Source organism: Acidobacteriota bacterium (genome assembly GCA_020845575.1).
Classification (GTDB): domain Bacteria; phylum Acidobacteriota; class Vicinamibacteria; order Vicinamibacterales; family Vicinamibacteraceae; genus Luteitalea.
The window spans coordinates 1-47,324 of sequence record JADLFL010000039.1; the positions used below are offsets into that span (position 1 = coordinate 1).

Below are 47,324 nucleotides of genomic sequence, written 5' to 3' on the forward strand. Positions count from 1 at the left end.
CGCACGGGATCGCTGCGCTCGCGCGCCTTGGCGAACGTCACACGACCGCCCTTGGTCGTGAGCTCGTACGCCGGCTCGTTCGCATACCAGTACTGCCCGCCCACGCTCATCGAGACGCCTCGCCGGAAGAGCGACGGCTCCTCGATGTTGGCGCGGAAGCCACGATCGAGCGACGACCACCGGAACGTGGTCTGCGCCGTCCGCGCGCCGCCGAAGAAGTTCAGGTGTCGCAACGTGGTCGTGATGCGCGCCTTCTCCTCGCTGCCGTACCCGGGCGTGATCGACAGCCGCCGCGGCTTCGCCTGCGTCAGCACGACTTCCACCGGCACGGGTGCACCCACTGGACCGCTCGTGTCGGCGTTGACTGACACGAACTGGAAGATCTCCCGGTTGTACAGACGACGCTGCGTATCGGCCACACGACTGATGCGGAACTGCTGCCCCTCCTTCATGCCGAGCAGCGACTTCACGCGGCCGTCGCTCACGCGCTCGTTGCCGCGCACCGTGATGCGGCCGAACGTCGAGGCCGGCCCCGGCTCCGCGATGACAAACAGCGACACGTGGCCTGGTGCGGAGCTCTCGCCCTCGAGGACGTGGACGTTCGCGTACGCGTACCCGCGCTCCTGCAAGACCGCGAGCGTGGCCGTGCGCGTCGTCCGCACGTCACCCTGCACGCGGCGCCGGCCCGCGGCCAGCGTCACGCGCTGCTGCACGGCCTCCTGATCCGCCGGTGAAAGGACGTCGAACCCGTAGGTCTGGACCGAGTCGATGATGACCGGCGCGCCCTGCTCGACGTGGATTGTGATGTCCACCGCCTTCGCACGCTCGTCGCGCTCGATGTCGACCGACGTGACGCGCGCGTGCGGCCACCCGTTGTCCGAGAGGAACGCGATGATGCGGTAGAGGTCCGACTGGAGCTGACGCGCATCGAAGTAGCGATCGCGGCCGAGGAAGGGCAGCATCCCTCCGCTCTTGCGCGTGGCCAGCACGCCGGTGATTTGCGACGCGTCAAGTCCTGAGACACCGAGGATGTCGAGTTTACGCACCTCGAGCCGGCGATCGGCGGGCGTCTCGGCGACGGTCTGGGCCTGGGCGGGCGGAGTCCAGAGGGTGAAGGCGAGCCACAGGCCCAGCACACAGGTCCCCATGCGTCGTGGCGTCACTCCCTCCATCTTGCCTGCGTTTGTGGCCGGCCGACAACGTCAGCCTGGAACGAGAACGGGGCGTCCTGACGGACGCCCCGTGTCGATGCGATCGGCCGGAGCGACCCGCGCAACTACTCTGTCGGTGCCCCTTCGGGCAGGCGGCCACGGCCGCCACGGCTCGCACGGCCGCCCTTCTGGCCCGCCGCGCGCGCCTCGACCGACGTCCATTCATGCGCGGTGCCCTTCATGTGGGCCGCACGACCGCCCTTGCTCGCGATCTCGCGCTGCTTCTCCGGTGACATGGACGCGAACCCACGACGCTCCTTGCGGCGCGGCTCAATCTGCTGGGGCATGTTCATTTCGTTGCTCATGGTGTCGCCTCCCTTTCCTGCCCCCGGGTAGTTACAACAAGCGTGCCAGCACCCGCCCACATGCCAGGTCGAAATCGGGGACAAACCACGCGCTTCCGGAGCCTGCCGAGTCTGCCGATACAGCCGGCTCATCCATGTCGCGAAACCCAACAGTAATTCTTACACCGGCGTCTGCTTTTGCTCAGGTAACCCACGCGGCACCAACAACGCCGTGCCGAGCGCGACGATCGAAATCACGGCGCCAAACACGAACGCCCTGTGAAGCCCCTCGGCCAGCGCGGCGGGCGAATTCCCGCCTGACGCCGCCGACGCCGCGACGACGGCTCCCATCGCGGCCACGCCGATCGCGCCGCCGATGCTGCGTGTGAACTGACTGAGCGACGTCGCCACGCCAAGACGCTCGCGTACGACGGCGCTCTGCACCGCCAGCATCAGCGACAGCATTGTCATGCCCATGCCGATACCCATCAGTCCCAGGTAGCCCTGCATCACGAGCAGTCCGCTCGACGGCTGCAGCGCGGCCAGGCCAACGAAGCCGAGCGACACGCACACGAGTCCACCGACGATGAAGGAACGGAAGCCGACGCGCGGCAGCATCCGCCCCGTGACGATGGACATGCCGACCCAGCCAAGGAGCAGCGGCGTGAGCACGCTGCCGGCTTCGCGCGCCGACCGCCCGAGCGCCGACTGCACGTACAGCGGCACGAACGCGAGCGCGCCGAAGATGGCCAGGCCCAGCAGCGTCCCCGTACATGTCGTCGTCGCGACCATGCGATCGCCGAGCAGCGACAGCGGCAGGATCGGGTGTGCCGTACGACGTTCGAGCGCGACGAACACGATGGCGAGCACGACCGCCACCGCGTACAACGCCTTCACGACACCGGGCGACAGCGATGCGTCGGGCACGCCCGTCTGCGTGAGCGCCAGCATCAGCGCCGTCACGGTACCCATCAGCACGCCGGCCCCCACGTAGTCCACATCACCACGGCCCTGGCCGAGTTTGTCGATGAGGTACTTCCCCACCAGGATCGCGGGGATGAGACCGAACGGGAGGTTGATGAAGAAGATCAGCCGCCACGAGACGCTCTCGGTGAGGATCGCGCCGATGAGCGGACCCGCGATCGACGACACGCCCCACACGCCGGCGAAGAGCGCCTGCGCGCGCGCGCGCTCCGCGAGCGTGTACATGTCGCCGATGATCACCATGCCGATCGGCAGCAGTCCCCCTGCGCCGATGCCCTGCACCGTCCTGAACGCGATGAGTTGCGTCATCGACGTGGAGACACCGCTCAGCAGCGAGCCGAGAAGGAACAGGGCGAGCGCCACGAGGTAGGGCCGCCGCCGGCCGTGGACGTCAGCGATGCGCCCCCACACCGGCGTCGTCACGGTGGACGTCAGCATGTAGCCCGAGAACACCCAGCTGTAGTGATTGAGACCGCCGAATTGCGCCACAACGGTCGGCATCGCCGTGGCGACAATGGTCGCTTCCATCGCGGCAAGGAAGCTCCCGCCCAGGATGCCCAGTGTGACGAGGGCCCGGTGCGACGAGCGGAGACGGTCGAAGAAGGACATGGATGGCTCTGGTACGATCGTCCGCATGCGTACGGTTCACTGCGTGAAACTGGGACGGGAACTCCCGGGATTGGATGAAGCCCCGTGGCCCGGAGCACTGGGCCAGCGCATCTACGATAGCGTGTCTCAGGAAGCCTGGGACATGTGGGAAGAGCGCATGAAGATGATCCTCAACGAGTACCGGCTCATGCCCTGGCAGAAGGACGCGCAGGATCTCGTGGCCAAACACATGGAGGAGTACTTCTTCGGCGAGAGCGGCGCCCTGCCGCCCGGCTACACGCCCGCCTCGTCCTGACGCGCGACGAGGTGGCCGGCTGCGCCGATGTGGCGCGCGGCGTCACGGAGCGTCATCACGACGTCGTCGGGCCGCGCGGCTTCCGCATGCACGACGCACGTCGAACCGGCCACGCACGCATCGGTTACGCCGGGTATGGTCCCGACGGTCGCCAGCCGTGTCGGGGCCTCCGCGTCGCCAGGCATGGCGACTGTCAGCACGCCGCGTGCGACGCCCTGGTGTCCGTAGCCATCGAGCTGGCGTCCGAGCGCGTGCGCGACGAGCACGTCCTCGAGACCGCAGCGCGCACCGTCTGGAGCGACGATGGGAATCGCCCGCGCGAGTGCACCATCGCCGGCCACCGGCCAGACGTCGAGCACAACGATGTCGTCATCGTCCACGCGGCACGCGGCGTGGATGGGACCGTGATGCAGGCCGAGCGTCAACGCCGCGCGCGCGATGTGCCCCGCGACGACGTGCTGCCGTGCAGGCTTCAACGGCGCGGGCGTCACGTGGATCGCAGCGTCGACATCGGCCGTCGACGCCACCGCTGATGGGGCAGCGACGTCGAACGCTTCCAAGAGCGCGAACACGCGCAGCGCGCCCTGCTCCAGTACGCCGAGCAGTTCGAATCCACGCCCCGGCGCGATCGCCTCGACGAGGAGGATGTCGCCGACGCCCGTCGTACGGTCGCCGCTCTGCTCGCGCGCGTCCATCAACGCATCCCACGACGCGACGCGCACCGGCCGACCGACCCACGCCGCCGCCGGCGCGACACGACACGGGAACCGCACGCGCGTGAGGCGCTCGAGATCGTCGTCTCCATGCGCGCGCACGCCGACGAACCAGGGAACTGGCAGCCCTGCGGCGAGCAGCCTGCCTCGCGAGAGGAGTCGATCTGTCGCGACGCGCACACCGTCGGAGCGATGCCATGGCAACCCGCGCGCCTCCGCAACACGTGCCGCGAACACGGCTCCCTGCGCATCGGCGGCAAGCACGCCGTCGATCGGCACACCCTCCGGTAGCGCGCGACAGTCGTCCGCGTTCGTCGCCACGCGCAGATCGACTCCAGCCCGCCGCGCCGCATGCCTGAAGGCATCGACGTCGGATCCCGAACGCGCGGTACAGAGCAGCAACGTAGGCACGACACATGATGCCTGCCGTCGCGCCTTCGGCGCCACGGCTCGAGCGTCGGCAACCGGCAACCGGCAACCGCGCCGGAACCCTGGCTTCGCCTGGCCGCGTTCACACCACGACGGTAGGGCCGGCTCTCCGAGCCCGGCTACCGGTTGCCGGTTGCCGGTTGCCGGGACGATACAATTCCCCCCGTGTCTGTGGCTTCCCACACCCCTGTGCCGGCCGACGCGCCACGCGTACTCGTCACCGGCGGCGCCGGCTTCCTCGGCATCAACCTCGTTCGCTACCTGCACGCCCGCGGCTATGCGGTGACGTCGCTCGACCTCGAGCCGTTCACCTACCCCGACATGAGGCCACTCATTCGCGAGGTTCGCGGCGACATCCGCACGCGTACCGACGTCGACACGGCGCTCGAGGGCTGTCGCCACGTGGTGCACTGCGCGGCCGCCCTGCCGCTCTATTCGCCCGAAGACATTCACACGACCGACGTCGTCGGCACGCGGATCATGCTGGAGCATGCGCAGCGCCACGGCGTCGAGCGGTTCGTGCACATCTCGTCCACGGCCGTGTACGGCATCCCCGATCACCATCCGCTGCTCGAGACCGACAGGCTGCACGGCGTGGGGCCGTATGGCATCGCGAAGGTGGAGGCCGAGCAGGTGGCCGAGGAGTTCCGTGCGGCGGGAATGGTGGTGCCGGTACTCCGGCCCAAGTCGTTCATCGGCCCGGAGCGCCTCGGCGTGTTCGCGCTGCTCTACGACTGGGCGCTCGACAAGCGCAACTTCCCGATGATCGGCAACGGCCGCAACAGGTATCAGCTGCTCGACGTCGAGGATCTGTGCGAGGCGATCCTGCGCTGTCTGCAGATGCCCGTCGCGGCCGTCAACGACACGTTCAACATCGGCGCGAAGGAGTTCCTCACGATGCGCGAGGACTACCAGGTCGTGCTCGATCGCGCCGGCTTCGGCAAGCGCATCGTCGGCTTCCCCGCCGCACCCGCGATCTGGGGGCTCAGGTTCCTCGAAGCCCTCGGCGTGTCGCCGCTCTACAAGTGGGTGTACGAGACGGCATCGAAGGATTCGTTCGTCTCGATCGAAAAGGCCGAACGCCAGCTGGAACTCACGCCGCGGTTCTCCAACCGCGACGCCCTGCTGCGCAACTTCGAGTGGTACATCGCCCACCGCGACCAGTTCGCGCAAGCCTCGGGCATCTCCCACCGCGTCCCGTGGAAGCAGGGCGCGATCGGCCTGCTGAAGCGCTTCTTCTGAACCACAGGTGTAGCCGCCGGACTTTGTCCGGCGGGCGGGGACCACTGACTGCTCGGTGTGGTGTGTCCGGTGTAGGGGCCGGGCAAGCCCCGCCCGCCCTGATCCGTCTAGAACAGATACCGCACCGACACCTGCATCTGGCGTGCCGTGCCGAGGCCGACGGTGCGATTCAGCGGGCCAAGCATGTAGCCGAACGTGCCGGCCTGCGCATCGGTGAACGGCTGGCCGATCGTACCGGCCGGCAGCGTGGCAGCGGGACTCTCGTAGTTCAGCGCATTGGTCACGTTGAAGACTTCGAGCCTCACCTGCAGACCCTGGCTGCCGCTGAAGCGGACGTCCTTGCTCGTCATCAGATCGAGCTGCCAGAATCCGGGCCCACGCAGGTAGTTGCGCGGGAGATTGCCGAACGTGCCTGGCATCGGCGCAGCGAACGCGGCGGGGTTGAGCCAGCGCACGCCGTCCTTCAGATACGGATCCACGCCTGGCACCAGGTCGGGCCGCTGTGTACCACGCGTGTTGCCGCCCGGTACGTTGGTCACCGTGACGCCGTTGACCGACACCGTATCGGGCCTGTTGATGGTGACGTTGATCGGCAGGCCGCTGCGCGCGTTGACGATGCCGCCGATGCGCCAGCCGCCGGACCAGCGCCCGTCGAACGGCAGCGCGTAGACGAGTGAGCCATTGAAGGTGTGCGGGATGTCGGTCAGGTTCCTGCCGAACTCCGTGCCGTAGTCGAACGTGTTCGACGCCGTCGCGGCTTCGTTCGATCCCTGCGTCGTGCCTTCGTTGCGCGAGTACTGGTACTGCAGGCCGCCGCTCAGGCCAGACTTGAAGCGACGCGTGAGGCCGATCTGCAGCGCGTCGTAGCTCGCGCGGCCGCACCCGCTGATCGGATTGCCGTTGATGACCAGGCCGTCCACGCACCCCGACGTCTTGTAGTCGACCTGCCCCACCGACGGCACCTGCCGCTGGCGCGTCGCGATGTCGAACGTGTTGGCCACGCCGCGCAGGAACATGTCGCGGCCTTTGCTGCCTGTATAGCCGACAGTCAGGTTCACGGCGCCAGGCAATTCCTGCGACACGCTGACGCCGTATTGGATGTTGTACTCGTCAGGCCTGTGATGCGTGTACCCGCGCACGGACAGCTGGTCGCGGTAGACGGCCGGATCGACGGGATACGCGAGCCCGCCCGCCACATCGGTCGTCTGCACGCGACGACGCTCGATGAAGTTCTCGATCGGCTGGATGCGATCCTCGAACTGACCCGGGCCGTAGAACCAGCCATAGCCCGCGCGCAGGACGGTCTTGTCGGTGAGTTGATACGCCGCCGACAACCGCGGCGCGACGTTGTTGCGGTCGGCATCGTAGAAGTTGTCCGGATCCTCGCTGAACGCGTTCTCCTCGATGAAGAATGGCCGCGCCTGGCCCCTCTTCTCCTTGACCACGGAGTAGAAGTCGTAGCGGAGTCCGAGATCGAGCGTGAGGCGATTGGTGACGCGCCAGCTGTCCTGCACGAAGCCGACCAGGTAGTACTGCTGCGGCGTGAACACCGGCGAATCGAGCGAGACGGCGACCTGCGTGGGACGGTTGTCGATGAACTCGTTGATGCCGCCGTAGACGATCTCCGTGCTGCCGAGAAACCGGAACTGCGACTCGATGTTCCGGTACTCGCCACCCACCTTCAGCGTGTGCGCGCCGCGCACGAGCGTCATCGTGTCGCTGAGCGAGATCGAGCGCGGGTCGTACGCCTGTCCGTTGGTCGAGGCGTTGCTCGTGGCGCGGACGAGCAGGCCGCTGCGGGCAACACCCGTCGTTCCGCGTGCGTCGACGGACGAGGAGTTGACGGTACCCGAAAGCGACACCTGCATGGCGTCATAGCCCGCGGGACCGAACGCGACCGCGTCGTATCGCGGGCGGTTGAAGCCGACCTTCAGTTCGTTCACCACGTTCGATCCGAAGAGGGACTGGTGGCTGCCGACGACGTTCATCGGCGACTGCGTGGCGCGCACGCGGCGCGGCGTCACGGTGCGGTCCGGCGTGTCCACCTCGCCGTGGCTGTAGAGCACGCGCGCGTATGCCGACTGGTTCGGCGTGAAGCGATGGTCGACGCGAGCCGAGAACGTGTGCTCACGCTGCGTGGCTTCAGTGTCGAGCGTTGCGAGCGCCAGCAGCGGATTGGCCGTCGGTGTGGTCCCGCGCGGGAAGCCGGCGAGGAGCGGGGCCACGGCCTGCGTGCGCGCCGCGTTCTGTCCCGATCCGCTGCCGACGGGCTCGCCGGCCATGATGCGGCGGATCGCCTCGTCGCTTGGTACGGCCTCGGTGAACGACAGGCCGGTCGTCTGCCGCAGGCCTTCGTAGCTGCCGAAGAAGAACGTGCGATTGCGTGCGAGCGGCCCCCCGATGGAGCCGCCGAACTGGTTGAACTCCAGCTTCTGCTTCCTGTCGTCGTACGGGCTCGCCGAGTCGAGCGCGTCGTTGCGGAGGTAGTCGAAGATCGAGCCCGTGAAGCGGTTGCCTCCGCTCTTGCTGATCACCGTGATGTTGCCGCCGGCACCGAGCCCGCTCTCGGCGGGCGCGAGTCCGGAGTTCACGCGGAACTCGGCGATCGACTCCATCGACGTCTGCAGCCGGAACTGCGAGCCGGTGGCGTTGAGGTAGCCGGGGCTCGCGTCCCAGACGTACGTGCCGTCGACGCCGTCGTAGTTCAGGTAGTTCTGCTGGTTCGACTTGCCGTTGAAGCGCACGCTGGCCCAGCCGCCGTTGCCGTCGCTCGTGGCACCGGTGGCCAGCGTCATCAGGTTCGCGAAGTTGCGGCCGTTCACGGGCAGATGATCGACTTCATCGGGCGACACGTTCACGCCGAGCCTGGCGGACATGAGGTCGAGCGCGGCAGCGTCGGCCGTCACCGTGACCGTCTCGTCCACGCCCGCCACGGCCAGTGAGAGATCGAACGGTGTGATGTCGCCGACACCGACCGTGAGCGCGCCCCGACGCGGCGCGAAGCCGTCGATCTCGGCCACGACCTCGTACGATCCGGGTCCGAGGTTGGTCGCCGCGTAGCGCCCGTCGCCGTCGGTCACGACGGTGCGGGACGCGCCCGTCCGCGTGGCGGTGACGCTCACTGACACGCCTGGCAACGCGTCGCCATTGGCGTCGGTGACGCGGCCGACGATCCGTGATTCGGTCTGTTGCGCCGAGGCGGTGGTCGTCACAAGCACGACACATACGACCGCCAGCACGATGTTCTTGACTATTCGATACGCACTCATGTGTTGTCCCCTCGACTCCTGCGCTCGCCGGACGTTCGCCAGCACGCGCGCGCACGCGGCCCTGCCACACGCGCCACAGACAGTTGGCGCGCTGCCTGTGACAGGCATGCGACGGATGGATGTCGAGGGAGTTAATTCGACAGGGCAATGGTGCAGAGACGTCGGGCCAGACGTCCCTGCAGACGGCGCGCCCCCTCCGTCCTCGATCCCTACTTGACCCCGTGCATCAGTCGGCTCAGGACTGACGACAACAGGAAGAGGACGAGGCCGGAGATGAACAGGGCCCAGAAGCCGAAGGTGTAGCCGCTCAGGGCCGACGCGGTGGTCATGCCCGTTTCGCCGCTCACGTAGCCGGCGAAGATGCCCGACAGGTTGTTGCCGATGCCCGTCGAGAGGAACCAGCCGCCCATGCCGAAGCCGACGAGCCGCACCGGGGCGAGCTTGGTGACCATCGAGAGGCCGATCGGCGACAGGCACAGCTCACCCACCGACTGGATGACGTACACCATGAACAGCGTCCAGAACGGAATCTTGCCGGCGACGTCGACGAGCGACGACAGCGCGAACATCAGCAGCAGGAACGCCAGCCCGTTGAACAGCAGGCCGAAACTGAACTTGCGCGCGATCGACGGATTCCACGATCCGAGCCGCACCCAGATCCACGCGAGCACCGGCGCGAGCGTGATGATGGCCATCGAGTTGACGGTCTGGAACCACGCCACTGGGAACGTCCACGAGCCGAACGCCCTGTCGACGATCTTGTCGGCCAGGAACGTGAACGAACTGCCTGCCTGTTCGAAGAACATCCAGAACATCACGTTGAAGCCGAAAATCACGAGCATCGCGATCGCCTTGTCGCGCGCGACGGGACCGTTGCGCACACCCTCTGCGAGCAGCAGCACGCACAACCCGACGAACATCGCCGTGAGCACGTACTGCAGCGCCGTGGCGCCGAGCTGCGCGATCAGCACCCACGTCACGGGGATCGCCACCACGCAGCCGGCAGCGACAGCCGCCACGGTCCCCATCCCTTCGAGTCCGGGCAGTGGCGCGCCGATGCCTTCCAGTTGCCGGCGTCCGAACCAGAACCACACGAGGCTCACGAGCATGCCCACACCGGACGCGATGAAGACGTACTTGTACGCCGGCATGGCCGACGACCCGAACGCCTGCTCGGCCAGCCAACCCGTGAGCACCGGCGCGAGGAACGCACCGGCGTTGATGCCCATGTAGAAGATCGTGAAGCCCGAATCGCGCCGCTCGTCGCCCGGCGCGTACAACTTGCCAACCATCGTCGAGATGTTCGGCTTGAACAATCCGTTGCCGACGATGATGGTGGCCAGACCGAATTCGAAGATGCGCGCGTCGGGGACGGCGATCGCGAAGAGGCCGGCCGCCATGATCACCGCGCCCAGCAGGATGGATCGCTGATAGCCGAGGATCTTGTCGGCCACGTAGCCGCCGAAGATCGCCGCGGCGTACACGAGCGCGAGATACGCGCCGTACGTCCGACTGGCGGGCTCCTCTCCGCCGGCGCTGCCACCGTAGAACTGCGCCACGATGTAGAGCACCAGCGCCCAGCGGATGCCGTAGAACGCGAAGCGCTCCCAGAACTCCGTCATGAACAACATCCACAACGGCCGTGGATGCCCCATCAACTCGTCGAATGCCGGAACTGGTGTATCGGTGGTGGTCGAACGCGCGCCGCCGCTCATGCGGATCCCTCCGTTGCCGCCGGACGCCGGCGATGGCCCGCCATCCTGCGCGACATGGGCGACAGAAATAGCACAGGTCCCCACGCGCGCGCCCTAGAATGAGCGGATGTCAGTGGCCCCATCGCCTGCTCCCGACTCACAGGGCCCACTCCGCCGGGACGTCCGCCTGCTGGGCGCCATCCTCGGCCACGTCATCAGGGAGCAGGAAGGGCAAGCGCTCTTCGACGCCGAGGAACGCGTCCGCCAGACCTCCCGCGCCGGCGACACCGAAGCCGTCAAGGCGATCGTCGAGGCACTGCCTGTCGATGAACAGGGCCGCCTGGTCCGCGCGTTCTCGCTCTACTTCCAGCTCGCGAATCTAGCCGAACAGCATCATCGGATCCGGCGCCGGCGACAGTACGCCGTCGAGCGGCGCGTGGCGGCCGAATCGCTCGACGAGGCATTCCAGGAACTCGACGCGGCAGGCATCTCCGCCGGGCAGTTGCGCGACGCCGCGCGGCGCGTCTCGCTCGAGCTCGTGCTGACGGCGCATCCGACGGAAGCCACGCGCCGAACGGTGCTCACCGCGCAGCTCGAAATCAGCGAACTGCTCCACCGGCTCGACGATCCGCAGCTCTCCGAGCCCGGACGCCGCGATATCGAGGACGCGCTCGCCGAACAGATCACCACGCTCTGGCAGACAGACGAGACACGCACGAAGCGCCCGCGCGTGGTCGACGAGATCCGCCACGGCCTCTGGTTCTTCGAACAGAGCCTCTTCGACGTGGCGCCCGCGCTCGTGGGCGACTATCGCCGGCGCATCCCCGGCGCCCCGCTGCCGCTCCGGTTCGGCAGCTGGATCGGCGGCGATCAGGACGGCAACCCGAACGCCGGCCCCGCCACGCTGCGCGCGGCAGCCGACCGCGCGCGCGCGCTCGTGCTCGAGCGCTACACCGACGAGGTCCGCGATCTCGCGCGCACGATGGGCGTGTCTCGCGCGCTCGTGGACGTCAACGAGGCGCTGCTGACGTCGATCGCCGCCGACCAACAGCGGCTCGCCGGCATCGGCCTCTCCGATCTCAGCGCGTCGACCGACGATGAGCCGTATCGGCGGAAGCTGTGGCTGATGTACCAGCGGCTGCGGCAGACGGCCGACGATGCGCCCGGTGGGTACGGACACGTCCACGAGTTGGTCGCCGACCTGGAGGTGATCGACGCCTCGCTGCGCGCGCACCGCGGCGAGCGCATCGCCAACGGGCGCCTCGCCGCGCTCCGTCGTCGCGTGGAGCTGTTCGGGTTCCACGTCGCGAAGCTCGATGTGCGCGTCCACGTGCGCGATCTGGTCACGCAGGTCGAACGCGTACGCGACACCTTGCAGACGGTGGTCGAGTTGCACCGGCGGCACGGGCCAGCGGTGTGCGACACCCTGATCCTCTCGGGCACGACCGGACCAGAGCCCGTCATCGCGGCGGCGAACCTTGCGCGCGAGGCGGGACTGACGCTGTCCATCGCACCGCTCTTCGAGTCGATCGACGACCTCCAGCGCGCGGGCGCCATCGTCGAGGAACTGGCGACGTCGCCCGAGTTCGCGCCCGTGCTCGACGCGCGGCGTCGCAGGCTCGAGGTGATGGTCGGCTACTCGGACTCGGCCAAGGATGGCGGATATCTCGCCGCGCAGTGGGAGATCTATCGCGCGCAGGAAGATCTTTCGGGCGCGGCCGTGAAGCATCGCCTCGATCTCACGGTCTTCCACGGACGCGGAGGCAGCACGGGGCGCGGCGGCGGTCCGACGCACGCGGCGATTCTCGCGCAGCCAGGAGGTCACTCGCGGGGACGACTCAAGCTCACCGAACAGGGCGAGACGATCTCGTTCAAGTACGGCCTGCCGGGTCTCGCGTACCGCAACCTCGAGGCCGCGCTGTCTGCCACGCTGCTCTCCGTGTTCCCGAACGTGGTGGGATCGAGCGCGCCGGGGATCGGGCGCGAGATCATGGCGCAGGCGGCGCGAGCGTCAGAGGACGCGTTCCGTCGCTTCGTCCATCACAACCCGTCGTTCGTGCCGTTCTTCCGCGCGTTCACGCCCGTCGACGAGCTGACGTTGCTCGAGATCGGTTCACGCCCGGCGCGCCGCCCGTCGGCAGACGCCGAGTATCTGCAGTCGCTGCGCGCGATCCCGTGGGTGTTCTCGTGGACGCAGAACCGATCGCTGCTGCCGGCGTGGTTCGGATGCGGGAGCGGACTGGCACCGATCGTCGAGACCGCGAGCGGCCTGGACACGCTGCGTCGTCTCTATCGTGACTGGCCGTTCTTCAGATCGATCGTCGAGAACCTGGAGATGACGCTTGCCAAGTCGAGCCTGGAGATCGCGCGGTCGTATCTCGAACTCGTACCGGAGAGCGCGGATCCAGACGGCCACTTCGCGCAGATCGCCGACGAACACGCACGCACCACCGACGTCGTCCTCCGTGTGGTCGAAGCCGACCACCTGCTCGACAGACATCCCGTCGTGCAGCGCACGATCAGGCTGCGCAATCCGTACGTCAACCCGATCAACGCGATGCAGGTCGCCCTCCTGCGCGCCCACCGCGCCGGTGACGCCGACGCCAACCGCCCCCTCGTCCGCACGATCGCCGGGATCACGGCAGGGTTGCGGAACTCGGGCTGACGGAGATGCGGGCCGGGCGTGCCCGGCCCGTCGTGGTTCCGGGCTACGCGCCGGCTGGGGCGATCAGGCGGGCGGCGAAGTGGCCGATCTCCCTGCCGGCCGCGACGGTCCAGGCGTGGCCCCCTGCCACTTCATACGGCTCGACGGCGACGTAGCGGCCAGCCAGCATGTCGAGATCGACGCGCAACTGGGCTGCGGTGTACTGCGTGTCGTCGCGCCCGCGGCCGATGAGCACCGGCGGACACTGCGCGAACGGGCGCACGCCGAGTTCCGGCGGTACGTCGCCGCCGAAAACGGCCAATCCGTCGACGCGCCTGACGCCGAGGATCGCCGCGCGCCACGCCATCGCCACGCCCTGCGAATACCCCTGATACACCAACGCGCGCGGCTCGCCGTTCTGATGGATGGCCTCGGTCACCGCGCTCCGCACGTAACGCAGGTTGTCCTCGATCGCGTCCTCGCGATCCTGCGACGTCATCCAGCTCGAGACGACCTGCCCGCCGCGGCCGTAGAAGCGGTGCAGCCCCTGGACACAGACGATGGTCCAGTCGTCGAGTTGCGGGATGGCTTCGAGCCGCGCCATGTGCGTGTCTGCCGATTCCGCGTACCCGTGGAAGCCGACGATCATCGGTGCGTTGCGGATCGGCCCCGACTCCGGTGACTCCGGCACACGGACGAGATAGCGGCCATGAATCGGCGTGACGATTGCGTAGTCGCGAGGCGGCGTGGCCATGGTATCCCGTCGCTACAATTCAAGACGCATGCCTACCGTCATCGGGCTGATTTCGGACACGCACGGGCTGGTGCGTGCATCGGTTGCATACGCTTTCGAGGGGGTCGCGTCGATTCTGCACGCCGGCGATGTCGGCAGCCGCGACGTCCTGATCGAGCTGACGGCCATCGCACCGGTCCAGGCGGTGTACGGGAACGTGGACGACCAGCACATGCCCGGTCTCGAAGCGCACCGATGGCTGACCGTCGACGGCTGGCGCATTCACGTGAGCCACGGCCACGAGCTCGGGCAACCGACGCCCGCATCAGTGCGCCATCGCTATCCGGACGCCGACATCCTGATCTTCGGCCACACCCATCGAGCACTCGTGGAGCGCGACGCCGGCGCGCTCGTCATCAACCCCGGCGCCGCCGGCCCGAAGCGATTCGACATCGTCCCGAGCGTCGCCGTGCTGACCCTATCGCCCGGTCAGGCTGACGTGCGGTTCGTGGAGCTCACCTGAGAGGCGCCCTCACGAAGGTGAAGCCGCCGGAGCTACATCGTGACGATGCGGCAGCGCGACGTTGACTGATTCCTTATCCGAACAGCGCGGCGCTGTCGATGAACCAGGCGACGTCGGCGGGATGGCGGAGGAGCAGCGACGCGGGGGCGTCGGCGATCGGAGACGACTCGCCGAGGACGCGGCGGATGGCGGGATGCTTGTCCGCGCCAGCCACAAGCACGCACACGGTGCGCGCGGCGAGGATGGTCCGCGGCGTGAACGTGACGCGCCAGGCATGCAGGGCGGGGACAAAGACGGCCGCCGCGCACGGCGCTGATTCAACGTCCGCGTCGACGAGCAGGGGCGAGCCCGGGAAGAGCGACGCCGTGTGCGCGTCGGTGCCCATGCCGAGCAGCAGCACGTCCATCGCAGGCGCCCGCCCATCCTGTCGCGCGGCCAGCGCGCTCAGCGCCTCGGCGCAGGCACGCGCCGCGTCTGCCGGATCGCGCTCGCCTTCGATGCGATGGATCTGGGCGGCAGGCACCGGCACGGCATCGAGCAGCGTCTCGCACGCCATGTGGTAGTTGCTGTCGGCATGCTCGGGCGGCACCATACGCTCGTCGCCGAACCACACGTGCACGAACGGCCAGCCGTCGAACGGCCGCGCCGCGAGCGCGCGGTGCAGCGCGGCGGGCGTGCGCCCGCCCGACAACGCCAGGTGCGCCTCGCCACGCCACGCGATCGCACTCTCGAGGATCGCCAGCACCTCGCTCGCGGCCGCCTCCGCCACCGCGTCAGGCGTCAGCGCCAGTCGAATCACCGCCCCGCGCGCCATGTCCCGACTCTCCACCGAACGCATCTCTGCTCCGTCATTGGGCATTGGGCAGTTCACGAGCCCGTCCGCCAACTCCGGCCGTCTCTCTCCAGCAACTCGTGCGCTTCGTCAGGGCCCCACGTGCCGGCGTCGTATGCGACGGGCGGCGCCTGCCTGGTCCATGCATCGAGGATGGGCATCACCGCACGCCAGCCGACTTCCGTGCTGTCGGCGCGATGGAACAGCGTCTGATCGCCGGTGAGTGCGTCGTAGAGCAGCGTCTCGTAGCCGGTCGACGGCGTACGCGCGAACGCATCCTCGTACTTGAAGTCCAACGCCACGGTCTTGAGGTCCACGGCCTGTCCGGGCACCTTCGCGTCGACGAGCAGCGTGATGCCTTCCTCGGGCTGCACGCGAATCACGAGCACGTTGCAGTGCAGCGCCCGTACGGCCGTCTCGCGAAACATCATGAACGGCGGCTGCTTGAAGTGCACCGAGATCTCCGTCACACGGCGCGCCAGGCGCTTGCCCGTCCGCAGATAGAACGGCACGCCGGCCCAGCGCCAGTTCTCCACCTGCAGGCGCATGGCCACGAACGTCTCCGTCGTTGATGCCGGCGACACCCTGGCCTCGTCCAGATAAGCGGAGACGTCACGATCGCCCATGCGTCCGGCCGCGTACTGCGCGCGCACGACATCACGGTCGACGGTCGCCGGCGTGAGCGGCGCGATCGCCTGCAGCACTTTCAACCGCTCGTCGCGTACCGCATCGGCATCGAACGAGATCGGCGGTTCCATCGCCGTGAGCGCGAGCAGCATGAACAGGTGGTTCTGCACCATGTCGCGCAGCGCACCAGCCTCGTCGTAGTACCCGCCGCGCGATCCGATGCCGTCGGACTCGGCCACGGTGATCTGCACCTGATCGACGTAGCGGCGATTCCAGATCGGCTCGAAGATGCTGTTGGCGAACCTGAAGATCATCAGGTTCTGGACCGTCTCCTTCCCCAGGTAGTGGTCGATTCTGTAGATCTGCCGCTCGCGCATGACGGCCGAGAGCGCGCGATTGAGGGCGATGGCCGAGTCGAGATCGCGACCGAACGGCTTCTCCACGATCACGCGACGCCAGCCACCGGCAGCCTCCTCGTCGAGGAGGCCGCCCCGTCCCAACTGCGCGGCGATCGGCGCGAACAGCTGCGGTGGCGTGGCGAGATAGAAGAGCGCGTTCGGTGCGATGCCGAACGCGGCCTGCAACGCCGTCAACCGCGCGGCGATGTCGGCATACAGGCCCGGTGCGTCAATCTCGCCCACGACCACGTCGATACGCGCGCAAAGCCCCTCGCGCTCGTCATCCGAGAGCGGTCGATCGAGATGCTCGTTCGCCGCCGAGAGCATCTCGTCGGGCAACGCCGCAGCGGCGTCGGGTTGCCTGATGATGGCGATGAACGCGAAGGCCTCTGGCAGTGAACCCGACCGACGCAGGTTGACGAGCGCCGGTACGAGCTTGCGACGCGTGAGATCACCGGACGCGCCGAATCCGACAAACACCGCCCCGTCGACTTTCGCCGCTCCTGACTCTCCGGTGGCCGACTTTCCGGTGCCCGGCGCCCGGTGCCCGGTGCCCGATGGTTCTGTCTTCACAGATACGCACTCTCGACGGCACCGCGCAGCGCACGCAGTCCGGCGTCGACATCCGGTCCGAGATGGACGCGCACCGCACGGCGGCCGCGTTCCTCCAGCACGCCGAGATCGCCGCGCGCCTGCGCCGCCTTCACCACGCCGAAGGTGAACGCACGACCCGGCACCGGCAGATCGACGGCATCGTCGCACGTGATCTGGAGGAAGACACCGCTGTCGGGACCGCCCTTGTAGGCCTGTCCCGTCGAGTGCAGGAAGCGAGGCCCGAAGCCGAGGCACGTCGCCGCGCCTGACTGCGCCCTGACGATCGCGCGGATCTCCTGGAGTTCGGCGATGTGGTCGACCGTCATGTCGATGTACGCCAGCAGCGCGACGTAGTCGCCGGACTGCACGCGTCGCAGGTGCGCGGCGATCGCTTCGGCGGGCGTCGCCACGGAACCGAGCGCACGACCGTTGTCCTCGTCGGCGAAGATGGCGAGATCGGCGTCGAGGACGATCGGCGCCTCGGCCGGCAGCGTGCCCTCCTGTTCGAACGCGTCGGTGAGCGCGCGCGTCTTGATCTTGCTCGCCTCGACGTCGGGCTGATCGAACGGGTTGATGCCGAGCACCGCGCCGGCCACCGCCGTGGCGATCTCCCAGCGGAAGAACTCCTGGCCGAGGGCGTACGGATCGCGCACGTCGATGCGCACCACCGGTTGACCGGCGCGGTTCAACGCGTCGACGAACGCATCCTTGTCGGGATCCGCTTCCCCATCGAGTCGCAGATGTACGAACAGTCGATCCGCGCCGTACGACGCTGGCGCACCTTCGGGCTCGAGGTCCACCGGAATCACGGCGATGCCGTTCTTCCCTGTCGACTCGGCTACCAATTGCTCCAGCCATGCCCCGAGGGGCGCAACACCCGGCGACGCGACGATCGTGAGCTTGTCGCGACCGGCGCGCGCGGCTTCGCCGATCACCACGCCAAGCGCGACGCCGGGATTCGCCGCCGCATCGACGATATGGCAGGCGTCGGCCATCTCGGCCGCCTGATCGAGCAGTCGTGCGACGTCGATCCCCGCGAGCGCGGCGGGCACCGTGCCGAACGCAGACAGCACGGAGAAGCGTCCGCCGACCGTGGGTTCACCGAACACGATGGCGCGGAAGCCGTCGCGCTCCGCGACGCGCTGCATCTGCGATCCCGGATCGGTGATGGCCACCACGTGACGTCCGGCGTTGTCGGCGCCGACAACCTGCTTCAGTCGATCGAAGAAGTACGCGAGGAACACATTGGGTTCCAGCGTGCTGCCGGACTTGCTCGCCACGAGCACGAGCGTCGTCTTCAGGTCGACGGCCGCGTCGAAGCGTGCGACCTGCGCGGGGTCCGTCGAATCGAGCACGTGGAGACGCGGCGATCCGGGTGTCGCCGGGATGATGCGCGACACGACCTCCGGACCAAGACTCGATCCGCCCATGCCGAGCAGCAGTACGTCCGTGAATCCTTCCCGGCGGATCTCGTCGGCCAACGCGGCGCGCGCAGGCAACTCGCGACGCTGCGCGTCGATGACGTCGAGCCACCCGAGCCACTTCTCCTCGCCGCTGCTGGTCCAGAGCGACGCGTCACGAGCCCAGAGCCGGTCCACACGCCCCTCGGCAGTCCACTGCGCGAGCGTGCGAGCGATAGCCTCGGCCAGTTGGCCGGGTTGCAGCGAAAGTGGTGAGGAAGTCACGGCGACAAGTGTAGCCTGTAGCCGCAGCCATGCCTCTCGACGAGTACCGCCGCAAGCGCGACTTCACGAAGACGCCAGAGCCGAAGGGCGACACGGCCGCAAAGGCCCGGAAAGCCCCCACGCGCTTCTTCTGCGTCCAGAAGCACCTGGCCACGGCGCTGCACTACGACTTCCGCATCGAACACGACGGCGTGCTGCTGTCGTGGGCGGTCCCCAGGGGGCCGTCGCTCGCTCCCGCCACCAGGCGGCTCGCGATGCACGTCGAGGATCATCCCGTCGAGTACGGCGAGTTCGAGGGCGTCATCCCCGAGGGCTACGGCGCCGGCGTGGTGATGCTCTGGGACGTGGGCACGTGGGAGCCCGAGTCCGATGACATCGGCGCGGCGCTGCGGAAGGGCGACCTCAAGATGCGGATCAACGGCTACAAGCTGAAGGGCTCCTGGGTGCTCGTGCGCACGCGCGGCTGGGGCGGACGCGGCCGCGGCTCGTCCGGTGGTGCAGACGATGGGCGTTCCTGGCTGCTGATCAAGCACAAGGACAAGTGGTCCGGCGCGCTCGACATCACGGAGTTCGCGCCGCTCAGCGTGAAGAGCGGCGGGTCGTTTCGCGACATCCTCGCGCAGGACGCCCCTGACGTCTGGCTGAACAACCCGGGCGCGACAGGTGAAGCCTCGCTCGAAACGCTGGCAGACATCCTGAAGAAGCTCGACACGATCGAGCCCCCCGCCTGATGCGCGGCCTGTGGCGAGGCGTGGCGAGCGTCACGGTGCTCGCGGCGATGGCCTGGCTGCTGGCGCCCGCCGGCCCGCGCGACATCGCGCCGGTAGGCCGGCAACCCGTGCTCTGGCGCGGTGCGTATCACGTGCACTCGACGGTGTCTGACGGCAGCGGCACGCCAGACGACATCGCGCTGGCGGCGCGGCAGGCCGGGCTCGACTTCGTCATCCTCACCGATCACGGCGACGGCACGCGCCAGCCCGAACCGCCACGCCTCGTTCACGACGTGCTGCTCATCGACGGCGTCGAGATCAGCACGGACGATGGGCACTACGTGGCGCTCGACATGACCGCGGCGCCGTATCCGCTCGCGGGGGCCGGAGAGGCTGTCGCGGACGACGTGCGGCGACTCGGCGGCATCGGCATCCTCGCGCATCCGGACTCTCCGAATCCCGCGCTCAGGTGGCACAACCCGTTAGTTGATGCTGACGGATACGAATGGCTCAACGCCGACACGATCTGGCGCACGGCGTCGATGGCACACGTCGCCGTGCGGATGCTCACGTATCCCTTCGATCGCGCGGGGTCGTTGACAGCACTTGCCGTCGATCCGGGGACGGTGTTCGGCATGCACGACACGCCGCGGGCGCGCGTGCCGATCGCGTTGGCGGCCGTCGACGCCCATGCACGCGTCGGCTGGCGGCGCGACGAGGATCCGCGTAGCGGTGGACGGACGATCGCGAAATTCCCGTCGTACGACGCCATGTTCGGCACGGCGGGCGTGGTGGTGCCGTGGCTGGATGGCGTGCCCTCCGGAGACGCGGCGCGCGACGCGCGCGTGGTGCTCCACGCCATCCGTCATCGCCTGGCGTACTCGGCCGTGTTCAGCATGGCGCGCACGCCGTGGGTGGCGCTTGAACTGGTCGAGCCGGCCGACACCGCACTGCAGGGTTCCGACGCGCGCGGCGCGGCCACGCTCGTTGTCAGGTCCAACGCGCCTGCCGATGCGCACATCCGGGTGCGGCGCAACGGCGTCGTGATCCACGACGTGCTGCCTGCCGAATGGTCGCGCGCGCTTGCCGCCCGCGAATCGCCGGCCGTCTATCGAGCGGAGATGGTGTTGCCCGCTCGCCGTGGCTGGCCGGCGCTTCCGGTAGCGGTGAGCGCGGCGCGGGGACACAACCTTCCGCATGCGGAGGTGGTCGCCGCACCTGCGCGGCTGGTCGACGCCGGGATTCGCGCGTGGCACGTGGAGCACGACACCGCATCGGCGGCGACCGTCGAGACGACGGCCACCGGCGCACGCGCGGAGTTGCGGCTTGCCGGCGGTGCGCGCGTGAGTCAGTTCTCGGCGCTCGTCGCCGACCTCGATCCGCCGCCGGCCGGGGCAACGTCGGTGGTGCTCGAGCTGTCCACGGATGCGCCGATGCGCCTCTCGATTCAATTGCGCGAGCCCGGAACCGGCGACGGACTTCGCTGGCGGCAGTCGGCCTACCTCGATTCGACGCCGCGAACGATCGTGCTGCCGCTCGGCACGTTCATGCCCGTGCCACCAGCACGTGGCGCACTCCCGCTCTCGCGCGTGCATGCCTTGCTGCTCGTGACCGACACCGTCAACGCCCGCCCCGGCGACGCGCGTCGCCTCACCGTCCACGCCACGAAGTGGGGCCTATAGCCCGGCAACAGGCAACCGGTCAGGCGTAGCTCGCAGCAGGACCGCGCGTGTCCGTCGCACCATGGCCTTGTTGCCGGTTGCCGGTATGATCTTTTTCTGCCATGGAAAAGATCATCGTCCACTCGCACTTCCACACCGGCCATCGTCAACTCGGGTATCCGGGCAAGTGCAAATGGGTGCACGGGCACACGTGGCGCGGCACGGTGACGGTGGCGTGCGAGACGTTCCCGCGCGACGAGCTCGACATGGCGCTTGACTTCGGCGATCTCAAGGCCGTGATGCGGTTCCTCGATCACAAGATGCTCGTCACCGCGCAGGACAGCACGTTCCTGAACCCGGAGTTCTTCGAGCCCGAAGGGGTGGTGCTGCTGCAGGGCAAGGGTCCGAGCGTGGAGAACGTCGCGCTCTACATCTGGGACCACGTCGTGGCGCACGTCCGCGAGAAGTTCCCCGACCGCGGCGTCACCTACAGCGTGGAAGTCCTCATCCAGGAAACCGAGAACAACATCTTCATCGTCGAGAAGACGGTCACTGTGTAGGGGCGCCAAACCCGATGCTGATGCCGACCTGGGCCGAGATGCCTGGCATCGGATATCCCGGCCGATATGCGTAATCGGTGTCGAAGAGGTTGTCGATCGCGACGAACACTTCGGTGTAGCGACCGCGCGACGGCCATACGTACGACGGACGCACGTTCACCACGGCGAACGCGGGGACCGTCTCAGCGTTGAGGGCGCCGATCGTGCGCGACTGCGCGAGGACGTACATCCACGCCTGCGCCTGCACGTCCGCGCTCAGACGCCAGCGGCCCCTCGTGCCGGTGACGCCGACGGCACCCGAGATCCATGGCGCGTACGGCAGCGTCTCGAGCGTCCTGGCCTGCGTCGTCAGGCCGCCCGTCACCTGCCATGCGGCTCCAAGGCGCTGCCGGACACCCACCTCCAGGCCGCGTACCGCGTAGCCTCCGACGTTGGTGAACATCGGGAACGACACCCTTGGCGGGAAGCCGAAGACGTAGCGATTGTTGACGTGGTCCTGATAGACCGCCACGTCGATGCTCGTGCCCGCCGCCGGCGCGAACGTCGCGCCCACTTCGCCGTGCTCCATCGTCTCGGCGCGCAGATCGCGCCATGTGGACCCGAGCGCCGGAATCAATGCCGACAGCGCTACCACGTTCTGCCCCGGATAGCTGACGCCGCGCGCGTACGACGCGCGGAGCGACAGCCCGGAGCTGTGGCGCGCGACGACGGCCGCGTGCGGCGCGGCGTCGCCGTCGAACTCCGAGTGCGTGTAGACGCGGACGCCAGCCGACGGCGTGATCGCCCACCCGGACGACAACGCGAACGTGTGATCCATCCCGACGTGCGGCGAAACGATCGTGAGCGCCTCACCGTCGAAGCGTGCGTCCTGCGCGGGCGCGATGCGGTCGAACGTCGCGTTGCCGCTGATGCGATCGACGTCGAGGCCGCCAGACACACTGCCGCCCTGCCAGAGCGCCGCCGACTCGCGCCAGCGCGCACCGGTGAGCGCGAAGCGCGTCAGCGTGTCGCCTTCGAGGTCGAGCTGATTCAACCAGTCGCCCGCGCCGCGATTGGCGTACACCTGCAGCGAACCCGTCACGCGGTCGTGCGCGTGCGCGACCCTTGCCGACGTCATCGTGCCGCGCGTCTCGTACCGGCCCGTGCGGGTCGCCGGAAAACCGATCACTCCTGGATCGCTCGCCGCGTTGTCAGCGTGCAGGACCTGTGCGCTCGCAGACCAGTTCGCGTTCCAGCGATAGCCGACGCGTCCGAACGCGTGCGCGAGCCTGCCATCGGCCGCTTCGCGGTGCCCGTCGGATCGCGCGAAGGCCTGTGACGCCGAGACGTCCCACGGCCCGCGACGGCCCGCCAGCGACACGTGCTCGGCGAACGTGGCGAACGCGCCACCGCTCACGCGGAAGGTGCCTTCGAAGCCCTCGTCGCGCGGACGCCGCGTCACGATGTCGACGGCGGCGAACGCGTTACCGAAGGTCTGCGGCTGCGGTCCCTTGAGCACCGTGATCTGGTCCATGCCGGCCACCGGCAGCAGGTCGAGCAGCGGATGCGTCCACACGCCCATGTAGACAGGCGCCCCGTCGATGCTCGTCGCGATCTCGCTGCCTGGTCGGCTCGTGCCCATGCCGCGGATGAACACGGCGCCGCCGTCGCCGCCGCCGAACGAACCGACGGGGTTGAAGCGGGTGATCGTCACGCCGGGCGTCCGGCGCAGCGCCGACGCGAGATCGACGGCGCCGAGGTCGTCCACCTGCGCCGACGAGACGATGGTGCGCGCGGCGCCGAAGGCGTCGACGCTCGTGCCGTCGATGAGAGGCGCCACGACCCGCACGCGCTCGTCGAGCCCCGCGATGGCGAGCACGACACGCGTGGCGGGCAGCGCCGGATCCACGTCCACGCGTGCAGGGCTGAACCGCTCGCGATCGACGGCGATCTCCCGCGGTGCCGGCGCACGGCCTGTCAGCACGAACGCGCCGTCGGCGTCGGTCGTCGTCGAGCGGCCGTCGGGCACCGGCCGCACCCGCGCCCCCGCCACGGCCGCGCCCGACGCGTCGACCACGACGCCGCGCAACACCCAGTCCTGCGCCCACGCGTGCACCGGTAGCCCCAGCGTCAGGGCCGCCAGCGCAGCGACACGCACAATCCAGAGAGTGGTCTTCATTTCAATGCTGAATGCCGAATGACGAATGACGGGTGTCATCACCGCCAGCGGTGCAGGGGCCGGGCTCCGAGAGCCGGCCCTACCCACTGCGGCGAGGTGTAGGGGCCGGGCTTGCCCGGCCCGCTCAGGGGCGTGCGCAAACGGGCCGGGCAAGCCCGGCCCCTACGCCGTTGGATGCGTTGCGCGGATTCACGCCAGCGGAATCGCTTCGTCGATCAGCATCACGGGGATGTCTTCGCGCACCGGGTAGAGGTACTTGCCGTCAGCCCGGACGAGTCCTTCGGTCACCGCCTCGGTGACGGCACTGCCGCCGCGCGTCTTCACGCCGCCGGCCGAGATGCGCGTGTTCAGCAGCGCCAGCGTCTCGGCGCTGGCCAGCGTCACCGGCGTCTTGTCTTCCGGACAGACGAGGATCTCGAGCAGATCAGGGTCGACCATCACGGGAGTTTAACAAACACCTACCTCTTCTCTCCCAGACTGATCAGGTTGGCGACGATGCGGTAGGCGCCCGGGACGCCGGCGGGGAGTTCGCGGAACCAGGAGTACGCCGAGTAGACGTAGTGTCCTTTGCCCAGACGGGCGTAGACGAGGCCGCCCTTCTGCTCCGTGTCCCACGGGTCGTGGCTCTCGAGGAGCGGGGTGTACTGCGCGTCGAACGTCTGGAAGCCGTAGGCGTTGCGCTCCTGCTTCCAGCCGAGGAAGTCGTCCTGCGTGATGCGGTTCGGCGTGGTGAACACCGGGTGCGTCGGCTCGAGGATGGTCACCGGCGCCTCCTCATCGGTCACGCGCGAACCGATCTCGGCCGGGAACGGCGCGAGCTTGCGCTGCGTGTACACCTCGCGCTGCTCCTGCACGATCATCGTGCCGCCCGCGCGCACGTAGTCGATCAGCCGATCGTGGTTGGCCACCAAGTCGGGCCGCACGTCCGCCGCGCGCACGCCCACCATGATCGTGTCGTACTTCGAGAGATCGCCGGACGTGACGTCGGCCGGCGTGAGTTGCGTCACCGTCACGCCGAGACGCGCGAGACCGTCAGGCACCTCGTCACCCGTGCCCATGATGTAGCCCACCGACACCGGCGCCACGCGCACGTCGACCAGGCGCAGGTCCACGCGGGCCGGCTCGTACATGCGGTGCGTCTGGATGTGGGGATACGCGATCGTGCGGAGCGACGAAGCGTACGGCGGGCGGCCGGCCACGGTGGCCTGCGCGGTGAGCACGTAAGCGCCTGGTTTCACGTCAGCCGGCGGCGTCACCCTGAACGCGGCCGTCGCACTCTGCCCCGCCTGCTCGACGGCGAACGTGGCGCTGCGCGGCTCCGATGACCATCCCGCCGGCAAGTGCAACGTCACCTCACCGGACTGTGCAGCCGACGACAGGTTCTCCACCCGCACCGTCACCGGCTGCGGCGTCCTGGCGCGCGCGAGGGCCACGACATCCATGCCCGGCGACACGTGTACCGACAGCGCGGGCACGACAACGAACGGGCGGCGCAGCTCGCCGCGCACCGGATCGATGATGCGGAACTGGACGGGCACGACGATGTCGATCGACGCGCCGGCAAGCGTGAGTTGCACGCGTCCGATGGCCACGGGTGGCGCCAGCGGCGCACCCAGCGGCCCATCGTCGCGCCACACGAACACGTCACCGCGCGCTTCCGCTGCCGTCAGCGTGCGTCCGCCTGGTGGCGGCGCGAGCCAGTATGGCTGGGTGACGGCTGCGTCGGTCGCCGCCGTCACACTGAACGATCCCTGACGGGTCGGCTCCTCGCGGAGAAAGCGCGCCATGAATCCGCGGCCACCGAACTGCGGCGCTTCGGCAAGCGACGACTGCTGCCATCCGCGCGGCAGTTCGAGCGCCACGGTGCCGACACTGGCGTCGGTGCCGTCGGGCACGAACGCGCGGACGCTCACGCTCGCAGTCGCGCCAGGCACGATCGTCTCGCTCGTCGCCAGCGCCTCGACGTACACACCCGACGCGTGCAACAGCGCGTCCTCGTACTGCCGGATCTCGTGATCGAGCAGGAACACCGCTTCGGCCTTCGCGCCGGCCGACGCCGTCAGGCCGGCAACGGCCGTACGCGCTGCACGCGCCGCGGCGAGCCCGCGTGCGAGCGTCGGGACGATGCGCGCCGGCTGGCGTACGTCGACGGTGGTCAGCGCCTCGCGCGCCGCCGCGTCCATCACCGACAACTGCGATGCGAGCGCGCCATCGGGCAGGCCCGCGAGCGTCGCGAGACCGGCGATCGACGTATCGATCCCGTCGAACACGGAGCGCTCCTGTTCGACCTTGGGCACCACGCTCTCGACGAGGCGGAGTCCTGTCGACTGCGGACCGTGCAGCAGCGCACCGCCCATCTCCTGCGTCTTGTGCTGCGAGCGCCCCTCGGACGCGATCTGCGCATAGGTGCGTCCGAGCGCGGGATCGAACACGCCCGTCGGGATGGTGACCGTCGGCGGCTGCGGCTGGTTCGGGCCGAACCGCATGCCGACGTACAGCTTCTTCACCTGCCATGGCCGCAGGCCCGCGGCGATCTGGTCAGGGAAGCGCGCCGGATCGGCGGCCGCCTGCACGGCCAGCGGCGTCAGAAACCCCGCGAACTGGTGATTGCCGTGGCCGTCGGCCGGCGTGCCGCTGAAGCGCGATGCCACGACGAGCGGGCGGTACGTGCGGAGGACGCGCACCATGTCGGCCAGCGGCACGTCGCGCCCGCCCCACTTCCGCTCGGTCTCGGGCATGTTCACCGTGTAGCCGAAGTCCACCACGCGCGTGAAGAACTGTTCCCCGCCATCGAGCGCGCGCGCCTGCAGCAGTTCCTCCGTGCGGATGACGCCGAGCGCCTCGTAGAACTCGGGGCCGAGCACGTTCTGCCCCCCTTCCCCGCGATTGAGGGACAGGTACGCCACGCGCGCATGGTGACCGCGCGCGAGGGTCGCGATGAGCGCGCTGTCCTCATCGTCGGGGTGCGCGCCGGTGTGGATGGCGCTCGCGGTGGTCGTGAGGCGTTCGAGCTTCTGGATGAGGCCGGCCGCGCCTTCACCGTATGGCGAGCGCACCTGCGCGGAGAGAGAGACGAGCGAGAGCGCCAGGGCCGCCGTCACCGCGCCAACGGAAATTCGCATCCGGCGATGATACTGCGCGGGCGCTACGCTCGTTCCCTGAACGTTCGGACGGCGCGAAGGACGTCGTCCTGCTCGATGAGGAAGGCGTCGTGGCCGTGCGGCGACGTCAGCCAGACCAGGTCGCTGTTGGGCAGCCCCTCGGCCAGGGCGCGCATCTCGTGCGGGGGATAGAGGACGTCCGTGTCGATGCCGATCACGAGCGCGGGCTGCGTGATGCGCGCGAGCGCCGCCTGCACGCCGCCACGCCCGCGACCCACGTCGTGCGAATCGAGCACGTGCGTGAGCGCGACGTACGCCCGCGCATCGAACCGCTGCACCAGCCGCTCGCCATGACGATGCAGCCAGCGCGTGACGTCGGGCTGCGACGGATCCTCGCGGCTGCCGCCGAAGCGCGCTTCGAACGACAACGCGCCGCGATAGCTGATCATGCCCATCATCCGCGCCGTCGCGAGCCCGCGCGCGGCAGGCCCGGCGGGCCACTCGGGATCGGCGAAGATCGCCTGCCGCTGCGCTTCGGCCAGCGCCACGGCCCACGGTGCGTGCACGGCCGGCGCGGCCAGCACCGCAATCGCGTCGACCATCTCCGGATACAGCAGCGCCCATTCGAGCGCCTGCATGCCGCCCATCGATCCGCCGATCGCGAGTCGCACGCGCGTCACGCCGAGCGCGGCCAGCAACCGGCGCTGCACGTGGACCACGTCACGCACCGTCACGGCCGGGGCGTCGGGCCGCGCACCGAAGACCGCATCCCATTCGGGCGTGCCGGGCCCGGACGTACCGTAGCAACTGCCGAGGACGTTGCTGCAGATCACGAAGTCGCGCTCGGGATCGAGCGCGCCGTCCGGGCCGATGAGCGCGCCCCACCAGTCGGCGACGTCAGCAGACCCGGTGAGCGCGTGACACACGAGCACCGCGTTGTCGCCGCTCGGGGCACGTGTGCCCCACGTCTGGTACGCGACGGTCACGCGCGAGAGCGTCGCGCCAGACTCCACGGTGAAGGGCGCCGGCAGCAGGAGCTGCTGGCGCCCGTTCGCCACGATCGTGCTCACGTCTATGCCGGTGCCTGCACTTGAGCGAAGGCCTGCGCGAGATCGGCCTTGATGTCCTCGATGTGCTCGATGCCCACCGAGATGCGCACGAGATCCGGCGAGACGCCGGCCGCCAGCTGCTCCTCGTCGCTCAACTGCTGATGCGTCGTGGTCGCCGGATGGATGACCAGCGTCTTGGCGTCACCCATGTTGGCGAGGTGGCTCGCCAGCTTCAGCGAGTCGATGAACGTGCGCCCGGCCTCACGGCCGCCGCGGATGCCGAACGACAGGACCGCCCCGAAGCCGTGCGTCAGGTAGGTCTTCGCCGCCGCGTGGCTCGGGTGGCTCTCGAGGCCCGGGTAGCTCACCCAGCTCACCTGCTCGTGCGCCTCGAGCCAGCGCGCCAGTTCGAGCGCGTTGTCGCAGTGACGCTGCACGCGCAACGAGAGCGTCTCGAGTCCCTGGAGATACAGGAACGAGTTGAACGGGCTCAGCGCGGGACCGAGATCGCGCAGGCCTTCGACGCGGGCGCGGATGATGAACGCGATGTTGCCGAACGGGCCGTTGACGCCGAACGGCTCGGTGAACACGAGGCCGTGGTAGCCGGGCGACGGCTCGGTGAAGAGCGGGAACTTGCCCGATTTGGCCCAGTCGAACTTCGCGGAATCGACGATGACGCCGCCGATCGATGTGCCGTGTCCGCCGATCCACTTGGTGGCAGACGCCACGACGATGTCAGCGCCGTGATCGATGGGACGGCACACGTAGCCCGCGCAGCCGAACGTGTTGTCGACGATGAGCGGGATGCCGTTGTCGTGCGCGAGTTTCGCGAGTGCTGCCAGATCCGGCACGTTGAACTTCGGGTTGCCGATCGATTCGACGTAGAGCGCCTTCGTCTTGTCGTCGATGAGGCGCGCGAAGCCGTCGACGCCGTCGCCGTCGACGAACTTCACGCCGATCCCGAGACGGGGCAACGCCACCTTGAACTGGTTGTACGTGCCCCCGTACAGGTAGCTGGTGGACACGATGTTGTCGCCGGCCTGCGCGATGGTCGCAATCGCGAGGAACTGCGCCGCCTGGCCGCTGCTCGTGGCCAGCGCCGCCGCCCCACCTTCGAGCGCCGCCACGCGCTGCTCGAAGACGTCCGTCGTCGGATTCATGATCCGCGTGTAGATGTTCCCGAACTCCTGCAGCGCGAACAGGCGCGCGCCGTGATCGGAGTCGTTGAACGTGTACGACGACGTCTGATAGATCGGCACGGCCCGTGCGTTGGTGCCGGGTGCGGGTTGTTGCCCCGCGTGGACCTGCAGCGTCTCGAATCGGTACTGGCTCATGGCTCAGTATTTATGACGACGCTCGCGTCCGACAAGACATGCGAGCGTCATAGATTGAGTCCGGCAACGGGCAGCTCACTCCTCCCCCTGCGGCAGGCGGATCGTGAACGTCGTCTGACCGGGCTGGCTGGCAACGGTCACTGTGCCACCGTGGCGCTCGACGATGGCGCGAACGATGGAGAGGCCGAGGCCGCTCCCCTCCCGCGTGGCGGCGCGAGAGGGATCCGCCTTGTAGAATCTGTCGAACACGTGCGGCAGGTGTTCCGGGTCGATTCCGTGTCCTGTGTCGGCCACCGACAGCGCGACGGCGTCACCATCCCTCGACGCCGTCATGGTCACGCGGCCACCATCGGGCGCGTGGCGCAACGCGTTGGCGACGAGATTGTCGACGGCCTGTTCGAGGCGGTGTGGATCACCGCAGATCTGATCGGCGGCCTCGTCCACCTTGACGTCGATTGCCACCCCGTGCTCGGCCGCGATCGGCTCGTGCCGGTGCGCCACGTGCTGGAACAGCTTGTCTGTCGCGAACACGCCCATCTCGAAGTCGGCAACGCCGTTCTCGAGCCTGGCCACGTCGAGCAGGTCGGCCACGATCCGATCGAGGCGCCGCGTCTCTCGCGCGAGCGTGCCGAAGTATCGCGCACGCCGATCCGCATCGGCGGCGATCTCCGGCATCTGCACGGTCTCGATGAAACCGAGCATGGCCGTGAGCGGCGTCTTCAGCTCGTGAGACACGTCGGCCAGCATCTGACGGCGCAGCCTGTCTGCCGTCTTGAGCGCACGGTCGCGTTCCGCGAGTTCGTCGCCCATCCTGTTGAACGCACGCGCCACGACGGCGATCTCGTCACCGCCTTCGGCCGGCGCACGTGCCTGGAGGTCGCCCTCGCGCATGCGTTCGGCGGTCGACGCCAGCACCGACAACTTCCGCCGCGCAGGCGTGAAGATGATCCACGACGCGAGGGCGGTACCGGTCACGAGCAGCAACAGCCCCGACGGCGACACCAGTCGGGCGAGCTCGCCAAACAGCGTACGGGGCGGGAATCGGAGCACGACCAGCCCACGCAGTTGTCCCTCGACCTGGATGGGCGCCGTGAGGAACGCCGTGTTGGTGCCGGTGGTGAGACGCTCCTCCCGCGGGGTGGGTGGGAGCATCTGTCGGGCGTGGGCCACCACGGCTTCTGGCAGCGGCGTGGGCGAGGCCGAGACGATCGTGCCGTCGCACATCACGACGTCCATGAGCGCCCAGTCGGGATGGCGCTCCGCCCTGATGCGCCTGAGGTCGCACGTGTCGGCGCGCTCGAGTTCGGCGGCACACGCGCGCGCGACGTCCATCGACACCGCGTGCGGCGCACGGCGCGGGTCGCGCGCGTCGCGCTGCGCCTTGATCGAGACGATGAATCCCTGCAGCAGCGCGATGCCGATCGCGAGCAGGACGAAGCTCACACCGATGCGCAGGTAGAGGCTGCGCCACCACGCGACGGGCTCCATGTGTGCACGCATGGTAAACCTTTGTGGCGCGCGATCCGTATGGAGTCGTGATGCCAGGGACGGACGTCCGTCGGGTTCTGGTCGTGGAAGACGACGCGTCGATCCGTGATCTGCTGCAGCTGCACCTCGGCCTTGCCGGCTTCGAGGTGGAAGACGAAGCGAACGGCCGCGCCGCGCTCGATCGCGCGCGCCAGCAGCGCTTCGATCTCCTCGTGCTCGACGTGATGCTGCCCGGACTCGACGGCGTCTCCATCTGCCGGGCGCTGCGTGCGAGCGGGCCGAACGTCGATACGCCCATCCTCATGCTCACCGCGCGCGACAGCGAAGCCGACACGGTGATCGGCCTCGAGAGCGGCGCCGACGACTATCTCGCCAAATCATTCGGCGTCAGGGAGTTACAGGCACGCGTGCTCGCCGTCACACGGCGGCACGCGCGCGCCACCTCGAACGGGACCGACGCGCCGGCGATCCTGGAACTCGCACCGGGCATCACGATGGACGTGGCGCGGCGCGACGTGACGATGCACGGTGCCGCGGTCGACCTGACGCGACAGGAATTCGATCTCCTGTACCACCTGGTCGCCAATCGCGGCATCGTGTTCAGTCGTACGCGCCTGCTCGAGACGGCGTGGTCCAACGACACGTACACCGAGCGCACGGTCGATACGGTGGTGAGCCGATTGCGCAAGAAGCTGGAGCGCGATCCGCGCGAGCCAGAGCTGATCCTGACGGCGTGGGGCGTGGGCTACAAGTTCAGCAAGTAGCGCGTGTCGAGCGCCCACACAGCTGCATAGCACCTGCAACACTCGCGCAACATCCGCAGCGTCGAATGGAGAAGGCAGGCCGCGGGACGCTCAGGAGACGGACGTCGCACAGGCAGGAGGACGGATATTCCAACAGGGGTTGGGGTCAACCGACAGCAACTTCCTGCTCGTCGACACCCGATCCTGAACGTTCCCGCGGTCCGCGTGTTGTATCACACCTGTCGACGTAACTGCATGGCGTCGCGGAGGGGCTGCAGCCGTCTCAGCGCGGGATTGCAGCGCTCGGCGTGCGCGAGCGACAGGCACCCGCGATCCCATTGACCGGCCCGCATCGCGGCCGTGGCATCGGCGGCGTGCCACAGGTCGTCGCGCAGAAGCGTCCTGTCGGCGCGAAGCGTGTCGACGAATCGCAGCGCACGCGCCGGATCGACCTCGACGAACCGTTCCCAGAACGGCCACGCACGCGTCTCGCTGACGAAGGCGCGTAGCGTGTCTGCAATCGACGCGAGGCGATGCACGTACGTATGCGCGTCGCGCACGACGCGCGCGCCTGTCGCCGCCATCCGCTCCCGCCCCTCCTCATCGTCCAGCAGCCGCGAGACCAGGTCGACGATGGGCTCATCGTCGGCGATGGCCACAAGGTGTTCGCCTGGCGTGAAGAGCGTGGCGGCCTCGTCGGCGCGGTCGGTCACGACCAGACACCCGCACGCCATCGCTTCGAAGACGCGCATGTTGAGGCTCGCGCGGCCGTGCGCGCGCGTGACGTTCACCGTGAGACGCGCTCGCTGATAGACGTGCCGCAACCGATCGCGTTCCGGCACGAACCCCTTGTAGCTCTCCTCCAACGCGGCGTCGCTCGTCCAGCCCCTCCGGTCGTAGCCGTACACCGAGAGGCCGAACGGCACGAGGTGGCGCAACACGTCGCATCGCTCCGGCGTGGGCCCACCGGAGAACACGACGGGCGCGTCGCGCCGCGTACCGGCCACCGGCGGGAAGAACATCTGGTCGTTGACCGCCATCGGCAGGTACTCGGCCGCCACGCCGTAGCGGTGCAGGTCCGCCAGTGCGTGACGGTCCCAGCAGAACACGCGGATGTCGGCGGCCTGCAGGCGGTCGATGTAGGGCGCCGTCGCGGCGTCCACGGGCCGGTCGAATGGTGGGCCGAAGTCGTAGAAGAAGCACGCGACGGGTGCACGCGCCACATCGGCGAGCCGCCACGGGTCGTCAGGCAGCGCGTCGGGGAACGGCGGCAGGATGGCTTCGATGCCGTAGCTGAAGACGAGGTCCGGTTCGAACGCGCGGACCTCGTCGGTGACCCGAGCCAGTGTCGCCTGCCACGTCTCGCGCGGCGCGCCACGCAACTGCTGCGTGAGGGCGTCGAAGTCGATCCAGTGGACCACCCACCCCAGCCGGCGCGCGGCCTCCGCCAGATCGAAGGCGACGAATCGCGCGAAGCTGCGCTGGCGGATGGAGACGACGATCTTCATGCCCGACCGGACCGATGTGGTGTACAACACGAAGGATGCCGACGCAAGCGCCCCCCGCTCTTCTCGTCCTGGCTGCCGGCATGGGCAGCCGCTATGGCGGCCTCAAGCAACTGGACCCGATGGGTCCTCACGGCGAGACCGTGATGGACTACGCGATCTTCGATGCACTGCGCGCCGGGTTCGGCCGCGTGGTCTTCGTCATCCGCCGCGATTTCGAGGAGCCGTTTCGCCAGCAGGTGCTCTCGCGCTACGAAGGCAAGATCGACGTCGGCTACTGCTTCCAGGACATGGACGAGCTACCGGGCGGCTTCACGCGTCCCGCGGACCGCGTCAAACCGTGGGGCACCACGCACGCCATTCTCGCGGCGCGCGACGTCATCCGCGAGCCGTTCGCCGCCATCAACGCCGACGACTTCTACGGTCAGCAGTCGTACCAGGTGCTGCACGACTTCCTCGCCTCGTCCGCGCGCGAGCAGGAACCGCATCGCTATGCGATGGTCGGCTTCACGCTGCGATCCACGCTGTCGCCGCACGGCACCGTCGCTCGTGGCGTGAGCGTCACCGACGACAAGGGACACCTCGTGTCGATCCGCGAGCTCACGAAGGTGACACCCGTGGGCGATCACGTGGAGAACCAGGACGGCAGCGACCCGCCCGAACGCCTCACGGGTGACGAGCCCGTCTCGATGAACATGTGGGGCTTCACGCCCGCGTTGTTCCCGCAGATCGAGCAGGCGTTCATCGAGTTCCTCGACGCGCACGGGCAGGAGCTCACCTCCGAGTGCTATATCCCCGCGACGGTGGACGTTCTCATCAGGAACAATGCCTGCGTCGTCGAGGTGCTGCGCACGACGAGCCGGTGGTTCGGCGTGACGTATCGCGAAGACAAGCCCGGCGTGATGGCGGCGATGGCGGACCTGGCCGCCAGCGGCGCGTACCCGTCGCCGCTCTTCGGCTGACCTCGTGCTCACGCTGACGGCCGGTGATCCGGCAGCGGTCGTGCGGCGGTTCGCGATCTCCGGTACGCCGGGCTCCGTCGAGCGCTACGGCAGCGGCCATATCAACCACACGTATCTCGTCACGTTCGAGCACGCCGGCGCGACCAGGCGCTACATCCTCCAGCGCATCAACGGCCACGTGTTCCGCGAGCCGGAACGGCTGATGGAGAACGTGGCGCGCGTGCTCGACCACGCGGCGACGCGCCTGGCCGGACACCCCGACGCGGCGCGACGCGCGCTCACGCTCGTGCCCGCGCACGACGGACGCGCGTACGTCGTCGCCGACGATGGCGCGGTGTGGCGGACGTATCACTTCGTCGAGCGCAGCGCCTCGTACGACGTCGTCGAAACGCCCGCGCAGGCCCACGTGGCCGCGCGCGCGTTCGGGGCGTTCCAGGCCCTGCTCGCGGATCTGCCCGGCGATCGCCTGCACGACACGATCGCCGACTTTCATCACACGCGGAAGCGCTTCGATGCGTTCGCCGCAGCCGTCGCCGCCGATCCGTGCAACAGGGCGCATGCGTGTCGCGACACGATCGACGAGGCTCTGGCGCACGAAGCGGATGCCGACAGGCTCCTCGACGCCGCCGCGGCCGGCGACGTACCCGAACGCGTCACGCACAACGACACGAAGATCAACAACGTGCTGATGGACGACACCACGGGCGAGGCGCTGTGCGTGGTGGACCTCGACACGACGATGCCGGGGCTGGCGCCTGTCGATTTCGGCGACATGGTACGCACGGCGACCAATGCCGGCGCCGAGGACGAGCCGGATCTCTCGAAGGTCGCGTCGCGGCCGGAGATGTTCGAGGCCGTCGCGCGTGGCTACCTCGCGACGGCCGGCCCGTTCCTGCAGCCGTCGGAGATCGCCTGGCTCCCCTTCGCCGGCCGGTTGCTCGCCTACGAACAGGGCCTGCGGTTCCTCGGCGATCACCTGCTCGGCGACCCGTACTACCGCATCCACCACGAGGGGCACAACCTCCAGCGCGCCCGCGCCCAGTTCGCCCTCATGCGCTCGATCGGGGCGCAGCAGGACCACTACGCGCGCATCGTCGAGCGCCTGCTGTCGGCCGGCGCCTGACACCACACGATGGAGCGAAGGGGCTTCAATCGTGTTTCCCTTCGATTGCTTGGATCGCTGGCATCCAATGTTCTGGAGATTCGCGCGTCTCGTCTGAATACACTACGGCCAGGCCGGGCGCCGCGAATGGCCCGGAGGTTGCAACCGACTCATGACGCTGTCGGTACCCCGCACCCCCTCGTGGAGGTGTGAGTGAAGGCTGTTCGAACACTCCTGACCGGCGTGCTGGCATCGATGCTGGCCGTTCTGGTCGTCCTCAGCCCGGCCAACGCCGCGGCTCAAGCGCTGTACGGTACCCTCACCGGTACCGTCGTCGATGACTCGGGTGCCGCCATTCCCGGCGCCACCGTGACGGTCGTCAATCAGGGCACGGGCCTCGAGGTGAACGCCGTCACCGACGACACCGGCTCGTACGCGATCCGCAACCTCCAGCCCGGTGCCTACACGGTGAAGGCCTCTCTCCAGGGCTTCAAGGAGTACGTGCAGACCGGGATCCCGGTGTCGCAGGGCGACGTCGTCCGTATCGTGGCGCGTCTGGAAGTGGGTGCGCTCACCGAGTCGGTGACCGTCACCACGGAGGCGGCCCTTCTCAAGACCGACAAGGCTGACGTGAGCGTCAACCTGCGGCCGGCCGAAGTGGTCAACCTCCCGCTGAACCAGTACCGCAACTACCAGGCGCTGTTGAACCTGGTGCCCGGCGCGACGCCCACCGGCGTGCAGAACGACCAGACCGACACGCCCGGTCGCGCGCTGACGACCAACGTCAACGGCACGAACCGCAACAACAACGTGACACGCGTGGACGGCGCGGCCTCCATCAACGTGTGGCTGCCCCATCACGCCGGCTACATCGCGCCGGCCGAGACCGTCGAAACGGTGAACGTCTCCACGACGAGCTTCGATGCGTCGCAGGGCATGACGGGTGGCGCCGCGATGTCGGTGGTCACCAAGTCGGGCACGAACGAACTGAAGGGCTCGGCGTTCTACTTCCGCAACAATTCGAGCTGGAACGCACGCCAGAATTACTTCTCGGCCAACGACAACCCGAAGGGCAGCCTCGACATCATGGGCGGCACCGTGGGCGGGCCCATCAAGAAGAACCACCTGTTCTTCTTTGGCGGCTACGAACGCAACCTCGAGAAGAACAGCAGCATCAGCACGCTCACGGTGCCGACGGCGCGGATGCGTCAGGGCGACTTCAGCGAAGTACTCGCCGTCAACCCGAACTTCAGGTTGTACGACCCGGCCACGGGTGACGCCACGGCTGGCACCGGCCGCTCGGAGTTCGCCAACGCCATCGTCCCTGCCAACCGCATCAGCCCGATTTCCCAGGCGATCCAGGCGTTCTACCCACTGCCCAACGTGCCCGGCACCAACGGCGGGATCCAGAACAACTACGAGGTGGCCCGCTTCCCCGTGGCCGATCGACACAACTACGACATCAAGGTGAACTGGAACCGCAGCGCGCAGAATCAGATCTGGGGCAAGTTCTCGATGATGGACGCCAATGTCGAGTCCACGTTCTTCCTGCCCTTCGAGGATGGACTCGTCGGCGACACGAACACGAAGATCTTCTCGTTCGGCCAGACGTACACGCTCACGCCGACCCTCATCTGGGACGCGACGTTCGGCGCCAATCGCATGGCCCAGAACGTCATCGGCCCGGACTTCGGGACCAACTACGGCCTCGACCAGTTCGGTATCCCCGGCACCAACAGCGCGGGGGCATCGGGTCCGGGTTCGGCCGATCTGCTGCGCTACTCGGGATTCCCGACGTTCAACACCGGCATGTCGACGCTCGGCAACAGCAACACGTGGACACCGGTGTGGCGTGACGAGGCCAGCTACACCTTCAGCACGAACGTGACCAAGGTGGCCGGCAAGCACGAGATTCGTGCGGGCTTCGACTTCGTCCGCCTCACGCTCGACCACTGGCAGCCCGAAGACGCCAACCCGCGCGGCAACCTGGACTTCGGCTCAGCCCTGACCGGCGCGGCCGGCTACTCGGGCAACGCCTGGAACCAGTACGCCGCGTTCCTGCTCGGTACCTCGAGCGGCTTCAGCAAGAGCATCCAGTACCAGGAGATGACGGCGCGTGAGAACCAGCTCGGGTTCTACATCAACGACCGCTGGCAGGTGAACGACAAGCTGACGCTCAACTACGGCCTCCGCTACGAGTACTACCCGCTCATGTCGCGCGATGGACAGGGTCTGGAGTTCCTGGACCTCAATACGTTCAACACGGTGCTCGGCGGCGTGGGGAGCAACTCGCAGGACCTCGGCATCAAGGTGAGCAAGACGCTGTTCGCCCCGCGTCTCGGCGCGGCGTATCGCCTCAACGACGACACGGTGCTGCGCGCCGGCTTCGGCCGCACGTTCAACCCGATGCCCTGGGCGCGTCCGCTGCGCGGCTTCTACCCGTTCACGATCGCGTACTCGGCGGCCGGCAACACGGCCTTCACGCCCTACACGACCCTGGCCAACGGCCTGCCGGCGGCCCCGACGCCCGTCGGCATCGAGTCTGGCGTCACGCCACTCCCGCGCGGCGTCAGCACGCGTTGGGCCGATCCCGACAACGTCGAACGCGGCACGATCGACTCGTGGAACGTGTTTGTCGAGCGTCGCCTGCCCATGGACGTGGCGCTCGGTGTGGGCTACGTGGGTACCGCCACCAACGACGGCTTCGCCGACGTCAACGTGAACTACGCCGAGAGCGGCGGCAACGCCAACCGCCAGTACTTTGCGCAGGCCGGCAACGCCACGCTGCGCGAGTGGGGTTCGATCACGAAGGCGCGCTACCACTCGCTGCAGGTGTCGCTGAACCGTCCCTTCAAGAACGGCCTGCTCCTCAAGGGCGCGTACACGTTCTCGAAGGCGCTCAACGAGACCGACGATGACGGGTGGGCGACGCTGATGTGGAGCCAGCCTTCACAGATCGATCGCAACTATGCGCGCGCCGGCTACGACCGTCCGCACATGCTCCAGCTCGGTTTCGTGTACGAACTGCCGTTTGCACGCGAGTCCTCGGGTGTGCTGGCCCAGGTGATCAAGAACTGGCAGATCAACGGCATCGGCTCCATCGTGTCGGGTGTGCCGTTCACGGTGGCGGGCGACAACAGCCTCCTGAACCAGCAGGCCGGCCAGCAGACGGCCAACGTGACCGGCGAACTGTCGGGCGGATTCGGTACGGCCGGCCCGAACGAGACCTGGTACGACGTCACGCAGTTCAGCCAGCCCGGCAACGCGTGGGGCAACTCGGGCCGGAACACGTTCCGCGGCCCGGCGAACTGGAACCTGGACTTCTCGGTCTTCCGCGCGATTCCCATCAGCCGGTATCGCCTGGAACTGCGCGCCGAGGCCAGCAACGTGTTCAACCACGCGCAGTGGGGCACGCCCGTGACGGGTATCACGGACCCCAACTTCATGCGCATCCGGTCGTTCACGTCCGGCAGCCTGGTCCGTTCGCCACGCCGCGTGCAGTTGGGCATCCGGTTCCAGTTCTAAAAACCGGGCACTGGGCACCGGAACAGATGGAGCGAAGGGGCGTCAGCCCCTTCGCCCGGCAGCGGGCAACGGGCAACCGTTGCCCGCTTTCTTGTGGCGCAAGAGATTTTCACGAACAGGATAATCCTTCGTGAGATAATCATACGAATGAAACTCCTATGCGCTTCCTGAACAGACACGAGGAGCTGTCTGCCATCCGACAGCGCATCGACAGCGGCCAAGCGGAACTTCTCGTCGTCTACGGCCGCCGCCGGATCGGCAAGACCGAACTGCTCACCCATCTTGCGGCCGGCCTGCGGTCGGTCTACTACGAGGCCACGGACACCGTCGCCGCGGACCAGCTCCACGACTTCACGGCGCAACTCGCTCAGGTGTCGGTCAGTGAACTCCTCTACCGCCAGTCCCTGACGAGTTGGGAGGCGGCGCTTGCCGCCATCGCCGACTTCGTCGGGACGCAACGCACGTTGGTGGTCCTCGACGAGTTCCAGTACCTGGCGGCACGATCGCCTGAACTCGTCACGGTCCTGAGCCGCTGGTGGCGCACCACGGGACGTCACCTTCCTCTCGTGCTCGTCCTCGCGGGCAGCGAACTCTCCTTTTTCGAGAGCGAGGTGCTGGCCGGCAGCCTGTACGGCCGTCGCACCGGCCAGTTGAAGATCGAACCACTGACGGCGCGGCAGGCAGCGCTCTTTCATCCCTCGTACACGTCGGAGGACCGCGTGCGCACCTACGCCGTCTGCGGCGGCGTGCCCTACTACCTGGAACGGTTCGGCGACGACAGGCCGCTCGCCGAGCACCTTCTGCATGAGGTGTTCCTGCGCACGGGGCGCCTGCACGACGAGGCCGAACTGATGCTGCGGCAGTCGGTCGCGGACCCGGCCAACCACATCGCCGTACTGCGTGCCATCGCGCACGGGCAGAACCGCAACGCCACGATCAGCGACCGTACGCAACTCGCGCCGGCCCACGTCGCCAAGACCCTCGATGTCCTCGAGCGCCTGAAGCTGGTCGAACGCCTCCGTCCGATCACGGCCTCGGTACGCGCCAAGAAGACGGCCTACGCGATCAGCGATCAGTTCCTGCGGTTCAACTACCGCTTCGTGGAGCCCGCGCGTTCGCAGTTGCGGACACAGGCGCTGGCCGAGGCGTACCTCGACGCGCGTGTCATCCCGGAGCTGGATCACCACACATCCCTGGCGTGGGAGGACATCGCGCGCGAATACGTGCTCACGACGATGCAGGACGTCAGTCGCGTCGGTCTCTGGTGGGGACAGGTGCCGACCGGCGATGCACGGAGGACGGAACAGCGCGAGGTCGACGTGGCCGGCGTGGACGCGCACGGCACGCTCATCGTCGCCGGCATGTGCAAGTGGACGAACGCGCCTGTGGACTTCGACGAGCTGAATCTCCTCGACCGACTGATCCCTCACATCGATGCTCGCGCCCAGCCGGCACGCTATCTGTTCTCGCGCGCGGGCTTCGCCGCCCGTCTCGTCGACCACGCGGCGACAAATCCACGCCTGCATCTGGTAACGCCAGCGGATATCTACGCAGATTGAACAAGCGCCACGCGGTCCATCGGGGCCGCGCTCGGAGAGCCGCCCTACCTTCCCAGCGATAGGTCGGACTGACCGCGGTAGGAGGCCGTAGGGGCCTGCCTCACGAAAAAGCCCCGGAGAACCAGTTGGTTCCCCGGGGCAGGCCTCCCAAGCGGAGGCGTCAGACGTGCGTTCGACTAGAACTGGAAGCGCGCGCCGAGCTGCACACGACGCGGTGGCCGGCCGGGATAGCCGAACGTGCGGATGCGCATGAAGTTGGGGTCCGTGAAGCCGGTGACCGGGTTCCCCCACTGCGCGTGGTTGAACACGTTGCTGGCCTCGGCACGGAACTCCACGCGGTAGCGACCGAACGGGAACGTACGGAAGAGCGAGAAGTCCAGGTTCCAGTTCGCGGGTCCGCGGAACGCGTTGCGGCCCGAGTTGCCCCACGCGTTGCCGGGCTGGCTGAACTGCGTGATGTCGTACCAGCGGTCGTTCGGACCGGCGGTACCCACGGGCGAGAGCTCGCCCGACACATTAATCGTCTGCAGACCCGCCTGCTGGTTGAGGGCCGCGTTGTCGCCGCCGACCGTGAACGGCGAACCCGACACGATGGAGCCGATGCCGTTGATCTGCCAGTTCTTGACGATCTGCGCCAGGGCACCAGACGACTCGCGTGCGAACGGGAGTTCGTACACGAAGCCGAGCTGGAGGATGTGCGGGCGGTCGTAGCCGGCGCGCGCATAGTTGCGCGAGAGCTGCGACTCCTGGTTCCACGACAGCGTGGCCCAGCCGTCATCGTCGGTCTCGTTGAGCGCCTTCGAGAACGTGTAGGCGCCCTTGAGGAGCAACCCGTTCTTGAACGGCCGGTTCAACGCCACCTGCAACGAGTGATACCGGCCCTTCGTGCGGGCGCCCCACGACAGGACGTTGGCCGTGCCAGCCTGCGTGAAGTACTGGCGGTTGGCGTTGCCGCCGCTCTCGGCCCAGTTCAGGTTGCGATCCGCGTAGCCGTTGTTGGTGGCGGTGCCCACGTAGCCCACGCCGAGGGCGAGGTCCATCGGGAGGCGACGCTCGATGAAGATGTTCCACGAGTCGGTCGTGCCGCGATCGACGTTGTTCGGCTCGGCCCAGCGCATGTTGACGCCACGCGGCAGGGGCACGATACCGGTCGACGTGTCGGGCGACGGTGCGGCCGGCAGGCCGTTCGCGAGTGTCGTGAACGGCAGGTAGGGGACGTTGGTCGAGTTGCTGTACGCGATCGTGTACGGGTACCAGCCGCGCAGCGGCCGCGACCACGGCATCGGGTTGAACGTCCGGCCGAAGCCGGCGCGCAGCACCGTGTCGTCGTTGATGCGGTAGGCCGCGCCGATACGCGGGGCGAACAGGCTCTTGCTCACGCTGATGCCGTTGTCCTTGGGCACATTGCCGAGCCCACCCATGGACACCGTCCAGGTGTTGAGATCGAGTTGCTCGAGGCCGGCGCTCTCACGCGACATGAGCGGGTAGTACTCGTAGCGGAGGCCGTAGTTGAGCGTCAGCTTGTCGTTCACCTGCCAGCGGTCGTTGAGGTACACGCCGAACTGGTTCTCGCGTGCTGACATCTCCATGAACTGGACGCTCTTGCCGAAGCCACTCACCCGCCCGAGGAGGAATCCGGCGTACGTGTTCCACGCGTTGGACGCGTAGCCCGTCGTGCCCGTCTGGTTGCCGAAGTCGAACGTACCGCGCGGGTTCTGATCCTCGGGCTGCCAGTGGTTGAGCTGCATGCGGATGTAGTCGAAACCCGCGCGGAACTCGTGCCGGCCGGCCACCTTCGTCACGTTGGTCGAGAAGGTGTAGCTGGCCTCCTTGCGCCACACCGGCGTCCAGGTGTTGCTGTTGCCGATGCCTTCAAGACCGATGTTGAAGCGCGGGAAGCCCGAGTAGCGCAGCGGATCCGACGACCCGGGGCCGCTCGTGCCCGCGCTGTTGGTGCCGGGGATGCCGAATTCGGTGAGGCCGTAGTTGGTCCCGAAGTCCGGTCCGATCACGTTCTGGTCCATCTTCGAGATACCGAACGTGGCGTCCCAGATGAGCGTCGGCGTGAGCGTGTACGTCTGGCCGAAGGAGATGACCTGCTGGGTCGTGTCTCCCACCAGACCGGATTCGAAGGGCTGGAAGTAACCTTCCTCGACCTCGGCGTCCATCCGCGAGTACTTGCCCCAAAGCTGGTTCTGAGCGCTGCGATTCCAGTTGAACTTCGTGTCGAAGTTGTGGCGGTCGGCCACCGGGAAGCGCGCGACCTCGTAGTTGTTCTGGAGGCCACCGTTGGTGCCCGGCACGTTGGGCAGTGGGTAGTTGGCCTGGATCTTCTGGGCGATCGGGCTGATCTGGTTCGCCGGAATCTGGTTATTGGCGTACACCGTGCGGCCGGCACCCGTGACAGGATCCCCCGTGTTCGGGTCGTACAGACGGAACGACGCAATGTTGGCGGCCACTTCGCTGAAGTCGCCCTGGCGCATCCGCGCCGTCGGTACCGTCAGCGTGTCGATACGGCTGTTCTTCTCGAGGTTGCGCTCGTACCCGCCGAAGAAGAACAGGGCGTTCTTCTTGATCGGGCCACCCACGGTGGCGCCCATGATGTCGAGGCTGCCCTTCGGGTTCTTGTTGGCCGAGAAGTAGTTCTGGCGCGCATTCCACTTCGAGTCGTTCCGGAAGTAGAACGCCGAACCCTTCAGTTCGTTGGTGCCCGACTTGGTCACGACCGACACCGCCGCGCCACCGGTCATGCCCTGCGACGCGTCGAAGCTGTTGGTCGAGATGTTCACCGTCTCGACCGTCTCGGCCGGGGCGATGTACGCCGCGTGGTGCGGCAGCCACACGTTGATGGAGGCAGCACCGTCGATACGCGTCACGTTGTTGTTGCGGTTCGTGCCGTTGACGTTGGTCGTCAGCGCGCGGCCCGGCGTGTCGGTCTGAGCGTTCTGCACGTTGACCGGTGTGGCACCGGGCACGAGGTTCATCAGCGCCTGGTAGTTGCGGTACTGGTTCAGCGGGAGGTTGACCACCTCGGCCGGCTTCAGGTTGACGCTCACGTCCGCCTTGTCGGTCTTGAGGAGGGCCGCTTCCGTGGTGACGGTCACCGATTCGGTGAGCGCACCCACTTCAAGGCGCGCCACAACGCGAACCGAGTCGTTCTGCGACACCGGAACCCCGGTCTGCACGTACTCCTTGAAGCCCTGGAGGGAGGCCCTCAGCGTGTAGGTGCCGGGCTGCAGGTTGCGGATCGCGTACGAGCCGGTCTCATCGGTGACGGCGTTCACCTCGAGGCCCGTGCCCTGGTTGACGACCGTCACGGTGGCGCCGGGAATGGCGGCGCCCGAGTCATCGACGACGGTACCAGCGATGGTGCCGTACAGCGCTTGCGCCGACGCACTCGCCGGAACCAGCGCCAGCGCCGCCGCCAACGCGACGGCCAAGCATCTGCCTAGAAGGGTTCGAACAGGGGTCACTCACTACCTCCGAAAAATTGGGGTTAGAACAGACAGCACTGTCGCATTCTGCAACATTCGAGCCACGCTATCGCAATCCTTCTGCAACGATTCGCTGACCTGCACAACTCCTTTACCTTGGGGTAGTTGTGGAGGGTACTCCGGGTAGTGGAAACAGGTGATGCCGCCTCTCCGCCTCAACAGCGGCCCGAATCTCCAGAGAATTGGACCTTTGGCATTCAGAAACTTGGAGTGGACGCGAGGGACGCGTGGGCCGGCGTCCCGGCGTATAGTGGCGGGCAGGACAACTGGAGGCTCTCTTGACTCGAACGTTCATCGCGCGCGTGAGTGGCGCGCTCGTGACAGCACTCACCGTGGCCGGCGTGGCCGTGACCGCGCAGACGACACCGACCCTGCCGACCGTGCTGGTCTACAAGACGCCCACGTGCGGCTGCTGCACCAAGTGGGTCGAGCACCTGCAGGCCGCCGGCTTCACCGTGGAGACGCAGCACCGCGACGACCTGACGCCCATCCGTCAGGCCAACAAGGTGCCGGCGACCGCCACGTCGTGCCACACGGCGCTCGTGGGCTCGTACGTCGTGGAAGGCCACGTTCCGGCCGCCGACGTGAAACGCCTGCTCGCCGAGAAGCCGAAGGTGAAGGGGATCGCCGTTCCCGGCATGCCGATCGGCTCACCCGGCATGGAAGGCGGCACGCCGCAGAAGTACAACACCCTGAGCTTCACCGAAGACGGCAAGACCAGCGTGTTCGCGAGCCATTGAGGAATGAGGTAGGGTCGGCCGGTCTCGGAGAGCCGGCCCTACCCCCACTACTGACCGTACGCGGCGCGCAGTTGGGCGATGGCCTTCGGGACGGCGGTTTCGGCCGGGGCCTTGCCTTCGAACTCCAGCGACACGTAGCCACGATAGTTCTGCGCGGCGAGGATCGTCGCGATGCGCGCGTTGTCGATGTCGAGTGAGTACCACTCGCCGCCGCCCTCGTAGGCCTTGGCCTGCACGAAGACCGCCCTGGGCGCGATCGTCTCGAACTGCTCGTACTGGTTCTCGAGGAAGTTGCCCGTGTCGGCCAGCACGCCGAGCCACGGCGAGTTCACCGCGTTGACGATGCGCATGAGGCCTTCGGCGGTGCGCGCCAGCCCCCAGTGGTTCTCGAGCGCGAGCAGCACGCCGAGCTTCTCGGCTGTCGGCAGCAGCTTCTCGATCGACGAGATGCACCACTCGAAGCCCTGATCTTCGGTCACGCCGGGCAGGATCGGCTCGATACCCTTGTTGGCCATCAGGTCGTCGAACGACCTGGTCGTGTTCCACCGACCCGTGTTGAGGCGCAGGCACGGGATGCCCATCGCATGCGCGAGTTCCATGCAGTGGACCGTGTGGTCGATGTTCTTCTGGCGCTCCGCGGCGTCGGGGTACACGAAACCCTGATGGATCGACAGCGCAATGAGGTCGATGCCGTTCACGAACGCGTGCTTCTTCAACCCCTGCAGGTACGCGTTGTCCTCCCCCTTCATCTGGCGATGAAGGATGTCCACGCCTTCGACGCCGATCGACGCGGCGTGATCGATCACCTTCTCGATCGGATACGGGTCGTCCTGCGGGCGGAAGTGCCAGTACGAGTACGACGACACGCCGAACTTCACGCGACTGCCGGCCGGTCGCGCGGCAGGAGGAGCCGCAGCCTGCGTCGCAGCCTTGGCGTCGGTGCTGCCCGTGCCCTGCGTACAGGCGGACACGGCGGGAAGAGCAGCCGCCACGGCGGCGGTGGTCAGGAGATCGCGTCGGGAGAGCATGGGGGGATTCTACAACTGCCCGGCAACCGGCAACGGGCAACCGGCAACCGCTAGGACAGAACGGTTGTAGGGGCGACCCTACGAGACGTGACGTGGAAGTGGTTCCGGTCTACCCGGTTGCCGGTTGCCCGTTGCCGGTTGCCGGACGACTGTATCGACGCGGGCGATCACGGCGTCGATGTCCGCGGCGCTCGTCGGGCGGCCGACGCTGATGCGGAGGTTGGTGAGGCCGGGGGCGCGGCCGATGGCGGTGAGGACGTGCGACGCTTCGCCGCTGGCGCTCGTACAGGCCGAGCTCGTCGAGACGCACACCTCGTCGCCCAGCGCCGCGAGCAGCGCATCCCCCGGGGGGCCGGCGAGACTCACGTTCAGGTTGTTGGGGAGGCGACGCTCGGGTTCCGCGATTGGGTCGGGGCCATTCAGCAGGATGGCGGGAAACGCGTCTCGGAGCGCGAGCCACAGCCGATCGCGCAGCGCACGCTGTGTCCGGCGATCGGCCTCGAGATCCTCCCTGGCCAGCACGATGGCTTCCGCGAGACCGACGATGCCGGGCACGTTGAGCGTGCCGCTGCGCAGCCCCCCCTCGTGCCCGCCGCCGTCGAGGAGCGGCGTGAGTCGACACGGCGTCCGCACGTAGAGCGCGCCCACGCCCTTCGGGCCGTACATCTTGTGCCCGCTCATCGACAGCAGATCCACCTGCATCGCCTGCACGTCCACGGGCACCTTGCCGAACGACTGCGTCGCGTCGGTGTGCAGCAGCACGCCGCGCGCGCGGCACAGCGCGCCCAGCGCCGCGATGTCGTGGAGCACGCCGATCTCGTTGTTGGCGTGCATCAGCGACACCAGCGCCGTGTCCGGACGCAACGCGGCTTCGACGGCTCCGACCGACAACGTCCCGTCGGCGTCGACAGGCAGAAACGTGACGTCGTATCCACCGTCGCGCAGGGCCTTGCACGCGTTGAGCACGCACTTGTGCTCGGTGGCCGCCGTGACCACGTGGCGCCCGCCCGGCGCGCACGCCGTGCCCAGCACGCCCTTGAGCGCCAAGTTGTTCGATTCGGTGGATCCCGACGTGAACACGATCTCCGATGGCGACTCGGCGTTGAGCGCCGCGGCAATCCGCTGCCTCGCCCGTTCGGTGGCCGCGCGCGCTTCCAGCCCGACGCGATGACTGGTGCTCGCCGGGTTGCCGAACACCTCCATGAAATACGGCGTCATGGCCGCGAACACGCGGGGGTCGACGGGCGTTGTCGCGTGGTAGTCGAGGTAGATGGGCACGGCAAGTCCGTCTCGGATTGTCCTACACCCGTGAAGGCACGGCAAAGGCGAAGCGAGACATACGCGGCTACGCCACGTAGCGGCGCACCAGCCGTTCGAGCGTCTGCGCGGGGTCGTCGCACACGCCCGTGTGAGCGGGCGAGGTCTGAATCACCGTGCTGCGTGGTGCCGTCAGCCAATGAAAACGCTGGCGCGGCGGGAGCGCTCCGATCGGTCCGGCCTCGTCGCCCCCGCGACAGACGGCCTCGAACGACGCGAGGTGGCGACAGACGATGTCGAGGTCGAGCGCCGGAGCGAACGCACCGAGGCGTGCGCGATCGACGCTGATCAGGGCCTCAAGGAACCGGTGGTCGGGGCACGACAGCACCACACCGACGTTGAGGAACTCCTCGCGGTCCACCCGGGGCACGACGCGGATCACGGCGTAGTCATACGCGTGGCCGCTGCGCACGGATCGCCTCCTCCACGAATGCGCGCGCCCCTTGCACGCGTGCCAGCAGGTAGACCACATACGCGGCGCGTGCCCCCACCGGGTCGTCGCCCAGCCACGCATCAGGCACC

General features: G+C 68.0%; 34 protein-coding genes. 13 read left to right on the forward strand and 21 right to left on the reverse strand.

Features of this window, described 5'->3' with window-relative positions:
* From IT182_10950 to IT182_10960, 3 genes are all read right to left on the reverse strand, one after another.
* Positions 1–1,163 (reverse strand): hypothetical protein (locus IT182_10950; protein ID MCC6163851.1); only part of this gene is annotated, 1,163 nt, incomplete at its 3' end.
* A 113-nt stretch (positions 1,164–1,276) separates the two neighbouring features.
* Complete coding sequence (locus tag IT182_10955) at positions 1,277–1,498, reverse strand: hypothetical protein (protein ID MCC6163852.1); 222 nt, start codon at positions 1,496–1,498, stop codon at positions 1,277–1,279.
* A 177-nt stretch (positions 1,499–1,675) separates the two neighbouring features.
* Positions 1,676–3,088: an MFS transporter gene (locus tag IT182_10960; GenBank protein ID MCC6163853.1), complete on the reverse strand. Its 1,413-nt coding sequence runs from the start codon at positions 3,086–3,088 to the stop codon at positions 1,676–1,678.
* 25 nt (positions 3,089–3,113) lie between these two features.
* On the opposite strand from IT182_10960, the gene IT182_10965 reads away from it, so the two are divergent.
* Complete coding sequence (locus IT182_10965; GenBank protein ID MCC6163854.1) at positions 3,114–3,383, forward strand: oxidative damage protection protein; 270 nt, start codon at positions 3,114–3,116, stop codon at positions 3,381–3,383.
* Here IT182_10965 and IT182_10970 read toward each other — a convergent pair.
* Positions 3,362–4,507, reverse strand: a complete 1,146-nt coding sequence (locus IT182_10970) for a hypothetical protein (GenBank protein ID MCC6163855.1) — start codon at positions 4,505–4,507, stop codon at positions 3,362–3,364. The genes IT182_10965 and IT182_10970 overlap by 22 nt on opposite strands.
* A 207-nt stretch (positions 4,508–4,714) precedes the next feature.
* On the opposite strand from IT182_10970, the gene IT182_10975 reads away from it, so the two are divergent.
* A complete protein-coding gene (locus tag IT182_10975; GenBank protein ID MCC6163856.1) occupies positions 4,715–5,767 on the forward strand; it encodes an NAD-dependent epimerase/dehydratase family protein in 1,053 nt (350 codons plus the stop codon).
* 107 nt (positions 5,768–5,874) lie between these two features.
* Here the strand turns inward: IT182_10975 and IT182_10980 are convergent, their stop codons facing one another.
* Both IT182_10980 and IT182_10985 read right to left on the reverse strand, forming a co-directional pair.
* A complete protein-coding gene (locus IT182_10980; protein MCC6163857.1) occupies positions 5,875–9,036 on the reverse strand; it encodes a TonB-dependent receptor in 3,162 nt (1,053 codons plus the stop codon).
* 209 nt (positions 9,037–9,245) lie between these two features.
* Positions 9,246–10,751 (reverse strand): MFS transporter, encoded by a 1,506-nt coding sequence (locus IT182_10985; protein ID MCC6163858.1) that lies wholly within the window; start codon positions 10,749–10,751, stop codon positions 9,246–9,248.
* Positions 10,752–10,857: 106 nt separating this feature from the next.
* Between IT182_10985 and IT182_10990 the strand changes: the two genes are divergently transcribed.
* Complete coding sequence (locus tag IT182_10990; GenBank protein MCC6163859.1) at positions 10,858–13,395, forward strand: phosphoenolpyruvate carboxylase; 2,538 nt, start codon at positions 10,858–10,860, stop codon at positions 13,393–13,395.
* A gap of 43 nt (positions 13,396–13,438) precedes the next feature.
* Here the strand turns inward: IT182_10990 and IT182_10995 are convergent, their stop codons facing one another.
* Entirely contained in the window at positions 13,439–14,128 is a 690-nt protein-coding gene (locus IT182_10995; GenBank protein MCC6163860.1) for a hypothetical protein, read from the reverse strand.
* Between the two features lie 28 nt (positions 14,129–14,156).
* Between IT182_10995 and IT182_11000 the strand changes: the two genes are divergently transcribed.
* Complete coding sequence (locus IT182_11000) at positions 14,157–14,630, forward strand: metallophosphoesterase family protein (protein MCC6163861.1); 474 nt, start codon at positions 14,157–14,159, stop codon at positions 14,628–14,630.
* A 73-nt stretch (positions 14,631–14,703) separates the two neighbouring features.
* On the opposite strand, the gene pgl is transcribed toward IT182_11000, so the two are convergent.
* The 3 genes from pgl to IT182_11015 form a co-directional block, all read right to left on the reverse strand.
* On the reverse strand, positions 14,704–15,444 hold the full coding sequence (pgl, locus tag IT182_11005) for a 6-phosphogluconolactonase (protein ID MCC6163862.1): 741 nt from the start codon (positions 15,442–15,444) through the stop codon (positions 14,704–14,706).
* Between the two features lie 53 nt (positions 15,445–15,497).
* Entirely contained in the window at positions 15,498–16,967 is a 1,470-nt protein-coding gene (gene zwf / locus IT182_11010) for a glucose-6-phosphate dehydrogenase (GenBank protein ID MCC6163863.1), read from the reverse strand.
* An 89-nt stretch (positions 16,968–17,056) separates the two neighbouring features.
* Positions 17,057–18,793, reverse strand: a complete 1,737-nt coding sequence (locus tag IT182_11015) for a bifunctional transaldolase/phosoglucose isomerase (GenBank protein ID MCC6163864.1) — start codon at positions 18,791–18,793, stop codon at positions 17,057–17,059.
* A gap of 2 nt (positions 18,794–18,795) precedes the next feature.
* On the opposite strand from IT182_11015, the gene IT182_11020 reads away from it, so the two are divergent.
* The 3 genes from IT182_11020 (at position 18,796) to IT182_11030 (ending at position 21,697) form a co-directional block, all read left to right on the forward strand.
* Positions 18,796–19,497: a hypothetical protein gene (locus IT182_11020; protein ID MCC6163865.1), complete on the forward strand. Its 702-nt coding sequence runs from the start codon at positions 18,796–18,798 to the stop codon at positions 19,495–19,497.
* Positions 19,497–21,158, forward strand: coding sequence for a hypothetical protein (locus tag IT182_11025; GenBank protein ID MCC6163866.1), 1,662 nt, complete (start codon positions 19,497–19,499; stop codon positions 21,156–21,158). The genes IT182_11020 and IT182_11025 overlap by 1 nt, the downstream gene beginning before the upstream one ends.
* A 101-nt stretch (positions 21,159–21,259) precedes the next feature.
* Complete coding sequence (locus IT182_11030; protein MCC6163867.1) at positions 21,260–21,697, forward strand: 6-carboxytetrahydropterin synthase; 438 nt, start codon at positions 21,260–21,262, stop codon at positions 21,695–21,697.
* Here the strand turns inward: IT182_11030 and IT182_11035 are convergent.
* From IT182_11035 to IT182_11060, 6 genes are all read right to left on the reverse strand, one after another.
* Positions 21,687–23,855, reverse strand: a complete 2,169-nt coding sequence (locus IT182_11035) for a TonB-dependent receptor (protein ID MCC6163868.1) — start codon at positions 23,853–23,855, stop codon at positions 21,687–21,689. The genes IT182_11030 and IT182_11035 overlap by 11 nt on opposite strands.
* 189 nt (positions 23,856–24,044) lie before the next feature.
* Positions 24,045–24,293 (reverse strand): hypothetical protein, encoded by a 249-nt coding sequence (locus tag IT182_11040; protein MCC6163869.1) that lies wholly within the window; start codon positions 24,291–24,293, stop codon positions 24,045–24,047.
* Positions 24,294–24,313: 20 nt separating this feature from the next.
* Positions 24,314–26,977 carry a PIG-L family deacetylase gene (locus tag IT182_11045; GenBank protein MCC6163870.1) on the reverse strand — a complete coding sequence of 888 codons (2,664 nt, stop codon included), beginning with the start codon at positions 26,975–26,977 and terminating at the stop codon, positions 24,314–24,316.
* A 23-nt stretch (positions 26,978–27,000) separates the two neighbouring features.
* Positions 27,001–28,032: a homoserine O-acetyltransferase gene (metX, locus tag IT182_11050; GenBank protein ID MCC6163871.1), complete on the reverse strand. Its 1,032-nt coding sequence runs from the start codon at positions 28,030–28,032 to the stop codon at positions 27,001–27,003.
* Positions 28,029–29,339: an O-acetylhomoserine aminocarboxypropyltransferase/cysteine synthase gene (locus tag IT182_11055; GenBank protein ID MCC6163872.1), complete on the reverse strand. Its 1,311-nt coding sequence runs from the start codon at positions 29,337–29,339 to the stop codon at positions 28,029–28,031. Before IT182_11055 ends, metX begins: the two co-directional genes overlap by 4 nt.
* 75 nt (positions 29,340–29,414) lie before the next feature.
* The gene (locus IT182_11060; protein ID MCC6163873.1) at positions 29,415–30,839 is read right to left on the reverse strand and encodes a HAMP domain-containing protein; all 1,425 of its coding nucleotides are present in this window, start codon (positions 30,837–30,839) and stop codon (positions 29,415–29,417) included.
* A gap of 38 nt (positions 30,840–30,877) precedes the next feature.
* Here IT182_11060 and IT182_11065 point away from each other — a divergent pair, with 38 nt between their 5' ends.
* Positions 30,878–31,591: a response regulator transcription factor gene (locus IT182_11065; GenBank protein ID MCC6163874.1), complete on the forward strand. Its 714-nt coding sequence runs from the start codon at positions 30,878–30,880 to the stop codon at positions 31,589–31,591.
* A gap of 212 nt (positions 31,592–31,803) precedes the next feature.
* Here the strand turns inward: IT182_11065 and IT182_11070 are convergent, their stop codons facing one another.
* Positions 31,804–33,078 (reverse strand): glycosyltransferase, encoded by a 1,275-nt coding sequence (locus IT182_11070; protein MCC6163875.1) that lies wholly within the window; start codon positions 33,076–33,078, stop codon positions 31,804–31,806.
* Positions 33,079–33,113: 35 nt separating this feature from the next.
* Here IT182_11070 and IT182_11075 point away from each other — a divergent pair, with 35 nt between their 5' ends.
* From IT182_11075 to IT182_11090, 4 genes are all read left to right on the forward strand, one after another.
* Complete coding sequence (locus IT182_11075) at positions 33,114–34,037, forward strand: nucleotidyltransferase (protein ID MCC6163876.1); 924 nt, start codon at positions 33,114–33,116, stop codon at positions 34,035–34,037.
* Positions 34,038–34,050: 13 nt separating this feature from the next.
* Entirely contained in the window at positions 34,051–35,160 is a 1,110-nt protein-coding gene (locus IT182_11080) for an aminoglycoside phosphotransferase family protein (GenBank protein ID MCC6163877.1), read from the forward strand.
* 192 nt (positions 35,161–35,352) lie between these two features.
* Positions 35,353–38,664: a TonB-dependent receptor gene (locus tag IT182_11085; protein MCC6163878.1), complete on the forward strand. Its 3,312-nt coding sequence runs from the start codon at positions 35,353–35,355 to the stop codon at positions 38,662–38,664.
* 158 nt (positions 38,665–38,822) lie between these two features.
* The gene (locus IT182_11090; protein ID MCC6163879.1) at positions 38,823–40,223 is read left to right on the forward strand and encodes an ATP-binding protein; all 1,401 of its coding nucleotides are present in this window, start codon (positions 38,823–38,825) and stop codon (positions 40,221–40,223) included.
* Positions 40,224–40,399: 176 nt separating this feature from the next.
* On the opposite strand, the gene IT182_11095 is transcribed toward IT182_11090, so the two are convergent.
* On the reverse strand, positions 40,400–43,663 hold the full coding sequence (locus IT182_11095; protein MCC6163880.1) for a TonB-dependent receptor: 3,264 nt from the start codon (positions 43,661–43,663) through the stop codon (positions 40,400–40,402).
* Between the two features lie 356 nt (positions 43,664–44,019).
* On the opposite strand from IT182_11095, the gene IT182_11100 reads away from it, so the two are divergent.
* The gene (locus IT182_11100; protein ID MCC6163881.1) at positions 44,020–44,457 is read left to right on the forward strand and encodes a DUF411 domain-containing protein; all 438 of its coding nucleotides are present in this window, start codon (positions 44,020–44,022) and stop codon (positions 44,455–44,457) included.
* Between the two features lie 47 nt (positions 44,458–44,504).
* On the opposite strand, the gene IT182_11105 is transcribed toward IT182_11100, so the two are convergent.
* The 3 genes from IT182_11105 to IT182_11115 form a co-directional block, all read right to left on the reverse strand.
* Entirely contained in the window at positions 44,505–45,485 is a 981-nt protein-coding gene (locus IT182_11105) for a sugar phosphate isomerase/epimerase (GenBank protein MCC6163882.1), read from the reverse strand.
* 78 nt (positions 45,486–45,563) lie between these two features.
* Positions 45,564–46,781, reverse strand: coding sequence for a cysteine desulfurase (locus IT182_11110; GenBank protein MCC6163883.1), 1,218 nt, complete (start codon positions 46,779–46,781; stop codon positions 45,564–45,566).
* 49 nt (positions 46,782–46,830) lie between these two features.
* The gene (locus IT182_11115) at positions 46,831–47,274 is read right to left on the reverse strand and encodes a DUF3037 domain-containing protein (protein ID MCC6163884.1); all 444 of its coding nucleotides are present in this window, start codon (positions 47,272–47,274) and stop codon (positions 46,831–46,833) included.
* Positions 47,275–47,324: the final 50 nt, after the last annotated feature.

What these genes read in the sequence shown, in the direction of transcription:
- IT182_11020 (MCC6163865.1), top strand. Translation starts at nt 18,796, where the DNA reads ATGCCTCTCGACGAGTACCGCCGCAAGCGCGACTTCACGAAGACGCCA.
- IT182_10960 (MCC6163853.1), bottom strand. Translation starts at nt 3,088, where the DNA reads ATGTCCTTCTTCGACCGTCTCCGCTCGTCGCACCGGGCCCTCGTCACA.
- IT182_11000 (MCC6163861.1), top strand. Translation starts at nt 14,157, where the DNA reads ATGCCTACCGTCATCGGGCTGATTTCGGACACGCACGGGCTGGTGCGT.
- IT182_11035 (MCC6163868.1), bottom strand. Translation starts at nt 23,855, where the DNA reads ATGAAGACCACTCTCTGGATTGTGCGTGTCGCTGCGCTGGCGGCCCTG.
- IT182_10995 (MCC6163860.1), bottom strand. Translation starts at nt 14,128, where the DNA reads ATGGCCACGCCGCCTCGCGACTACGCAATCGTCACGCCGATTCATGGC.
- IT182_10985 (MCC6163858.1), bottom strand. Translation starts at nt 10,751, where the DNA reads ATGAGCGGCGGCGCGCGTTCGACCACCACCGATACACCAGTTCCGGCA.
- IT182_10965 (MCC6163854.1), top strand. Translation starts at nt 3,114, where the DNA reads ATGCGTACGGTTCACTGCGTGAAACTGGGACGGGAACTCCCGGGATTG.
- pgl (MCC6163862.1), bottom strand. Translation starts at nt 15,444, where the DNA reads ATGGCGCGCGGGGCGGTGATTCGACTGGCGCTGACGCCTGACGCGGTG.
- IT182_10980 (MCC6163857.1), bottom strand. Translation starts at nt 9,036, where the DNA reads ATGAGTGCGTATCGAATAGTCAAGAACATCGTGCTGGCGGTCGTATGT.
- IT182_11030 (MCC6163867.1), top strand. Translation starts at nt 21,260, where the DNA reads ATGGAAAAGATCATCGTCCACTCGCACTTCCACACCGGCCATCGTCAA.
- IT182_11025 (MCC6163866.1), top strand. Translation starts at nt 19,497, where the DNA reads ATGCGCGGCCTGTGGCGAGGCGTGGCGAGCGTCACGGTGCTCGCGGCG.
- IT182_11075 (MCC6163876.1), top strand. Translation starts at nt 33,114, where the DNA reads ATGCCGACGCAAGCGCCCCCCGCTCTTCTCGTCCTGGCTGCCGGCATG.
- IT182_11105 (MCC6163882.1), bottom strand. Translation starts at nt 45,485, where the DNA reads ATGCTCTCCCGACGCGATCTCCTGACCACCGCCGCCGTGGCGGCTGCT.
- IT182_11115 (MCC6163884.1), bottom strand. Translation starts at nt 47,274, where the DNA reads ATGTGGTCTACCTGCTGGCACGCGTGCAAGGGGCGCGCGCATTCGTGG.
- IT182_10990 (MCC6163859.1), top strand. Translation starts at nt 10,858, where the DNA reads ATGTCAGTGGCCCCATCGCCTGCTCCCGACTCACAGGGCCCACTCCGC.
- IT182_11065 (MCC6163874.1), top strand. Translation starts at nt 30,878, where the DNA reads ATGCCAGGGACGGACGTCCGTCGGGTTCTGGTCGTGGAAGACGACGCG.
- IT182_11055 (MCC6163872.1), bottom strand. Translation starts at nt 29,339, where the DNA reads ATGAGCCAGTACCGATTCGAGACGCTGCAGGTCCACGCGGGGCAACAA.
- IT182_11090 (MCC6163879.1), top strand. Translation starts at nt 38,823, where the DNA reads ATGCGCTTCCTGAACAGACACGAGGAGCTGTCTGCCATCCGACAGCGC.
- IT182_11070 (MCC6163875.1), bottom strand. Translation starts at nt 33,078, where the DNA reads ATGAAGATCGTCGTCTCCATCCGCCAGCGCAGCTTCGCGCGATTCGTC.
- IT182_11045 (MCC6163870.1), bottom strand. Translation starts at nt 26,977, where the DNA reads ATGCGAATTTCCGTTGGCGCGGTGACGGCGGCCCTGGCGCTCTCGCTC.
- IT182_11040 (MCC6163869.1), bottom strand. Translation starts at nt 24,293, where the DNA reads ATGGTCGACCCTGATCTGCTCGAGATCCTCGTCTGTCCGGAAGACAAG.
- IT182_11060 (MCC6163873.1), bottom strand. Translation starts at nt 30,839, where the DNA reads ATGCGTGCACACATGGAGCCCGTCGCGTGGTGGCGCAGCCTCTACCTG.
- IT182_10955 (MCC6163852.1), bottom strand. Translation starts at nt 1,498, where the DNA reads ATGCCCCAGCAGATTGAGCCGCGCCGCAAGGAGCGTCGTGGGTTCGCG.